Below are 57,671 nucleotides of genomic sequence, written 5' to 3'. Positions count from 1 at the left end.
CGAATTTGATATTTAATCCTCGATAACATTGATGAAATATGAATTAATATATCTTGATTTAATTTCTTATCTTCTAATAAATTATAATGATAAGTATCATTAATATAAGATAATATATGTTTAACCATTGCTAAGCTTTGTGCCTGATTTGGCGATTCCATAATCGTTCTAGAAACAACCTGAGCACATAAATAATTAAATTCCGCATCGGAAAGCACACTGCCTAGGAAATAGGAAACATCTTCAGAGATTTGAGTCACTGCGCTGATAACAGTAGTATTAATTTGATCTACATCATATTCAAGTAACTCATACCCTTGAGTAATTCGAGTAATTGAAACCGCACAGCTATAAAGTAGATATCCTTGCCCTTCAGCATTTAATTTTAGCTCAAAACGTTCAAGTTGATTTTGAAGAATTTTTTCAAGATACTCTAAATCGATATCATTTAAAACTGTTTTACGTAGTCTATTAACCGTAATGAAATCTTCAGCCATATGCCGTTGCCATAAAATATCGGTTAAACAGGTACGAATTGATAACTCATCACCAACTAATCGCATACCATAATAAGGACGATTTTCGATTAATAAATTGTATTTATCTAAATATTGTTTAACCTCAATAACATCATTTTGCAGCGTGCTACGGCTTAAAAACCATTTCCCAGCAATATCATCTAATTTTACTGAATTGGATTGCGTTAAAAAAGCAATCAATAAAGCCGAAACTCTTTCTCTACTTGTTCGGGGGATGCGCTCAATTGCCTGAGTGATAGGCAATGTTGCATAAAGAATGGGATCGGTTACCACAAGTTGATATCCAATATTTTTGGTATAATCAACTTGTGCTCCATAATCGCTTAAAATACCATTAAGTGCTGAAATATCAGTGCGAATAGTGCGAGTAGAAACCGAAAAACGATTCGCTAACTCTTGTTGTGGCAGCGTTTCATTTTTTATGGTATCAAATAAATACGCTAATCGCTGAGAAGAGAATAGCACTTTAGATGACATTATTTATCCTACAAGCTTTTGTGTGATAGCTAAAAGTTGTTTGACATCATTAGTCCGTGTTACGCCTGTTGCTTCATCAATAATAGAACTATAGATGTGTGGGATAATTTTCTTCACACCTGCATCTAAGGCGATTTTTAAAATTGTTTCATAATTATCTAGATCAATGCTACCAGTTGGTTCAAGATAGAAATCATGTTCAGCGCAACATTTAGCTACATACGCAAATTCATCTTTATGTTTTAGCCCACCCATAGGAAAGTATTTTATTGAGCTACCACCCATGTCTTTTAATAAAGCAATAGCCGTTTCAACAGGAACAATTGCAGCTGGAGATTTTGAGCTTAGCGGACCTGTTGCAATATTGACTAAGCCAACTTTTCCCGTTGGCGAAACTAACCCATTAATGATAGATTCTTTTTGCCCTAACAAAGTTCGACTGGTTGCAACCCCTGTAAACACTTGGTTAATATGTTGTGGTTGGAGTATAGCTGATATTTCAGAAACCATCATTGACTGATTAGGATCACCAGCACCAAGTCCTATTGAAATAGCATTATCAATGGCTACTGCATACTTTTTCATATCAGCAATTGCTGCTTCATTATTGGCGTAATTTTTAGATAAAATGCCAACAACAACATAAGTTTGTGCTGCCTCATAAATCGCCTTCGCATTATCAATTGAATTCGCTAATACATTTAAACAAACACGATCATTATAATAATTTGGAGTCAGTTGCATTATTGTGCTCCTTGAGTAATATTTTTAATTTTTTGGTAAATAATGTCGAGTTGTGTTGATGTCACACTACGCACATCAGCATCAACTTTGCCTTCATTGGCTTTATATTCTCTAAAATACACTGCAATCTCACCTTGTTTCATCAGTTCAATTATCTCGACTGCGGTTTTACCTATTACACTTGCATCAAATGCTATTTCGGCTCGTGCAATATCACGCCCAGCTCCATCCCAAACCACTTTAGCCGATATACCTTTAAGTGTATTTAGACTTTCAATAAATGGGGTCATCTTAGCGACCATCTGTTGTCCTGTTTCTGATTGTGGATCGGTAACATAAAGCTCAATAGCTTTTGTTAATCCTAAAATACCTTCTTTGCCTATCTTCATTGGCCGCCCAATACCTTGTGACTGTAATTTTAACCATTCCACCGCTTGATGACGCCCAATGACTAAACCACTGGTCGGCCCTTCAATTGCTTTAGCGCCACTGTAAATCGCTAAATCAGCCCCTTGTTGATAATAAGTTTGTAAATCTTCTTCCGCCGCTGCATCAACAATCAATGGGATATCATATTTTCTAGCAATAGCAGCTGTTTGCGCGACCGACAACATGCTTTTTTGTACACAATGATGTGATTTAACATATAAAATCGCAACAGTATCTGGATTAATTAGTGATTCGATATGTTCAGGTTTACACTCATTTGCATAGCCTGCTTCAACCATAATCCCACCACCTAAAGAAACCATTGTCCCAATTGGTGCACCAAAATTAATATTATGGCCTTTAGGGACAATAATTTCACGAGGAACATATTTATCAGATGAATGCAAATTAAATAATAAGTCACGATCATCTTTGGTAATCAAGCCCGCAACCGCTTGAACAATACCAGCGGAAGCGCACGATACTACCACGGCATTTTCAACATTGAGCAATTGCGCAATATATTGGCCTGTTTTATCCACTAAATCCTTAATTTCAAAATATTCATTTAGCCCACATGATACCGTATCAATCACTTCAGATCTTGGAGTTGATACACCTAAAATGGTCATTCTTCCTGACGCATTAATTACCTTTTTTAAGTGATATTTATTATAAATATCTTTTTTAGTTGGAGATTCTGAGCTCATTTTTACTACCTTCCTCTGTTAGTTCAATGCGTATCAAATGCTTTCCCGTATCAGCGACAATAGATGCTAAAGGAACAAACTGTTCATCACTTTGCCTAACTTCGCCTTCAGAATCTAATAATGAAATAGTTTGCCGTTTAATATCAAAAATGGTCAAATCTGCATCATAACCAACCGATAAAACACCTTTATTTTTAATATGCAAAATTTGAGCCACATTTTGTGTCACACTATCAATAATTCTTTTTCGGCTATAACCAAGACAAATAAACTTCGTCATCACATTAGCCAAGCTAAAAACTGGACCATGTAGACGGTTTTTAGAGTAAATATCAGAGCTAATCGTATTGGGGTAAATACCCAAGCATTTAGCACGTTCTGCTACTGAAAAACTAAAACTTTCACCACCATGGCCGATATCTAATATCACTCCACGTTCGATTGCTCTTTTGATTGAACCACGCAATTGATTTTGTTCATCAAAAATTTGATTGGGCTTACCATTAAAACAATGTGTAATAATGTCACCTTTAGTTAATAAATCGGCAATTTCATCAAGCTCAGGGGGATTATTACCAACATGAATCATTAGGGGCAAACCGCTATTTTTTTGCATTTCTTTGGCTTTAACTAATGGTAAAATGCCATTTCTACCCACGACACTACCACTCATTCGCACTTTGATGCCAATAATAAAATTAGGATATTTAGCTAATACTTCATCAAATAACGGCGCGTCAATATCCTGCATATCGGCGAGCTCACTTTGTCTTAATAAGCCAATTTTAGAAATATTTAAAAAAGAGTAAACATGTGTACTTGCTTGCTGAGCTAATTGATAAAACTCATCAACATCAATAGCACCAACGCTACCAGCATCAATAACAGCGGTGACACCCGTCTTTATACCAATCAAATCTGGCTCATCATGATAGAGGGGGGATCGCGCAAAACAATGCGTGTGTGAATCAATCCACCCAGCACTAATATAATGTTTATTTTTTAGATCCAGTACACGTTTAGATTGCCCTATAATAGAACTAGCCATCGCAACTATCTTACCATTAACAATAGCAATATCGGTTACTGACTCATCAATCTGTTTGGCATTTTTGATAATTAAATCATACATAATTTTTCACTCTTCTCTACAATTGAATAAATTATAGAGAGTAATTAATATTATAGGATTGGGAATACACCGCCAAAAATCATTGCGCCTAAAATAGCCCCACCGGTGATCGGTTTTTTCCATACATAAAAAAGCAGTGCTCCCAATAAAGAACCAATACCAATAGGGATGGAAGCGACCATAGCAGATAAAATAATCATTGGGCCAAGAAAACGCCCAGAAGCATTGCCCGCACCCATCATAACATCGGCACCAAATGTTGAACCAGAACCACCATTAACCGTAAATTTACGGATCAGAATAATGATTAAACCCGTTAGGATCCCCAAAACCAACCCCGTTATTAATGCAACAAAGAAATTTTCAACAGGTAATGTATAGCCTCCCGCTAGCAATAATGCAGGTATACCAAGCCCAATACCGGTTTGCAATGCGCCACCGATATCCAATATACCCACTAATGAGCCTTCAATAACTCGAGCAAATAAAAAGCTAGCCCCAAAAGCCGCAACTGCACCATAATCCCCCGTAGTCATTCCTGATTTAAGCATGGCAACGAAAGCAATTTCGTTAAAGGCACCAATACCATATACATAGAAAGTATGCGTTCCAGCAAAAATACCAGCAGACAATAATCCACAGATAATAGGGAATGACCAATCAGCATACCAAAAACTTTTATTGATCGTTGTTTGTGTGTTCATAACATGTTCCCTGTATTATTTAAACCAATAAGATAAACCGTCTCTAAATGAATTTATCATCTTCATATCAAAACCACGAAAATACCCACTCATAACAAATAGAATAATGACAGACACCAGCATGATTTTCATCACACGATTCCAGCCACTATCATCAACACCTTTCCCAATCAATATCCCTAATACCAGCCCAGGTACAGCATTCCCCATAATTAACTGCGCAAGCCCTCCAAACAATGTGCCCCAAAAACCACTACGGCGCCCAGCATCTAATGCGGCTAACCAGAAAATAACTGGCATAACAGTTGCAACTAGCAAGTTTGCAGCAGGAACCAGAACTTTAGTTGCGGTAATTTTTAGCGAATCTGGAATCACTGACGTAGTTGTATTTAAAAACAATACAACAATCACGCCAATAAATGCGCAAGAAAATGCCATTTTTTTAGGATCGTGTAAGGTTTCGTCAAGATTACGATTTTTTATCATCAATAAAGAAGCGCCCCAATTGGGAATGATTCTATGATCGACATCTTGAGTAAAAGAGCCTGCTGCAACTGATGATGCCCATGCATTAAAAAAGAATCCTAAACCAAATGAAAAGTGCGCCGTAGGATCGCCTTCGCATGAGTTAAGCTCCCCCAATGTACGAAATGCCCCCATGCCTTGATACGTTGGCGCATGGAACATTCGAGCAGCCCCAACACCAACTCCAAAACCACAAAGTCCACCGATAATAATAGACTTAAATGCAATAATTAAAATTTCCATAACTTTCCTTTTACGTTATGTTATTTAGAAGTAAATTCAATATCATTTAAATCAATAAAAGTTACATTAACAGATACATCAAGGGTGATTTCATAAAATGTCTTTTTTCTTGGTAAAAAAATAAATAAAAAACGTTCCATTACTATCTTTTCTATTGCTGATACCACTTGAATATCAATCGGCTCTATACGCAACAGAATGTTATTAGTATTTTTCAATACTTCTTTCTGAACCTGACTTAAAGCATTAGAAAATGTTCGTTGCTTAGAACCACCATGACCTTTTACTCTCACAAGTATCTGTTCTTGTTTTTTCATATTCATTTTTCGATTATGAACGTGGGTATTTTTTCAGAAATGCTTTTGCAATACGCAGTCCTAATTCTTCCGTATCCATAAACCCAAAACCAAGGACTTTACACCCTTCATTGATAGCCGTTTCGCCTTCTTCAATTGAACGCATACCATGACGCTGTGGGTAACCATATTTATTTTGTGCCGTAATAGCACCTGCCCCACCACTACCACAGAAAGAAAGCCCTAAATCGGCATTTTCCTTATTCATTACATCACCTAATTTCATATCTGCAGCCATACCAGGAATAACAATTGCACGGCAACCTGCTACTGAATCAATTCCCGTGGCAATTTTTTGCCCTTTTCCCATTCTATCGCCGATAACAATGACCACCTCTGCCATAACATTTCTCCTATTAATTATTGTTTTTTAGTTGTCTAGTAATCGTTTAATTTGCTTTAGCAACTTCATAATGAACTGCCAATAAATATGCCTCTTCTATTGGTAAATTATCAAATAACGCTACCGTCTTTCGTGCCAGCTCTAACGATTCTTCTGAAAGTTCATCAAACAATGCAGGATCGATTTCAGGTAGTTTTTCTAATGTTTTAGCCCTTTCAACCATCGCTTTTACATGTGAAAATAACATCGCTTTTTGAACATCATTTTGTATAATTTGATGCTGTACTAACCAACTGTTGATAATGTTAATGGTTTGTTGGGTAACTAGCTCTGGTTCAAGATTGTCTTCAAACATTCTAAATTTGATTTGGGTCATAGCTAATACATTTCTCTTATTGTTATTTTAGATTGGACGGTTTAAGCGTAAAACAAACGTGTTTGAATGTGGATAGAGAGTTTTTCCTTCAGAAAGAGGAAATTTGTTACCAAGTTAGTTAAACACAATAATCAAAAGGGATTGCTATTTTATATGGTGGATCATTTGCGAATCTTGATATTCAATTTTGTGAACTAGATCATAAAAAATATAATAAGATTTGTTTTTTAGACACTGAAGAAAGGTAAATCTGAAATTTCATAACGCAAGCAAGTTGAAACCTTACTTGCTTAAAAATAAAAAATTAAATAAAATCAATTGCTTTCCTAAATAACTTTTAGTCTATTATTACACTGTTTTAATGTGTAACGTTCTGTGTAAAATAGCATTATCTGTAGCTAGAATGTTGGCTTGCAACGCCTGTAGAATGAAAATAATGACAACTATAAAAAAACAGATTCCACTATTATTTGTCATTGCTCATAAAGCTTTCTGCTTATCATAAGACTCTATCGTTATTATTACTGGCGACCATAACTGTTTTTTGGTTTATAAAATAACTTCAAAACATTCTAGTTGTGCTGAGTCGAAATAAATATCTTTATTATTTGGTCTATTATCTATGTTACGGTGTGTATGCTTGAAATGTGGTGAGTTTACCCAAGCATCAAAATCATCTTTTGAATCCCACTCAACAAATGAAGAAAATAACGTGTAATCTTCTTCTGTTTTTCCTTGTAAAAAGTAAAAACGATTAAACCCTTTCATTTCTTTCAAATGGCTATCGCGGTTGCGCCATATTTCAATAAAAGCATCTTCACTACCTCGTTTAATTTTAAAACGGTTCATTACAATATACATCCTTATCTCCTTTTACATTTCTAAATTAAACATCATATAAAAAAATAGCACGCCATGCGTGCTATTTGTAAATTGAGTTCAAAAAATTATTGACTCTCTTCGGCAGAATTTAACAATTCAGCTAAGTTAGCTGTTGCTTCTTCTGCTGAAATGGTTGCTGGAACCTCATCGACTGATGGCATTGCGCGTTTACGTAAACGTTCTTTATGGTAAGCATAACCAGTACCTGCTGGAATTAATCGACCAACAATAACGTTTTCTTTTAAGCCACGCAGTTCATCATTCTTACCTGCCACCGCAGCTTCAGTTAATACACGAGTCGTTTCTTGGAACGAAGCAGCAGAAATAAACGATTCAGTCGTCAATGATGCTTTAGTAATACCAAGCAAGTCATGCAAGTAAACAATCGGCTCTTTGCCTTGTGCTTCAAGTTCACGATTAATAATCTTCAAGCGAGAAACTTCAAGCTGTTCACCTTCAAGCAGACGAGAACCACCTGGATGAATAACTGTTGCCTTACGTAACATTTGTCGTACGATAACTTCAATATGTTTATCATTGATTTTTACACCTTGCAGACGATAAACTTCTTGAACTTCGTTAACAATATAACGTGTCACCGCATTAACACCACGTAAACGCAGAATATCATGCGCTGATTCAGGACCATCCGAAATCACATCACCACGCCCAACTTGTTCACCTTCAAACACGTTAAGTTGACGCCATTTTGGAATCATCTCTTCGTATGGTTCACTACCATCCAATGGCGTGATAATTAAGCGACGTTTACCTTTTGTTTCTTTACCAAATGAAATAATACCATCAATTTCAGCCAAGATAGCAGACTCTTTTGGTTTACGTGCTTCAAATAAATCAGCAACGCGTGGTAAACCACCGGTAATATCTTTGGTACCAACAGATGCTTGAGGAATACGAGCAAGCGTGTCACCAATATTAATTTCAGCACCATCTTCCAACTGGACTAATGCTTTACCTGGTAAGAAATATTGAGCAAGCATTTCTGTACCAGCCAAATAGATATCATCACCTTTAGCATCAACAATTTTAATTGCTGGGCGCAGATCTTTACCTACACCAGTACGTTCAGCTACATCTAATATCGCAATAGATGATAAACCTGTTAATTCGTCAGTTTGACGAGTAATAGTTTGACCATCAATCATATCCACAAAACGAATATACCCTTTAGTCTCAGAGATAACAGGCATTGTATGTGGATCCCAGTTAGCAACAGTTTCACCTGCGTCAACTGCCTCGCCATTACCTTTGCTTAAAATCGAACCATAAGGAACTTTATAAGTTTCTTTCATTCGACCTAAATCATCAATAATGGTTAGCTCGGCATTACGCGAAGTAATAACCAATTTCTTGTCTGGGTTAGTTACAAATTTAGCATTAGTTAATTTAATACTACCTTTGTTTTTAACTTGGACACTTGATTCCGCTGCTGCTCGCGATGCCGCACCACCGATATGGAACGTACGCATGGTTAACTGTGTACCTGGCTCACCGATTGATTGTGCAGCAATAACACCGATTGCTTCACCTTTATTGACCAAGTGACCACGGGCTAAATCACGACCATAGCATTTTGCACAAACACCAAAGTCAGTATCACACGAAACAACAGAACGGACTTTAACACTATCTACAGATTCAGCTTCAAGTAAGTCACATTTACTTTCATCAAGTAACGTGTTGCGCGGAATTAAGATATCTGCACCGCCTGGTTTTAACACATCTTCAGCAGTAACACGACCTAAAACACGTTCACGAAGTGGTTCTTTAACATCGCCACCTTCGATAACTGGCGTCATCACCACACCTTCTAAAGTGCCACAGTCATCTTGGATAACCACTAAATCTTGTGCAACATCAACTAAACGGCGCGTTAAATAACCTGAGTTCGCTGTTTTTAATGCGGTATCGGCAAGACCTTTACGCGCACCATGGGTCGAAATAAAGTACTGAAGTACGTTTAATCCTTCACGGAAATTTGCTGTAATTGGTGTTTCAATAATTGAGCCATCTGGTTTTGCCATCAAACCACGCATACCAGCAAGCTGACGAATCTGTGCAGCAGAACCACGCGCACCAGAGTCGGCCATCATATAAATACTATTGAAAGAAGACTGAACTTCTTCTTCACCTTTACAGTTAATCACTTTTTCAGTTGATAAGTTATCCATCATGGCTTTAGCAACGCGTTCATTGGCTGCTGCCCAAATATCAATAACTTTGTTATAACGTTCACCTGCCGTTACTAAACCTGATTGGAACTGTTCTTGAATCTCAGCAACTTCAATTTCAGCCTCATTGATGATTTGCGATTTCTTCGCTGGAATTTCCATATCATCAATACCAACCGATACACCAGAACGCGCAGCGTAGGCAAACCCTGTGTACATAATTTGGTCAGCTAAAATAACTGTATCTTTCATGCCTAATTGGCGATAACAGATATTTAAAATTTTAGAGATTGCTTTTTTACCAAGTGGTTGATTGATAGCAGAGAAGCTCATTCCTTTTGGCATAATTAACCATAAGATCGCACGACCAACAGTTGTATCAACAACCGAAGTGGTATCTTCCCACTCACCCACACTATTATGTTGGCTTTCAGTAATACGAACTTTAACTTTAGCGTGCAATTCGACTAAACCTAAACGATATAGTTTTTCAGCTTCTTTAGGCCCTGTTAAAATCATCCCTTCGCCTTTAGCATTGACTTTATCACGAGTCATATAGTAAAGACCTAAAACCACATCCTGAGAAGGAACAATAATAGGCTCACCACTTGCTGGCGAAAGAATATTGTTAGTTGACATCATTAACGCACGAGCTTCTAATTGTGCTTCTAACGTTAATGGAACGTGAACCGCCATTTGGTCACCATCGAAGTCCGCATTAAATGCTGCACAGACTAATGGATGTAATTGAATCGCTTTACCTTCAATTAGAATCGGTTCAAATGCTTGAATACCTAATCTATGTAATGTAGGTGCACGGTTTAGTAATACTGGATGTTCTCGGATAACTTCATCTAAAATATCCCAAACAACCGCATCTTCACGTTCAACCATTTTTTTCGCTGCTTTAATGGTTGTTGCATAACCGCGACGCTCTAATTTTCCGTAAATAAATGGTTTGAATAATTCAAGTGCCATTTTTTTCGGTAAGCCACATTGATGCAAATGTAAGTAAGGACCTACAGTAATAACCGAACGACCAGAATAGTCAACACGCTTACCTAACAAGTTTTGACGGAAACGACCTTGCTTACCTTTAATCATATCAGCAAGAGACTTCAGTGGACGTTTATTTGAACCGGTAATAGCACGACCACGACGACCATTATCTAATAATGCGTCGACTGATTCTTGTAACATCCGTTTTTCGTTACGGACAATGATATCTGGTGCGGCTAAATCTAATAAGCGTTTTAAACGATTATTACGGTTAATAACTCGACGGTAAAGATCATTTAAATCTGACGTTGCAAAACGTCCACCGTCAAGTGGTACCAATGGGCGCAAATCTGGTGGTAACACTGGTAATACGTTTAGAATCATCCATTCAGGTTTATTTTCTGATTGAATAAATGCTTCAATAATTTTAATACGTTTCGTCAGTTTTTTACGTTTAGTTTCAGAATTAGTGGTAGCAAGTTCATCACGTAACGCTTCACATTCTGCTTGCACATCAATATTACGTAATAATTCTTGAATCGCTTCTGCACCCATGCGCGCATCAAATTCATCACCGAACTCTTCTAACGCATCTAAATATTGTTCTTCCGTTAAAATTTGCCCACGGTCAAGATTTGTCATGCCACCATCAAGAACCATAAATGATTCAAAATAAAGTACACGCTCAATATCACGTAGTGGCATATCAAGTAATAAACCGATACGAGATGGTAATGATTTTAAAAACCAAATGTGCGCAGTTGGTGATGCAAGCTCAATATGCCCCATGCGCTCACGGCGCACTTTAGCTTGAGTCACTTCCACACCACATTTTTCACAAATTACACCACGGTGTTTTAAACGTTTATATTTTCCACATAAACATTCATAATCTTTTACTGGTCCAAAAATACGTGCGCAAAACAATCCATCACGTTCTGGTTTGAACGTACGGTAGTTGATTGTTTCAGGCTTTTTAACTTCACCAAAAGACCATGAGCGAATCATATCAGGAGAGGCAAGGCCTATCTTAATAGCATCAAAATCTTCTGTTTTTGTTTGTGCTTTTAGAAACTTTAGTAAGTCTTTCACAATTGACTCCTATGGAGTTAAACCAATTAGATAACTTATTATCGCTAATAAGTTATCCCTATAAATAGAAATCATTTAAGTTAGCAAATTACTCTTCATCTAACTCGATATTGATACCTAGCGAACGAATCTCTTTTAATAGTACATTAAATGATTCAGGGATCGCAGGCTCCATACGATGATCACCATCTACAATATTTTTATACATCTTCGTACGACCATTTACGTCATCTGATTTGACAGTTAACATTTCTTGTAAGGTATAAGCTGCACCATATGCTTCAAGTGCCCATACTTCCATCTCACCAAAACGTTGACCACCAAATTGAGCTTTACCACCTAATGGTTGCTGAGTAACTAAACTGTATGAACCAGTAGAACGAGCATGCATTTTGTCATCAACTAAGTGATTCAATTTCAGCATATACATGTAACCCACTGTTACCGGACGTTCGAATTGCTCACCTGTACGTCCATCGTACAAGGTAATTTGACCAGATGTTGGTAAATCGCCTAAATCAAGTAGTGCTTTAATTTCTTGCTCTTTAGCACCATCAAACACAGGTGTTGCAAGTGGCATACCATTACGTAAGTTTTGTGCAAGCGTCATAACTTCTTGATCCGTAAATTCGGCTACATTCACTTTTTGTGCAGCGCCTAAACCAAGATCGTACGCTTTTTGGATAAATTCACGTAATTTAGCTAATTCTTGCTGCTCTTTTAGCATAGTGTCGATCTTCTGACCAATACCTTTAGCAGCCATACCCAAGTGAGTTTCTAGTATTTGTCCGATATTCATACGAGATGGAACACCTAGTGGATTTAATACAATATCAACTGGGCGACCCTTGTCATCATATGGCATGTCTTCAATTGGATTAATTTTAGAGATAACCCCTTTGTTACCATGACGACCTGCCATCTTATCACCAGGCTGAATTTGACGTTTAACCGCCAAGTAAACTTTAACAATTTTAAGCACTCCTGGCTGTAAATCATCGCCTTGAGTGATCTTCATGCGTTTAGCTTCTAGCTTTTTATTAAATTCAGCTTTGATTTCTTCATGTTGCTCAGCAAGTTGTTCTAATTGAGCTTGCTTATCTTCGTTAGCTATACCGATTGTCAACCATTTTTCACGAGGTAAAGCATCTAATTTATCTGCTTTGATGCCACCAGAAATAAGCACATCACGAATACGAGCAAATAGCGCAGCTTCTAAGATTTTAAGCTCTTCAGTTAAGTCTTTTCTTGCTTGTTTAAGTTGCATTTCTTCAATTTCAAGTGCACGTTTATCTTTTTGTACACCATCGCGAGTAAACACTTGAACATCAATAACTGTGCCTGAAACACCATTTGGCACACGTAACGAAGTATCTTTAACATCGGATGCTTTTTCGCCGAATATGGCACGCAGTAATTTTTCTTCTGGGGTTAATTGTGTTTCACCTTTAGGCGTTACTTTACCAACCAGAATATCGCCACCTTGGACTTCAGCACCAATATAAACAATACCTGACTCATCAAGTTTAGATAATGCAGCTTCACCCACATTTGGAATATCAGCGGTAATTTCTTCTGCACCTAACTTTGTATCTCGAGAGACACAAGATAATTCTTGAATATGAATAGATGTGAAACGATCATCTTGTACTACTTTTTCAGAGACTAAAATAGAATCCTCAAAGTTATAACCATTCCATGGCATAAATGCCACACGCATGTTTTGACCTAATGCTAATTCACCTAAGTCAGTAGATGGACCATCGGCAAGTACATCGCCACGTTCAACTTTCTCACCTAATTCCACACATGGAATTTGATTAATACAAGTATTTTGGTTTGAACGGGTATATTTAGTTAAGTTATAAATATCAATACCTGTTTCACCAGCGTATATCTCATCAGCGTTAACATTAACGACAATACGTGATGCGTCTACATATTGCACTGTACCACCACGGCGAGCCACTGCTGTTACACCAGAGTCAACCGCTACAGCACGTTCCATACCAGTTCCAACAAACGGTTTTTCCGCTTTTAACGTAGGTACTGCTTGACGTTGCATGTTCGCACCCATTAAGGCACGGTTCGCATCGTCATGCTCAAGGAATGGAATTAATGAAGCACCAACTGATACGATTTGTTGAGTTGATACGTCCATATAATGAACTTGTTCAGGGCTATATAAACCTGATTCACCATTTAAACGACATGTCACTAAATCTTCTTTAAAGCGACCATCTTCATCAAGGTTTGAGTTTGCCTGAGCAATCACAAATTCACTTTCATCAATCGCTGATAGATAATTAATTTCATCAGTTACGATGCCATCAATAACTCGACGATACGGCGTTTCTAAGAAACCATACTCATTAGTCCGCGCATAAACCGCTAATGAATTAATCAAACCGATATTTGGACCTTCCGGTGTTTCAATCGGGCAAACACGACCATAATGCGTTGGATGCACGTCACGCACTTCAAACCCTGCTCGTTCACGAGTTAAACCGCCTGGACCTAATGCAGATATTCGGCGTTTGTGCGTAATTTCAGATAATGGGTTATTTTGATCCATAAACTGCGATAGCTGACTAGAGCCAAAAAATTCACGAATCGCAGCTGAAATTGGTTTCGCATTAATCATATCTTGTGGCATGAGCGAATCGAGATCACCTAGAGATAAGCGCTCTTTCACTGCTCGCTCAACACGAACTAAACCAATACGGAATTGGTTTTCTGCCATTTCACCAACGCTACGAATACGACGATTACCTAAATGGTCAATATCATCAACTTCACCGTGACCATTTCGAATAGCAATCAATTTTTTCATCACGTCAACGATATCATCTTTCGTTAAAACGCTTTCGCCTTCAATGTCATCGCGACCTAAAGAACGATTAAACTTCATACGACCAACAGCAGATAAATCATAGCGCTCGTCAGAGAAGAATAAATTATCAAATAATGCTTCAGCTGCTTCTTTTGTTGGCGGCTCACCAGGGCGCATCATGCGATAAATTTCAACTAACGCACCTAATCGGTCACGCGTTGAATCAACATTTAATGTTTCAGAAATAAATGCACCATGATCTAAATCATTAGTGAACAAGGTTTCTATTCTTTTATATCCCGCATTGGTTAATTGAAGTAATAACTCTAGCGAGATTGGAGTATTAGCAAAAGCAATTACCTCGCCCGTTGTTTCATCAACATAATTTTTAGCAAGAACTTTATTAACGATATATTCAACAGGTACATCAATTTTACTAACATTATCTTTTTCTAACTCACGAATGTGACGAGCAGTAATACGACGACCTTTTTCAACATAAATTTTACCTTTTGATTCAATATCAAATAGTGCTGTGTCGCCCCGTAAACGCTCTGGAACAAGATCCATTTTTAACTTAGATTTACCAACTTCAAAAATGGTTTTCTCAAAGAAAATGTCTAAAATTTCTTCCGTTTCAAAACCTAACGCACGTAAAATAATTGTTGCTGGAAGCTTACGGCGACGGTCAATACGAGCGAAAAGATTATCTTTTGGATCAAATTCAAAATCAAGCCAAGAGCCACGATAAGGAATAATCCGAGCATTGTATAGAACTTTACCAGAAGAGTGTGTTTTACCTTTATCACTATCAAAGAACACACCAGGACTACGATGCAATTGCGATACGATTACACGCTCGGTGCCGTTGATCACAAATGTACCATTGTCCGTCATCAAAGGAATTTCGCCCATGTAGACGTCTTGCTCTTTAATATCTTTAACTGTTCCTTCTGGCGCATCTTTATCATAAATCACTAAACGTAATTTTACACGCAACGGTGCTGAGTAAGTGATCCCTCTAATTTGACATTCTTTAACATCAAACACAGGTTCGCCCATCTTAAAGCTCACGTATTGCAACTCAGCGTTACCGCTATAACTTTTTATCGGAAATATTGAACGAAATGCCGCTTCTAAGCCATATTGGCCTTCTGGATCTTGCTCAATAAATTTCTGGAACGAATCAAGTTGAATAGAAAGAAGATACGGTATATCCAAGACTTGTGGACGCTTACCAAAATTCTTACGAATTCGCTTTTTCTCGGTATAAGAGTAAACCATTAGTTCCTCAACTTGCTTATCTGCTATTCTAGCATGATTAAATATTCATCAGGATTACTATCGCTAACTGATGGCACCTGACACCTCATCGAAAATATCTATAAATATCAATTGATTAGGCTTAATAAATATACTATTTCTTTATTACTTTTATTGATAATCTTCAAATAAAATTCTTTAACTTATTATAGCGCAAAAAGGCTGGAGGTATAAAACCCCCAGCCATTTGCTGTGTTATCGATAAACTTATTTAAGTTCGACAACCGCACCTGATTCTTCAAGTGCTTTTTTAAGCTCATCGGCATCAGCTTTACTAACAGCTTCTTTAACAGTTGCTGGAGCTGATTCAACAAGATCTTTAGCTTCTTTTAAGCCTAAACCAGTTGCACCACGAACTGCTTTGATAACAGCAACTTTGTTAGCACCAACATCTTTTAAGATTACATCAAATTCAGTTTTTTCTTCTGCTGCTTCAGCAGGACCCGCTGCGGCTACAGCTACAGCTGCTGCTGCAGAAACACCAAATTTTTCTTCCATCATCGATACAAGTTCAACAACGTCCATAACAGACATTTCAGCAACTGCATCTAAAATTTGTTCTTTAGTGATAGACATAATATAGTTTCCTAAATTTACATTTTTTTAATTAATAAAATTCACAATCAAGCTGCTAATTAAGCTGCTTTTTTTTGATCGCGAACCGCTGCAAGAGTGCGAACCAATTTGCCAGCTGCGGCTTCTTTCATGGTTGACATCAAGCGAGCTAATGCTTCTTCATAAGTAGGTAATGTTGCTAAGCGATCAATATTCGCTGCAGTAATTAACTCACCTTCAAAGGCTGCGGCTTTTATCTCAAATTTATCATTTTCCTTTGCAAACGCCTTAAAAATACGCGCTGCAGCACCTGGGTGCTCACTTGAAAACGCAATTAGAGTTGGACCAACAAACGTATCTTTCAAACACTCGTATTGAGTGCCCTCAACAACACGGCGTAATAGCGTATTACGAACAACACGCATATAAACACCCGCTTCGCGAGCAGATTTACGTAATGCAGTCATTTTTTCTACAGTTACGCCACGAGAATCAGCAACAACTGCAGATAGCGCACCTTTGGCGATTTCATTAACTTCAGCAACAATTTCTTGTTTATTTTGAAGATTTAGTGCCATTGGTATTGCTCCTGGATTATACTAGGCAAAGCCTAGACTTATTTTAACTAACTACAATATGTAGCTAGCACAACCACGATGAGCAGAATCCCTCTATTATATCTTATCAGGCTCTGTCACCGTCTACGTAGGAAAATTAAGTAGTCAAAGCTCAACTACACCTACGGTCTTGGACGGGGTCTGGTTAAGGCCAGACACCAACCGATGTTTTTGTTTAATTATTAAATTAATTAAACGCTTGCATTTAATGTTGCTTGATCAATTGCAACACCCGCACCCATTGTAGTAGAAAGGCTAACTTTTTTAATAAATACACCTTTCGAAGATGCTGGTTTTGCACGTTTTAACGCAACAAGTAATGCCTCTAAATTTTCTTTAAGCTTATCTGCATCAAAATCAGCTTTACCGATAGTTGTATGGATAATACCATTTTTATCATTACGGTAACGAATCTGACCAGCCTTAGCATTTTTTACAGCTTCAGCAACGTTAGGGGTTACAGTTCCAACTTTAGGGTTTGGCATTAAACCACGAGGCCCTAAAATTTGACCTAATTGACCAACTACACGCATAGCGTCAGGCGATGCAATAACAACATCAAAGTCCATTTCACCTTTTTTGATTTGATCAGCTAGATCATCCATACCGACTAATTCAGCACCAGCTTCTTTCGCTGCTTCTGCATTTGCTCCTTGAGTAAATACAGCAACGCGCACACTACGTCCTGTGCCATGTGGAAGCACAATTGCACCGCGAACATTTTGGTCTGATTTACGTGAATCGATACCTAAATTTACAGCTACGTCAACACTTTCTGTAAATTTAGCAGTAGCTAATTCTTTTAATAAGGCAATAGCTTCGTTAATGTCATATTGTTTAGTTGCGTTCACTTTTTCGCGGATAAGTTTAGCTTTCTTAGATAATTTAGCCATTGATTAACCCTCCACTTCCAAGCCCATTGAACGTGCAGTTCCTTCAATAGAACTCATCATCGATTCAATGGTAGCACCATTCATATCAGCTGCTTTTAATTCTGCGATTTCGCGAATTTGCGCGCTCGTTACTTTACCTACTTTCTTCTTGTTAGGTTCGCCAGAACCTGACTTGATTTTAGCCGCTTTCTTTAATAAAACAGCTGCTGGAGGCGTTTTTGTAACAAAAGTAAATGATCGGTCAGAATATACCGTAATTACAACTGGAATTGGTAAACCTTTTTCCATGCTTTCTGTTTTTGCATTAAATGCTTTACAGAATTCCATGATATTAACGCCATGTTGACCAAGTGCTGGACCAACTGGCGGACTAGGATTTGCTGCACCAGCTGCAACTTGCAACTTGATGTAAGCTTGTACTTTTTTTGCCATTTTTAGTTTCCTGTGCTCGGGTGCAAACGCCTCTATTAATAATAACTATTAATAAATAGACAGCTCCCCTAAGTTAAATGAGGGCAAAATTATCCTACAACTCGGATAAAATTACAAGATTTATTTAAAAAGAAATAACCAAAGCAAGGTAAACACCTTGCTTTTAAGTTACAACTAAATGAAATAACAATAAATTTAAAGTACGTTAACTGCGTTAAGCTCTTTAAACGCAAGCTCTAAACGAGCAACTAAAGAGTCTTGACCTTTACGTAACCATACGCGAGGGTCGTAGTATTTTTTATTTGGCGCATCAGCACCTTCAGGATTGCCTAATTGCCCTTGTAAGTAAGCTTCATTGGCTTTGTAGTAATTCAACACACCTGCCCAGTTAGCCCATTGAGTATCTGTATCAATATTCATTTTAATGACACCATAACTCACTGCTTCAGCAATTTCTTCTGGTGTAGAACCAGATCCGCCATGGAACACAAAGTTTAATGATTTTTCAGGTAAGTTAAACTTCTCTGATACATATTTTTGTGAATTATCTAAAATTTTTGGCGTTAATTTCACATTACCTGGCTTATAAACACCATGTACATTACCAAATGACGCGGCAATAGTAAAACGTGGGCTGATTGCACTTAAACGTTCGTAAGCATAAGCCACATCTTCTGGTTGAGTATAGAGTGCCGAACTATCCATATGGCTATTATCAACACCATCTTCTTCACCACCAGTACAACCTAATTCTAACTCTAAAGTCATTTTCATTGCTGACATGCGAGCAAGGTATTGACAACAAATATCAATGTTATCTTTTAATGACTCTTCTGAAAGATCTATCATATGAGATGAAAATAATGGTTTACCTGTTTTAGCAAAATGTGTTTCACCTGCATCAAGTAATCCATCAACCCATGGAAGTAATTTTTTAGCACAATGATCAGTGTGTACAATAACAGGCACACCATATTTTTCAGCCATAAGGTGAACATGTTTAGCACCAGAGATCGCTCCTAAAACAGCGCACTCTTGCCCTTCCAGTTTTAACCCTTTACCCGCGATAAACTGAGCACCACCATTAGAAAACTGTACAATAACAGGGGAGCCCACTTTAGCGGCTGTTTCAATTACTGCATTGATGGTATTAGTATCAACACAGTTCACAGCTGGTAATGCAAAATTATTTTCACGTGCAACTTGAAATACTTTTTGAACATCGTCACCAGTTACAACACCAGGTTTAACAACATCAGAAATCTTTGTAGCCATTTTATTACCTATAAATTTATTTATATAAAAAGTAAAGGATGAGTAATTATCTCATCCTTTTCACTGAATCTATATTATGCTTTTGCTCTAGCTTCTAGCATTGCAACAGCAGGAAGTTTTTTACCTTCAACAAACTCAAGGAAAGCGCCACCACCAGTTGAAATATAAGAAATTTTATCTTCAATGCCAAATAAATCAATTGCAGCTAAAGTATCACCACCACCAGCAATTGAGAAACCTTCGCTATCTGCAATTGCTTTCGCAACAATTTCAGTGCCACGGCGGAAATTTGGGAATTCAAAAACACCCACTGGACCATTCCATAAAATGGTTTTAGCGTTCTTGATAATATCTGCTAATACTTCAGCTGATTTATCGCCTAAATCAAGAATTTGTTCGTTTTCTTTAACGTCTTTTACTGATTTTTCAGTTGCAGTTGCAGTCTCACTAAACTCTGTTGCAACTCGTACATCAGTAGGTACTGGAATTTCACAATTTGCCATTAATTTTTTCGCTTCAGGAATTAAATCGGCTTCATAAAGTGATTTACCAACATTATAACCTTCAGCTGCAATAAATGTATTTGCGATACCGCCACCAACAATAATTTGATCAGCAATTTTTGATAATGAATCAAGTACGGTTAACTTAGTTGATACTTTTGATCCAGCAACAATTGCAACCATTGGTCTTGCAGGATTATCAAGTGCTTTACCTAAAGCATCAAGTTCAGCGGCTAATAATGGACCAGCACAAGCAACTGGCGCAAATTTACCTGCACCATGAGTTGAGGCTTGGGCACGGTGAGCAGTGCCAAATGCATCCATTACATAGATATCACAAAGCGCTGCATATTTTTTAGATAAAGTTTCGTCATCTTTACCTTCACCTACATTGAAACGAACATTTTCTAGAACAACTAATTCGCCTTCTTTTACATCAACGCCATCAAGATAGTCTTTGACTAAACGGACAGGGAATGACACATGTTCTTTTAAATAATCAACAACAGGTTGTAAAGAGAATTCTGGGTTATATTCGCCTTCTGTTGGACGGCCAATATGAGAGGTAACCATTACTTTAGCACCTTTTTTAATGGCATCTTCAATAGTAGGTAGTGATGCTTTAATACGCGCATCTGAAGTTACCTTACCATTTTTAACCGGCACATTAAGATCTGAGCGAATAAATAAGCGTTTTCCTTTTAGATCAAGATCTTGCATTCTAATAATAGACATGAGATTTCCTCTTATAAAATATAATAAAAATAAAACTCTTTTTATTCTAACATAAAATTTCTTTTTAGGTTATAGACTTTAATGAACAAATAATAAACATTTATTATAAATAAAAAATTACCAGTTATATTTTTTTGTGCAACGGCATTGACAAAATGGATAAAATCAGGCATATTTTGCCACCTTAACTAATATGTAATTTTTATACAAACTTGGGAGTTGACTTTGGCTAATATCAAATCAGCTAAGAAACGTGCGGTTCAATCCGAAAAACGCCGTAAACATAATGCTAGTAACCGTTCAATGATGCGTACTTATATTAAAAAAGTTTACGCAGCTGTTGCAGCTGGTGATAAACAAACAGCTGAAGTAGCATTCAAAGACATGCAAGCAGTTGTTGACCGTCAAGCGGCTCGTGGCTTAATTCACAAAAACAAAGCTGCACGTCATAAAGCAAATTTAATTAAACAAATTAAAGCATTAGCATAATATATTTATCTGTTAACTATTATAGTTAAAGAAGAATAACAAAAAGTGGTGTAAGCCACTTTTTTTATTTGTATACTAATCATTCATGCAATATTAATAAAATAATAGAAGAGAGTTTATTGTGGTTCAGCGCGATTATGTAAGAAAAAAGAGCCAACCCAAAAAAAACAAGCAAAAAAATAAGCCTAATTTGATGATGTTCTTGGCCATTATTATCATTATTCTATTTTCCGCTATCCTTTATCTTATTGCAAATAATTCCCCTAAAAAAGCTATTGAACGACCAAAAGCAAAAACGCAACCGCCTATGATAACTTTACCAGAGCAACCACAAGAGCGCTGGACATATCTAAAAGAATTGGAAGCGCCTAATGCTAGTTCGGGCTTATCATCAAGCTCAATTGCTAATGAAAGACAAAAAATATTAGATAGTTTTATTAATAATGCACGTATCGCTACACCTTCCTCACCAGGAAATACAATACAAAATCAGACTTCGAACATAGCATCACAAACAGCACAAACTATTAACAATAAATGGCTATTACAATGTGGAGCATTCAAGGATAAATCTAATGCCGACACACTCAAAGCCAAGCTTGCTATGACAGGCATTAGTAGCAACATTTCTTCAGGTCAGTTATATCGCGTCACCGTAGGGCCATATACGAGTAAAAAAGAAGCGAATAGCGTATTAAACTCATTAAATGATAATGGGATTAATAATTGTGTTATTTCTAACTAGAAAAAAACGATGAAACTACTTAATAAAATACAGCTATTTACCAAAATGTTATGGGTTAGGATCAATAACGATCGCCTAACAACCTATTCTGCTGGGCTTGCTTATACTACGATACTTGCACTAGTTCCCCTTATTACCGTTATATTTTCATTACTGTCCGCTTTCCCGATGTTTGATGATGCTAGCCAATCATTAAAACAATTAATTTATAATAATCTTGTTCCTACCGCTAGTGATACCATCCAAAGCTACCTAGAACAGTTCATCACCAATACGAAAAAAATGACCTTTGTTGGCATAATTGGATTGATTGTTACATCTCTACTGCTCATCAATTCCATTAATACAACACTTAATCGTATTTGGAAAACTAAACGAAAACGTTCTTTTATGTACAATCTAGCTATATACTGGACAATATTAACGTTGGGTCCCATCTTAGTCGGCTCTAGCATAGCTGTCAGCTCTTACATATTTTCGCTAAAATGGTTTTCAACAGCAGCAACAAATACTATTTTACTTAGCATGCTGCCATTTATAATTTCGGTGATCGGATTTTGGTTACTTTATAGTATTATTCCGACCGAACCTGTGCCATTAAAAGAATCACTCATTGGTGCACTTGTCGCTGCAATATTATTTGAATTAGGCAAACGTGCTTTTTCGCTATATGTTACTTCATTTCCAACATATCAACTTATTTACGGTGTAGTATCATCCATCCCCATTATGTTAGTTTGGATCTACTTTTCTTGGTGTATTGTTTTGTTCGGTGCCGAGTTTGCAGCAACCTTAACTGACTATAATCGACGAAAAAAGCCTGTTGTTGATAATCCCCCTTTACCGGAGTAATTAATTTATGATCGCCTTAATTCAACGAGTAAAACAAGCAAATGTTGCAGTAGATAATAACATTATTGGACAGATTAATCAGGGGTTGCTGATTTTACTCGGTGTTGAACAAGATGATGATGAGCAAAAAGCAATTCGTTTATGTGAAAAAGTATTAGGCTATCGCATTTTCAGTGATAATGACGGAAAAATGAATCTAAATGTGAACCAAGCTAATGGCGAAGTATTAGTTGTGTCTCAATTCACTTTAGCTGCCGATACCAAAAAAGGGATGCGCCCAAGTTTTACTAAAGGTGCTAAACCTGATGAAGCAAAAAGACTTTATCAGTTTTTTGTCAAGCAATGTCAACAAAAAATAACCACTCAAACGGGTGAATTCGCCGCCGACATGCAAGTATCATTAATTAATGATGGCCCTGTGACATTTTGGTTACAAGTTTAACCATATAATCAAAAATACATTTTGATTATATTTGATAAATTATCGCTGTTTTTTATATTTTCATTAACAACAATTAAAATGAGTTCTTTTAATTTCCTGTTAATTTTAACATATCGGATACTAGCAAAGTAGAAGATGAGCATTAACTAAATTAATCATCAATCGTTAAATTACGGGTAGTCAAATCATATGGCGTTAACTGATAAACATAATAGTTAAGCCAGTTACTAAATAACAAATATGCATGGCTACGCCACGTTGCTTTTGGTGCAATATCAGGGTTATTATCAGAAAAATAATTATAAGGAATATCTGGATTCATACCTGCCTTTACATCACGAACATATTCATTAGCTAATGTAAATGAGTCATATTCTGGATGCCCTGTTACAAATGCCATACGTTTATCAGGGGTTGCCATTAAATAAGGCCCTGTCATATCGGACTTTGCCAGAATAGTTAAATCTGTATAATTGCTAATTTTATCAATTGGAAAATCCGCATAACGGGAGTGTGGAGCTAAAAAAGTATCATCAAATCCACGCGTTAAAATTGCATTAGCCTGAACAATTTGGTGTTGATAAACGCCTGACAACTTATGTGCACGAGTAAATTTAGGTAAATCATATAATATATTCAATGCAGCTTGAACGGCCCAACAAACAAACATAGTCGATGTCACATGATCTTTTGCCCACGTTATAATTTCAGTTAATTTAGGCCAATAAACGACATCAGAAAAAGCGACTTTACCCAAAGGCGCACCAGTAATAATTAATCCATCAAAATTTTGTTCGCGAATATCATCAAAATCACAATAAAAGCTGTTTAAATGCTCAACTGGTGTATTTTTTGACTCACGTTGATCGATACGTAGTAATTGAATATTTATCTGTAAAGATGAATTAGATAGTAAGCGTAAAAATTGATTTTCAGTCTCTATTTTTTTAGGCATGAGGTTTAGAAAAAGAAGCTTTAGTGGACGAATTTCTTGATTATTAGCTCGTGATGAGGTCATAACAAACACATTTTCATTACGTAACACATCAACAGCGGGTAATGAGTCAGGAATACAAATAGGCATAACAAAAGCTCCTAAAAACGATAAATTAGTTTTAACAAAAAATAGACGTCTAGAAATCCATATAGCTAAATATAGTGCCTTTTAGTTTATTTGTCGAGATTTTTTATTTAACAAAATCATTATAATAATCAGATTAAAAATAGCTGCATAATCCAAAGAAAGTGATCATTACCTCACACGCTAAAATACAAATAATAGCTAAGTTTATTAGCTAAAAAGTGCGCGTATCAGTCCGCCATGTATCAGCAGTCAACGCCTCACCAAAGTAGCTATTTATCAATTTTTGGGTAATATCACTTAATGGTGAAGCCAATACTTCAGCAGTATTGCCAGACTCAACAAGATCACCATTGTGCATAACTAAAATATCATCACTAATATGTTTCATCATACCAATATCTTGTGTTACATAAACATAAGAAATATTTTGTTGAGCTTGTAACGACAGCATTAAATTAACAATCTGCGAGCGCATAGAAATATCTAACGCGGCCAAAGCCTCATCAAGAATAATGACCTTGGGCTTTAAAATTAGAGCTCTTGCCAATGCGACACGTTGCTTTTGGCCTGCTGCCATCAAGGAAGGATAATAAGAGGCATGTTCGGGCAATAATCCAACTTGCTTTAATACACTACTAATTAGCTTTTCACGCTCATGAGCATCATAATTGGTATTATATTTAAGTGGAATTTCTAACAATTGTCCAATACACAGCCTTGGATCAAATGAACTTTCAACATGCTGAAAAATCATTCGAATCAGTTGACAACGATGACTATAATCGCCGTATTCAACTTTATTACCAGCAATCCAAATATCACCACTATCGGGTTTTATCATACCAACTAACATTTTAGCCAAGGTCGATTTTCCGGATCCATTCTGCCCAATAATTGCCAAAGTCTTACCTTCATTTAATGAAAATGATACTGGATTAACCGCATTAATTTGTAAGTGACCAAAAAGCCCTTTAGCTATTTTAAACTGCTTTGATAAGTTACGTACTTTTAATATTGGATTCATTTTTATTCCTATTGTTTATGGTAACTCATCAATATTTAACGGAAAATGGCAAGCAACAAAACGATCTTTTATCGGTAGTAATTCGGGTGCTTGAATACATTTTTTTTGTGCATAAGGACATCGTGGTCCTAATCGACAGCCTATGGGTAAATGCTCCAATGATGGAATCACACCGGGTAAGGTATTTAACGGACTTTTATGTGGCATTGCTTTACCAAAATCAGGGATTGCATAAATCAGCGCCTGAGTATAAGGATGATAAGGTGATTTAATTAAATCTTCACTATTAGCAACTTCAACGGTTTGTCCACAATACAGAACATTAATACGGTCAGTCCATCTGGTTACCATTTGCAGGTCATGATTAATAAGCAAGATAGTTGTGCCCAAATTCTGATTCATGCTAGCCAATAGCCTAAATATTTGCGCTTCGGTTGTTGCTTCCATTGCATTTGTTGGCTCATCGGCGATAAGCAGTTTTGGCTGATTAGCTAATGCGATAGCTATCATAACTTTCTGGCATTCACCTTCAGTCAATTCAAATGGATAAGATTTTAATATTTCCTGATGATTTTTAATTCCTACTCGATGTAATAGCTCAATAGCTCGATGTTTACGCCAAAATAACCTTTGCCACCAATGCCCCTTAAATGTTCTTCTCAGTATAGCGTCTATTAACTGTTGTCCTACTTTCATAGAAGGATCTAAACAAGATTGAGGCTCTTGAAATATCATGGATATATTCGCACTAATGACTTTTCGTCGCTGCCTAGGCGTTAGCTTAAGAAGATCAATATCATTAAAATAAAAGCGATCTGCTGAAATTTTCCAGTTATGATTAGTAACGCCTAAAATCGCTTTAGCAATAAGGCTTTTCCCTGAACCAGACTCTCCAACAAGGCCGCGAATCTCACCTTCAGATAATTTCAGATTAATCCGGTCAATTGCACGCAAAAGACCATCAGTGGTAATAAATTCAATGGTTAAATTTCGAATATCTAACAAAGCCATCGTTAATGTCCTGCTCGGCGACCATACAATCCAAAGTTGAATAAATAAACCAAAATAATTGTTGTTGAAACCGCAATACCTGGAGATAAAAAGGCCAAATAATTGGTTGCAATGATATCTTTCATTTGAAACATCATCATTCCCAAATCTGGACGGGAAACATCATTAGCAAAGCCTAAAAAAGTTATAGTGGTAATAGCTAAAAGAATTGAAGAAAATAGTGAAACAATTTCAGTAAAATAAACAGGTAAAATGTTAGGTATAATATAATGATTTAAGATTGAAAATGAAGATAATCCGTCAAGCCTGTAAGCCGTAATATACGTTTTATTCCACTCGTTGATAGCGCGTTGATGAATATTGTAAATAAAGCGAGGACTGTACGATAATCCAATCACTAATAACATATTAGTAATATCATCTTCTAATAATAAGCTAATTACAATCACACCAAGTAGTGGCGGTACGACCATACAAAATTTAAAAATAAATAATACGAAAGATCGTATAAATGATATAAAAAACATTAAGTAATTAATTAATCCACCAACAGCAACCACATAAAATACTACTTTCAATGTCATTGACATAGTCGAACGATAACCAATTAACAAATAATCAAAAATATCTTGCCCTTTAGCATTCGTGCCTAATATATGATTGATATCGCCATTGGGCCACCAAGCAGGCGGTAACCAAGAGGGATAGATAGGATTTAAATGGGCATGAAAAAACCATTTGGTAGATAATGCTATAAATGCGATCGCTAATATCCCGTAAAAACCAACAATTAAGTAAAGATTACTATGTAAGCGATTAAAGCTTAATTTTATATTTTTAAGTAATCTAGCTAGTCTAAACATAATGTTCCTTATGACGCAAAGGGTAAATAGCAACTGCCAAAATTTCACCTAATAACGTTAATAAACTAATGACAGAACCACAAGCTAGAATTGCAATAGATATAATAAAATAATTGTGATGACGATACGCGATCATCACCCATTGCCCTAATCCTATTCGATTAAACAAAATTTCAATTACCATAGTTGAAAATAACAGTGTAGTTGTATTATATGTCAACTGAGGAATGGTCGCCGGGATTGAATTAGGCAACAAGTGTCGACGCAAAACTTTAAATGGCGATCGCTCACGAATAATCGCCATTTTTATAAAATTCTGGCGCGATATACTTTTCACATTTTGACTGACTAATTGAATAGTCATAATGCACGGTTGAATGGCTAAAATAATGATAGGCAAAAACAAATAGTGCAGTTGCTCAAATAATACGTGCCATTTAAAAGTTTTTGATGCGCCAAAAATATCCAATAACGAAGTGCCAGCGACTACTGGTGACACATCAAAATTCATCGATACCGACCAAGTTGGTGATAACCAATACATGACGACAACAACCAACATAACGATAGGGCAAGAATACAATAATAAAGATCCCAAACGAATCATATTATTTAGCCAATTAATATGACTAAGACCAAGAAAGATCCCCAAAGGTAACCCAATAAATAAAGCCACGAATAAAGCGAGAATACAAAGTTCAAATGTAGCCAATAAGGTGTGAAAAAACGGCACAGTTTCACCCGTTAACAATCTAAATTGCCCTTGCAATAACTGTTTAAAAAAAGCGCAATAACTATCGGCAAAACTTAGATTGTTAAAATTAAACATTGAATGGGGGGCAAAATAAACTAAACAAAAACTAATCTGAGCCAATACGCAGATAATAAATAAACAGGTTACTATTTTTTTGAAAATATAGATAATCATTATTTATCTTTATTGCTATTTGAGTAAATAAAACACGGTGGCATAAAAATAGCTCACCGTGCTTTAATTTACTTATTGATTATCCGGTATCACCGGTTTACTTGCTGCAGCATAAGCATGATTTTGTGCGCTTAAACCACCAGCATGACCTTTACCCTCAAAATGATAATTTGATTCTTCACGCGATTTTATTTCAACATCGCAAGCCGCATATTGTGGCGCAGGTGCTCTAGTCATCGCTGAAGAAGAATAGCCTGTTGATGGTGAATCATTAATTACCAAATCATTATGATTACTATTTTTCTGACTATCTTTCAAATGCTCTTGAGTTTTTGCAAATAAAGAACTTTTTGGCTGCGCATCCATAATAACGCTATCAACATGATTTACTTCCTCTTCATTTTTTACAATAACAGGAAGTAAGAGCGAAGGGATAACAGGTACTACAATATTTTGCGCATCATTTGCTATTTGGCTGTAATCAACAGCCACTCGACCTAATGCTAATTCTAATGATGCTGCTGCAAATGGAAGCGGCATTGGTGACTGTTTTAGCTCTATATTACGAACTCGGCGCTTATTCCGTTGCCCATTCATGCGTAAATGCCGTGAAGTACGGCGCTGACGCTTCGGTTGAGATTCCGATGCAATATTATTGTATTGTGCTGATTCAGAAACAATAATTGGCAACAATAAAGAAGGAATAACGACTCTTTCTTGTTCAATTTGTCTGGCTATATCAACATTTTTTATACGAACACTTTTCGTTAATGCACGTTGCTGGCGCCTTGGTCTAACCTCACGCTGTTTTGGGGGTACCACCTCATCCGAGGTTTTATCAGCTTTAAAATGATTGGCTGAGTTTGAAAGGTTAGCATTTGCATTACTATTTTGTTTAGCTCTGCGATTATTATTTCTACTCGACGGTTTGCCATCTTCAGCAGAACTTGCTGCAACGGTATTCGTGTTACCAGCCAAGCTATTATTTCGGTTATTACGTTGACGTCGATTGTTTGAACGTTGATCTCGCTTTTTGGTCGCTTTCGGCTTAACCTCTGGCTGAATTTCCACTTTTTCTGTGACAAACAGTTTACGCAATTTACCAAATAACCCACTAAATAGGCTACCTGATTTTTTAGCTTTTGACTCAGTCTTTTCTTTTGGTGCGACACATGCCTCAACTTTGGGACCTGATAATACAGCTTGCTCAACAATAACTTCAACAGCTTGTTGCTCATCTTCCTCTTCTTCAAGCTCACGAATCAATTTTGGAAGATTATAGCTTAGCACATCAGTCTCTTCACCCACGCGTTTGCGAATCACTTTATAAAGAGGCGTTTCCATCTCTTCATCACCAGCAATCACAATTTTGACATCAGGGTGCATTCTTTCAATATTAGTAATAGCACGACGTTTTTCGTTGAGTAAATAACTGGCTATTGGTACTGGAACAATAACATCAATTTGTACAGTATTATCTTTCATCGCCTCTTCTTGAATTAACCGAAGGATAGATAAAGACAATGAGTTACTATCACGAACTGTGCCTGTTCCTTGACAACGTGGGCAAATATGATGAGTTGCTTCGCGTAATGAAGGACTTAATCGTTGACGAGACATTTCTAGCAAACCAAAGCGTGAAATGCGGGTTGTTTGGATACGAGCACGATCAGTCTTCATTGCTTCTTTCAGGCGATTTTCCACCTCACGCTGATTACGAACAGGTGTCATATCAATAAAGTCGATAACAATCAAACCACCTAAGTCACGTAAACGTAACTGACGAGCGATTTCTTCAGCCGCCTCAAGATTAGTATTAAATGCAGTTTCTTCAATATCACTACCACGGATTGATTTAGCTGAGTTAATATCGATAGCTGTAAGCGCTTCTGTCGCATCAATCACAATTGAACCACCAGAAGGCAAGCGAACTTCACGTTGGAATGCCGACTCAATCTGACCTTCAATTTGGAAATGATTAAATAGTGGCACATCTCCCTCATAAAGCTTTAAGCGGCTCACGTACTCAACTCGCCCTAAATCGACTAACCGTTTTTTAGCAATTTCAAGTACTTTAGGATTATCAATTAAAATATCGCCCACATCATCGCGTAAATAATCACGAAATGCTCGCGTGATAATATCGCTTTCTTTGTGAATTAAACTGGGTGCTTGATGCTTTTTAGCTTCATTCTGGATTGCCGTCCAATAGTTAACCAATGCATCTAAATCTTGTTGTAGCTCTTCTTGGCTTTTTCCAACACCCGCAGTTCGAGCTATTACCCCCATACCTCTAGGTTTTTCGATGGCATCAATAATACGTTTTAAATCAGCTCGTTCCTCACCCTCAATACGGCGCGACACACCACCAGCACGAGGATCATTAGGCATCAAGACTAAATAGCTACCTGCTAAGCTAATATAAGTTGTTAAAGCGGCGCCTTTTTTACCGCGAATCTCTTTTTCAATTTGGATAAGGACTTCTTGTCCTTCTTGCAGATGTTTTATACTACGACGACCTGAAATATTAGATGGGAAATAACTTTCAGCAATCTCTTTTAAAGGTAAAAACCCATCGCGCTCACCACCATAAGAAACGAACGCAGCTTCTAAACTTGGGTTAATTTTAGTGATTTTACCTTTATAAATATTCGCTTTTTTTTGTTCATGTCCAAGGCTTTCGATATCTAAATCATACAAGCGTTGGCCATCAACAAGCGCAACACGCAACTCTTCTTGCTGGGTTGCGTTGATTAGCATTCTTTTCATTATTCTACACTCTTCATTAATCTTAATTAACTGTAGGTAGAATCTTATTATTGATAAGTGATTATTTTAACAATGATGAATAATGGTACTTAACTAAATATTTGTATACGGCATTCATTATTTTATTTATGTTATTTTTGTTATTATTTTATGTGAACCCGATACCGCTTACACAGCATCAACATAGCGCACCAGACACAACGCTTTGTAAAATGCTAAGTATATAATTTATTGACGCTATCAATATGGTTAATTTGCAAACCTGAATATTTCACTGGTTTTAGCAAACAAACTTAATCTTTCTGCAATTGTTTAAAATAAACATATTATCTCATTATAATGATTCTACTTACGCTATTTTATTTTGACAAACTGTAATGTCTAACGCCATTGCTGCATTACAAGGATAAAACTACCCGCCACTATTATTAACGTTTCAGCCAAGGATAGCAAGAAAATTAAATTCGCTATTTTATAAACAGTTAAAGATTTATTTTTTGCTTATTTTTAACTATGTTACCTCATTATAAATAATTAATTTGATTTCCTTAACTTTTTATACTGAAACGTATTGTTCACCAAAACTTCTTTACACTTTTTTGTTTTATTAATTAATTAAACATTTAACAAAAAATAAAACATTGAAGCAATTATGCATAACAAAACTTAATTAGTATAATTAGATAATAATTTAAATACCAAATAGGGTTGTTTATGAACACCACCGATAAAATCGCCTTGCTTAATTTTACCGCTCGCTGGGTTAACCAATTCAGTTACGCACCGCAAAGTGAAGAACTGCATGCTATACCTTCGCCTTGTATTTTAAAAACTGAAAATCTCACCGTATTTTGGCAACCCTTTTTATTAAAGCCACCAAGAGATCTTGCTATTGCTGAGCAAATTGTTGGCATTACTTTACATCCTAACGCACATATATTCTATGGTACACAATATGCAGCCAATATGACGGCTAAATTGCATAACATCCACTTAACCTTAATCCAAGCATGGAATGATGATGATTTTTCCAATTTAGAGCAAAATTTAATAGCCCATTTATCCCAACAAAAAAAATTAAAACGAACACCAACTACTTTTATCGCATCAACAGATGAAAATACCGAAATTATTGCAATAAATAATTTAACTGGCGAAGTGGTAAAAGAAGATCTAATTACAGGTCAATTCACCATTCTAGCTCATGATTTAACCACTTTTTTAAGTAAACTAATTGTTACTTGTTAAGCTAATACCGCTCAACAATAGCGCAATATATGTCTATATCAATAGCAATCGTAAATGCTATCAAAATTGTATCTTATAAAATAATGTGTATATAATGCGTTAAATGTCATTAGATCAGATAGGTGAATTATGTTTGAATATTTAACAGCAGCGCCGGCAGATCCTATTTTAGGACTGGCCGATCTTTATAATAGAGATGAACGCACCAATAAAATTAATTTAAGTGTCGGTGTTTATAAAGACGAAACAACCCAAACACCTATTTTAGAAAGTGTAAAAAAAGCGGAACATTTTTTATTAAATGACGAAACCACCAAAAGCTACTCACCTATTGATGGTATTAAAGCATTCAATACTGTAACGCAAATTTTGCTTTTTGGATCTGAAAACGAACGAGCAAGAACAGCACAAGCACCGGGCGGTACTGGCGCTTTACGTATAATGGCAGATTTTTTAGCTCGCCGAACCAAAGTAAAACGTGTTTGGGTCAGCAATCCGACTTGGCCCAATCATCGTAGTGTATTTCAAACTGCTGGCCTTGAAGTGCGCGAATACCATTATTACAATGCACAAACACACACACTTGACTTTGATGCCCTGATAAATAGCTTAAACCAAGTTGCCGCTGGCGAAGCAGTATTATTCCACGGTTGCTGTCATAACCCAACAGGCATCGATCCAACACCAGAACAGTGGCAAGCCATCTCAGATTTAGCCATAAAAAATGGTTGGTTACCCCTATTTGACTTAGCTTATCAAGGCTTGGGGCAAGGTATAGAAGAAGACGTCTATGGACTACGATTATTTGCTAATCATCACCCTGAACTCCTTATTGCTAGCTCATATTCTAAAAATTTCGGCTTATATAACGAGCGCGTTGGAGCCTTCACGCTCATTGCCGCAAATACTGAAATTGCCGAGCGCGCCTTTAGCCAAGTCAAAACCATTATTCGAGCCAATTATTCTAACCCACCGGCACATGGCGCTAAAATTGTTTCTTATATTTTAAATAATGAGGAATTAAAAGAAGAATGGATTGACGAACTAACTAATATGCGTCAACGCATTCACCGCATGCGTCAATTATTTGTCAAAACACTGCAAGACAAAGGGGCAAATCAAGATTTTAGTTTTATTGCTAAACAAAATGGTATGTTCTCGTTCAGTGGTTTAAATGAAGAACAAGTACTTAAATTGCGTGACGATTATGGCATATACATTGTTAATTCAGGACGGATTAATGTAGCAGGGATGACATTAGATAACATGTCTAGGCTTTGTGAATCCATTGTAGAAGTGCTTTAATACCGCTAATAAGCAAATAGATTATTAACACGACTTTTTATACCATAACACTAGAAGCACTCCAATGGTGAGTGTTTCTATTTATTCGTTTAAATTCAACATCATCCTACCTTTAAAAATCATTCAGAAAACCCATTGATTTTATTGAAGTTTTTGATTGTTTTTATACGAAACATAGCTTAATAAACTAGCGTTATTTAGCGCAAAAAACCGCTTTCTTATAAACTATTTCATGCATTTATTCTATTTAGTTATATCTATATACAAACTGATTATTAGACGATAACTCAATAATTACTAATAATTGCTTAATAACGTAATAACAATGATTAAGGGTAATGTCGTGGCGTCACATGTTTTGGATTTTTTAATTTTGGGAAATAACTTCGGCACTAGTGAAATGCGTTCCATTTGGTCGGAAACAAATCGCTTGAAAAGGCAAGTGGATGTCGAAGTTGCTTTAGCCAAAGCTGAAGGCGAGCTAGGTGTTATTCCAATTGAAGCGGCCAACTCAATCATTGCTAATGCCGATGCTTCAAAACTATCAATTGATCAAATTGCTGAAGAAGCAGCAAAAGCGAAACACTCATTAATGTCGACAATTAATGCACTACAAAAACAAGTTGGCGAGGCAGGCCAATATATCCATTACGGTGCAACCACACAAGATATTGTCGACACAGCAACCGTTTTACAATTAAAACAGTCTTTTACTGTCATTGAGCGAGACACTAAACTGGTGGCACTTGAGCTAAAACGTTTAGCCAAACAATACCAATATTTACCTATGGTTGGGCGAACTCATGGCATGCAAGCACTACCTACAACTTTTGGATTTAAACTTGCGGTGTGGCTAGATGAATTTATTCGACACTTACAACGTTTAACCGAAATCAAACAACGGGTATTAGTCGGCAATATTAGTGGAGCAATTTGCACTTATGCATCAATAGGCAAATTAGGACCACAAGTTGAATCACGCGCTTTAACTTTACTCGGACTTAATACCCCTAACATTGGCTGGCAAGCGGCACGAGACCGTTTTTCTGAATACTCATCGGTAATAGCACTAATCAGTGGCACATTAGGAAAAATTGGAAATGAATTTTACAACTTAATGCGTACCGAAATTAACGAAATCGAAGAGCCTTTTTCTGAAGGAAAAATTGGATCAACAACCATGCCACATAAACGCAATCCAGCAGCATTAGAAGGATTAGCCAGCCTAACGGCGCCACTTTTAAAAAGTGTTGCGCTAATTCATGAATCAATGAAAGTTGAACATGAGCGTGATGCCATGAGCTGGCGAGCAGAGTGGATAGCACTACCTGAAATAAACCTTTATATTTCAGCCCAATTACAAATCGCATTAACTGTACTAAAAGGTCTAAAAGTTAACGCTGATCGCATGATAACTAATTTACAACTACAAAATGGCTTACTGCTGTCTGAAAAAGTCATGTTTGAAATAGGTAAACGATTAGGCAAACAGACTGCGCACCATTTAGTTTACCAAAGTGCAATGAAAGCATTTGAACAAAATCGACCATTTAAAGACATCCTATTAGAAGATCCAAACTTGAACAACGAGTTTACCGAATCTGAACTTGATGCTTGGCTTGATCCTATTAACTATCTCGGCTCTGCTCCTGAAAAAGTAGAACAAGTGATTAAATATGCTGAGCATTGTGGAGTGTTAGCATGAGTTTTCGCTTAATGACTCATAATGACATTCCAGCTTATCAAACACTATTACATCGTGCTTATCATGCCACGACTAAATTAGGCATTCATTTTGCAGCTGCAACCGCCAATCAATCACAAATTGCTGAGCATATTGAATCTAATGCGGTGTATCTATTTGAGAAAGAGGGACAGCTACTATCCACGTTAAGTATTCGCTTTCCATGGGGAAATAATCCTGGACCTTATGGGTTACCGCATTTAGGTTGGTTTGCAACCGATCCTCAATATAAAGGTAAAGGGTATGGAAATACATTATGGAACTTTGTTGAACAGCAAATCCTGATTAATCAACTCAAATTACCTGCGGTGACTTTAGGTACCGCAGCAAATCATCCATGGCTTGTACAAACTTATATAAATAAAGGTTATAAAAAAATAGGGCAAGCAGATTTAACGCCCGATCATACGACCTTCTATTTTGAAAAAATCTTAAACCATAAAAGCTATACCCAATGGAAACAAAGGAGTAATAAAGCATGAAAAAAATAAGTACGTTATTATCCGCTATTTTATTAACCAGTCTAGCCTTAATTGGTTGTGATAATAAATCCAACGACCAAGTAACAAAGCAAAATATCATTAAAGTTGGATCTACAGGACAAAGCTATCCAAATGGTTATAAACAAGATGACAAATTAGTGGGATTTGATGTTGAAGTAACTCAAGCCATTGCTCAAGAACTAGGTTATCAAGTCGAATGGGTGATTGCTGAATTTGGCGGTTTAATGGGGCAATTTGATTCAGGGCGCTTAGATACCGTTGCAAATGCGGTTGCCATAACACCAGCCCGTCAAGATAAATATGACTTTTCCAACACCTATAGCTTTTACGGTAGCCAGATTGTAACCCATAAAGATAACAAAGATATTAATAAGCTATCTGATTTTAAAAATAAAACTATTGCTGGTGTGCTAGGATCGAATCATATTAATAACCTAAAAAAAGCTTTCCCTAATAACAACGTAACTATCAAAACCTACGAAACCCGTGATGGCGCAATGTATGATACGGAATACCAACGGGTTGATGGTTATGTCAATTCTAAACCTATTTTACTTGCTGAAATTAAACGTAAAAATCTACCGTTCAAATTAGTTGGAGAGCCAATTACTATTGAGCAGGTTGCTTTCCCATTTAGTAAAGACGAAAAAGGTCAAGCGCTACGTGAAAAATTCAATCAAGCCATCGAAAAGCTACGTGCCAATGGTACATTGAAAAATCTTTCAATTAAATATTTTGGTGAAGATATTACATCATGAATTTTAATGTAAATTATTTCTTAAGTGTATTTCCGCAGATCTTACCTTATCTGCCCGTTACACTTTTTATTACCATTGTATCGATTACGATTGCCATTATATTAGGGCTAGCCATTGCGCTATTACGCAACAACAAAATAATCATTATCGATTCTATTTTTGCACTATTTATTTCACTGTTTCGTGGCATACCATCTGTTGTTTTACTCTTTATTATTTATTATGGTCTACCGCAAATTTTTCCTATTTTAAAACAAATGGGCGCAACTACCGCTGCAATTATCTGTTTCAGCTTAAAGTACTCATCCTATTTAGCCGAAATTTTTAGAGCAAGCTTAGAGTCAGTTGATCACGGGCAGAAAGAAGCGGGGCTAACGGTTGGGTTAAGTAAAATGCAAGTCTACAGAGGCATTATTCTTCCGCAAGCCATGATTAATGCCTTACCAAACACAGGAAACATGTTTATATCATTACTTAAAGATTCCTCTGTCGCCTTTTTTGTTGGCGTTCAAGAGCTATTAGCAGCAGGAAAAATGTTAACCGCTAATTCTTTTCTCTACTTTGAAACCTATTTAGCTGTTGGCATTATTTACTGGCTTACTGTTGTTATTTATTCATGGATACAAAAACAGTTAGAACAAAAACTTTCTGCGCCATATCATCGTTAAGGAGAATGTTATGATTACAGTATCGCATTTATCTAAACGTTTTGCTAATAATGAAGTTTTAAAAGAAATCAACTTAAATATCAAGCAAGGTGAAGTAGTTGCGATTATTGGTCCTTCAGGATCTGGCAAATCCACCTTATTACGTTGTTTAAATTTATTAGAAAAACCGAATAATGGCACAATTCAAATTGGCTCAGCAAGGCTTGATGCGAAACATTATAGTCATAAAGAAGAAGCCAATTTACGCAAACAATCAGCAATGGTCTTTCAACACTACAATTTATTTAAAAATAAAACAGCGTTAGAAAATATTACCTACCCGCTTATTGTTGGGCAAAAGATAGATAAAAAAGAAGTGGAAAAACTCGGCTTATCATTATTAAAGCGCGTTGGTATGTTACCTTATGCCAAACAATATCCCATTACCTTATCTGGTGGCCAGCAACAGCGCATCGCGATTGCAAGAGCACTGGCAGTCAAACCCAAAGTACTATTATTTGATGAGCCCACTTCTGCGCTCGATCCTGAACGAGTACACGAAGTTTTACAAGTCATGCTACAGCTGGCAAAAGAACGAACCTCTATGATTATCGTGACGCACGAAATGGAATTTGCCAAGTACGTTGCAGACCGCGTTATCTTTATGGCTGATGGCGTGATTGTGGAAGAAGGACCAGCAAAATCAGTCATAGACAACCCACAACATAAAATTACACAACGTTTTTTACGCCAGCTAACAGATGAAATTGACTTCGAAATTTGAACAATAGCCACAACGACTTTAACTCATTGTATTGATGATTAAATTGTACTAGTGATTAAATTGCCTTGCTGATTAACATATGAAAATTAAAGCGTAAAAGAATAAGATAATAAAAATTGGCGAAGATCCAAACCTGTTGCCAGTTGCTGAATATCTGTTAATAACCGTGCTGTTTTCGATTTATCTTTAACTGCGGAAAGTAACTTTAACGACATCTCACTCTGGCTATATGGATTTTTAGGTGAGCCTTTAGGAATATCAACACGTTGGCTTATTTTTTTACCGTTTTTGAGACCAATATCAATAATCACATAACGTCCATTATAAGCATCAGGATGTGGCGCAAGCTGTATTTGATAACTGCGCGTCATCTTTTGCATCAACTGTTTGATTTCATAAGGAATAGGTTTTGAAGAAAACTGCTCGAAACTTAGCGGTAATCCTAACAAGGTTAAAGCCAAAATATATTCAGCCGAAAAACGCCCTTGTTGCGCTAATGAAGGTATTTTATATATCAATGCTGCATCGCTATTTGATGGCACAAAATAAATCGTAATATCACTAACATTATCAAGATTAAAATCAGGATCTTTATATAATAATTGCCCCGCATCGGCAACATAAGCCGCCGCTGAACAATAAGAATAATTTTTAAACCATAAACCAGGTTCAACAATCTTCCAAACATCCCCCCAATGACTTAAATCAAAATGTGTATTACCTTGCCCATAAATAGCCAAAAAACCTAATTTATCGTCTAAAAAATTCTGATCGGCATCTATACCAACTCTTAACCATTCAACGGACTGAATGGCATGTTGAGCGGCTAAGCCTGCATGCAAAAACTTAATTGGCGTGCCCATTAACAAACGCATCCCCGAAGCTTGAGTTGCTGACAAAGCTAAAGCTTGCGATAAAAACGGTTCATCATAAAGGTAACAAATCGCAGCCGTTGCCGCGATCCCCCCCAAAGTAATGGTTGCATGCCAACCTTTTTCGTAATGCTCAGGATTAACGCTTTTACCTAAGCGAGCCATCACCTCAACACCAATAACATAAGCAGTCAAAAAACGCCGCCCATCAATCTTTTGCTTAACATTATCTAATCGAACGCTGGCAATAAGTGCCGACAAAATGACCGATGAAGGATGCCCTCGAACATCTGAATGTACATCATCATAATCTAAACAATGCGCTTGAAAGCCATTAAAAAGTGCTGCTTGCCTTGCGGTAACTAACTTCTTTTGGCCGATTAACCACGCTCTAGCATTTCCCCCCTCATCTGCTACCCACGCTAGCAATTTCTGAACGTCATCTTCATGGCAAGCTTGCAAACTACAAGCAAAATAATCTGTTACCCCATTAATCGCACAATTAATAACTTGGGGATCACGAATTATTGGTGTGTTTTTTATTAAAAAACTTAATTGTTGCCCTAAATTCATTTTCATTCTCAATAAATGCAATAGCGATTTGATAATTGGGTTTACTTTACCACAAGTAAAATAGTGAACAATAAATAATAAGCTAAAGATGATATGATTAAATTTTAATAACTCGAAGCCAGAAACAATAAGTATTAATCTATTTATATAATCATGTTTGCCTATTACATTATATGCTAAAATAGCCTCATTCAATTGAAATCGAAAATTAGCGCAACTATGTCAACTTGTTATATTGCTTTAGGCAGCAACCTTGAAGATCCATTAGCACAAGCCAATCGTGCAATTGTTGCATTAAAACAGTTGCCAAACACAAAAATAGCGGATATTTCACCTTTTTATCGAAGCAAACCTCTTGGACCACAAAATCAGAATGACTATCTGAATGCAGTAATAAAACTGACAACGAATTTATCCCCTATTGAACTACTTGACGAGCTACAAACAATTGAAAAAGCGCAAGGTCGTGTGCGTAAAGACAACCGCTGGGGCGCAAGAACCTTAGATTTAGATATTTTGCTTTATGATGATTTAGTCATTAACAGTGAAAGGCTAACTATCCCTCATTACCATATGAAAAATAGAGAATTTGTACTCTATCCACTATTTGACATCAGCCCAGAACTGATTCTACCCGATAACGATAAATTATATGACTTAGTAACTCGATGCCCTAAAAATGAACTAACGAAATGGGATAAGTAATTATCTTAATTAATAACATATAGTTGTATTATTTTATTTAGTTTTAAGCAAAAAAATGATAAAAAAAATTTGCCAAAGGCTGAATTATTGCTATAGTTTAGCGCTTTTAAATAATCTGCACTTAAGGGGATTGCTGTGAAAAAAGAACAAAAAGCAAACACATCTTCACTTAGCCTGCTTTCAGTTGCTGGGCTTGAGCCTTATAAAGAGGCAAAAGGTGAGGAGTACATGAATCCTAAGCAATTGAAACATTTTAAGCTTATTTTAGAAGCTTGGCTTGCACAACTAAAAGATGAAATGGGTAAAACCGTTTCGCACATGCAAGACGAAGCGGCGAACTTTCCAGATCCTGCTGACCGAGCAACGCAAGAAGAAGAGTTCAGTCTTGAACTACGTGCACGCGACAGAGAAAGAAGGCTCATCAAAAAAATTGAAAAAACATTAAAGAAAATCGAAATAGATGATTTCGGTTATTGTGAATCATGTGGTGTGGAAATCGGGATTCGCCGCCTAGAAGCAAGACCAACGGCCGATTTATGTATCGATTGTAAAACACTTGCAGAACTTCGCGAAAAACAAATGGGCAAGTAATTGCTACGTTCCTAACTATCACCACCATTCAACCCGATATGCCTACGCGTTATATTGGTCGTTTTGCCCCGTCACCATCAGGACCATTACATTTTGGTTCATTGGTGACAGCGCTTGGTAGCTATTTACAGGCTAAATCTTGCCATGGCAAATGGCTAGTTCGTATTGAAGATATCGACCCACCACGAGAAGTTAAAGGCGCATCATCTCTCATTTTAAAGACTTTAGAAACATTTCATTTATTTTGGGATGATAACGTATTATATCAATCGGCTTGCCACGAACGTTATCAAGCAGTATTACAATCGCTATTGAGTCATCATCAGGCCTATTATTGTGATTGTACAAGGCAACGGGTACAAAAATTGCCTAACGGGCATTATGACGGTTATTGTCGCCATAGGCATTTAAAGATTAACCAATCTCAGTTGGCTATTCGTCTAAAACAAAACCACCCTATTTCTGAATTTACAGATAAAATTCGTGGCTTGCAAACAGTAGAAACAGCTAGTGCACAAGAAGATTTCATTATTCACCGTAAAGATGGTCTATTTGCATATAACTTAGTGGTAGTGTTAGATGATCATAAACAAGGAATTACCGAAATTGTGCGCGGAGCCGATCTTTTACCTGTTACCGCTAAACAAATTTCACTCTATAAGCTTTTTGGCTTTTCTCTGCCAAGCTATTGCCATTTACCACTAGCACTAGATAACAACGGCAATAAGCTTTCTAAACAAAACCATGCAAAGCCCATTGAGCTAAATAATAGCAAATCATTAACGGCGCTCGCTCTGCAATTTTTAGGGCAATGCCTACCAAAAGACTGGCAAGATGCCACACAACAGCAACTTTTAGATTGGGCAATACAGCATTGGCAAATTGCGAAAATACCCAAACAAAATACCCAGTTACCCACCAATATAAGATAAATTACCAGTCATACCGACATTATGCACATGTAATAAATGCTTTTCTGGTTTTATTTTTAACGAAGCAAAGATGCGTGTTATAAGTTGTTGTTTTTGCGCTGAATTTTGAAGTAAATCACGCAAATCAACCGCGGCCTCACCAAATAAGCAATAATGCAATTTACCAATTGATGATACACGCAACCGATTACAACTTTTACAAAAATCTTTTGAATACGGCATAATTAGCCCAATTTTACCTTGATAATCGCTATGAGCATAAACTTTAGCTGGGCCTGATAGTGGATTTTTGAGTTGCAACTGCCAACCCTGTGCAATTAACTGTGCCTCAATAACATGACCAGACAAGTGATAACGATTAAATATATCGCTACTTTCACCTGTTTCCATAAGTTCAATAAAACGTAATTCTACGGGTTTATCTTTAATCCATGACAAATAATCATCTAAATTATCGTTCATGCTTTTCATTAACACCGTATTAATTTTGACTTTTTTAATACCTACTTCTAACGATTTTTCGACACATTGCATTAATTCTTTAAGTTTATCTTGACCCGTAATTAATTTAAATAAATGCGGAGAAAAGCTATCAATACTAATATTAATTGCATTTAAACCTGCTTGATGCCAGTGATGAATATTTTTTAATAAACGTGAGCCATTAGTGGTAATGGCCAGCTCTTTAACACTAGAGTAAGAAGAAATGAGCGACAAAATATCCACAAAATCACGACGTAAAGTCGGCTCGCCACCCGTTAAGCGAATTTTGCTTACCCCAAGTTCAGTAAATGTTGCCACAACATGATCAATTTCACTGAGTGACAAAAAATTATGCCCTTTCTTGGATTGATAACCATAAGGTAAACAATATTGACACTGGAAATTACACAGCTCAGTAATCGACAAACGCAGATATTGAAATCGACGCTGATAATAATCAACTAATTGCATATATACATTAAACACCTTATCCAAATCGGGAAGCATAGCCATTTCTGCGCTATACCGCGGCTAATTCACCTTATGAAAAATCACTTAGGTAAAAGAGCTTCAGAGTTTGGCTCAGTCTAACATAGGCATTATTTTTTGACTATGAACAAATTAACCTTTGCAAGCGACCTAGGTACCCAACAATAAAGGCTTACTTATAGACAAGGTATTAATAAGCAAAATATTTATATATACCTAATATTTTATTTGTTATGAATAAATTTACATTATGTTAATTTATGCTATTTTATGCGGTTTATTTAATTCATTGGTCATATTATATGATTATGATCAACAACTGGTAAAAACCAAGGAATAGTGTTTAAGTTGTCGCATAGCAGATGTTTTCAATAACAGCGTGTTTATATAAAACTAATTAACTATCAATAAATCGTGCAATTAAATCAGCGCGCCATTCACCTATCAACGATGAGCAAGTAAAAACAAGAAACCCTAAGGATAGGCACATACCATTATGAACAGCCTCTAGGTGGCGAATATCATTTATGGCAGGAAAATTATCTTTCCATTCAACCTTTTTCCCTATCAAGGAAAAAGTGGCAAAATTTATGATACACGTCAAAAATCTTATAGTTCTAAAGGTCAAACAGTCATATTTAAATGCATTGTATCGTTCAAATATGATGATAACCCAGCAAGTATAATTTTTTCGAGCTATAATGATGAGCAAAAATTGCTTGAAAATTGTATACTGCTATAAAACCAAATAACAACAAACACGGGATTTTGCCCGTGTTTGTGTTTCCAGAGCTGAATAAAACACTCAACAACTAAAACCATTATTGTCCATGGCTGTCGTTGTGATTTTCGGTATGAATAACGTTAATATAGCTAGGAATAGTTGGCGTATTAAGATAAAAGAATGCCCATTGAATCCCGTCTATTTTTTTTGTCTGGCGTAAATATTGTTTTAGTAATATATCGTCCTGAGAATCATCTTCTGATTGCTGATGTATATAATGATCAATAAACTCATTATATGCATCTTCATCAATCATAGAAGATCCCTCGTGATTTTCACAATACTGTTTATATAAATCGAATAATTTGTCACTAAAAATATGATATTCTTTCTCAATATCAAACGCTTTAGGATCACTATACCCCAAAGTCGCAAAAATCTTATCAGCAATAGCAGAACCGGAATTTGATTTTTTTAATGCAGAAAAGACTAGATAAGCAGGTAAAAGAAAGAGTAATCCCATAGCAGCCATAAGAAGTAGCGAAAAATCATTTTTAGAAAAGGCCATTACTACAAAATAAAAGATAATAAATACCCCCAACCCTCCAGCACCAATAAGGAAAATAAGCGGTAAAATAGGCATATGCAGCTTGTTATTGCCAGCTTCTGTTCCCTCTGTTGCATAAGGATGTAACCATAAAAGCTTATCGGCAGGACGGCGTAATGCATAAGCAAAATAGGTTCCACCTGCTAGTGGATCAACAACTACCTCTACGTAGTCGCCCTCATTAAAAAATATTCGACAAAATGCGCCTTCAATCACCTTATCACCTAATTTGCAGCAAAAATACTGTTCAATATCGGCTGTGTCGTAATCAATATTTTTGATTTTTGCTGAATTTATTCTCATTTGATTAGCCATAGAAACTAAATCTAAATGCCCCACTGTTAATACATTGATATCAGGCCGTCCAGCTAGTTTGCGAGCATTAAGATAACTTTCTTGCGTGTCATAGATCTTTAGATCAGTAATATAACCAGTAATGATTTGGTAATAATGACTATCGCCTATATTCTGTTCCATATTTTTATTCCTTATATCTATCAATTTGATTATTTGTTATTTTTTGTTTAGCTCATCAATAATTTTAACCCAATTAGGTAAAATTGGCGTTCTACAGTAGTAATATGTTAATGCTTTAAATTTTTCGAACTTTTCAAAGTCAGGGGTCTGTGGGTCGTTAAATATTTCAGGATCATTGCTTCGATACAGCTCCTTAAAGCGTTCCTTTTCTTTTGCAGAATCATACTTCCACGGTTTATTATACCCAAAGCAGGCATAAATTTGATTGGAAAAAAAAGAGTATCCACCTCCACTTATAAAAAAAACAGCAATAATTGCAATGATCCAGCCCCAAAAACAATATTTAAATATGTTTAAAATATAATTTAATGAACAACCGTTAAATAATTCAAAAATTAACAAAAAAAGCAGGGTAATAACGGCAAATATCGTCATCAAAATAAAACTAATTTTTAAAAGTGCGAACGTTGTTAAACCAATATCTTGCGGAAAAATTATCGCATGTTGTCTTGGAATTCGTACAGCATAAGGTTGGTAAACATCATTTTTTTTTGGCTTAACAAGCATTTCAACATAATCACCCTCATTAAAACCAATCGTGTTAAGCCTTCCCTCTACTTTTTTATTGCCGATATGGCAACAAAAGTATTGCCCCCTTAAAGGCGGGCGGCAACAAATAAAAAAGCAAATAAATGCAATAATTGAACAAATCACGGCATAAAGATCTTTTTCCATTCGATCCGTCGCCGTCAGCTTAGCGTCAGTTTGTTGCGAATTTTCATCTAATTGTAAACAGCTTACAGTTCCTTGTAATAAGTAAAAATCATTCCTCATTAACTCTACCCCTTGTTGAGTTCCATAAGTATAATGGTAAATAATTTTATATTATGATTAAATTATCAACAACAATAAAAATTAATTCATTTAATATCTTACTAAAAAATAGATTGATCAATTCTGAACGCTTATTCAAAATTATTAATTAAAAACAATGTATTGAATTAATTAAATTGATCTACTTTACTTATTCAATCAGTTTAAGTATATAATACTCCGTTTGCTGATAAAACCATCAAATGGAGGTTGTGATGATAACCCATATTAGCCCTTTAGGATCAATGGATTTGCTTGCTCAAGCTGAAGTCGATATTCTAAAAAAATCTGCCAATAGTGAGCTTTATCAATTATATAGAAACTGTTCGCTAGCAACACTCAATGCAGGTAGTAAAACCGATAATACTAAAGATTTGCTAGATAGATTTAAGTCTTTTGAAATTAATGTCATTAGTAAAGAACGTGGCGTAAAATTAGAGCTCATTAATGCACCTGAAAGTGCCTTTGTTGATGGGCGAATTATTCGTTCAATCCAAGCAAACCTTTTTGCCGTGCTGCGCGATATTCTTTTTTTAAATAGCCAAATCAGTGCCATTAAAGAACTTATCTCTAATATCAAATTTGAAAGAGATCATTCGTTTTATATCACAAACCTTGTTTTCTCAATTTTGCGCAATGCCAATGCGCTACATGTGGGTGAAGAGCCTAATCTGGTTGTCTGTTGGGGTGGGCATTCAATTAACGAAAATGAATACTATTATGCACGACAAGTCGGTATGCAACTGGGTTTGCGCGAGCTGAACATTTGTACTGGTTGTGGGCCGGGTGTGATGGAAGCCCCGATGAAAGGCGCAGCGGTTGGTCATGCTCAGCAACGTTATAAAGAAAGTCGCTTTATTGGCATGACTGAACCTTCAATTATTGCAGCCGAGCCACCTAATGCATTAGTAAATGAACTGATTATTATGCCTGATATCGAAAAACGCCTTGAAGCTTTTGTACGTATGGCGCATGGTATTATCATATTTCCTGGAGGCCCAGGAACAGCCGAAGAGTTACTTTATATTCTTGGTATTTTATTAAATCCAGCCAATAAACATCAAACATTACCGTTGATATTAACGGGGCCTAAAGAGTGTGAGGAGTATTTTACTGCTATTGATAATTTTATTCGTAGTACATTAGGTGATGAGGCAACGAAATTATACCAAATCGTGATCGACTCACCTGAACAAGTGGCTCGTATTATGAAAGAGGGTGTTAAGCATGTTAAATCTTCTCGTTTAAAAACAGGTGATGCTTATGGATTTAACTGGCTACTAAAAATTGATGAACCACTACAACACCCTTTTGAGCCAACCCATGCCAATATGGCTTCATTAAATCTTCATCGAAATCAACCTGTTGAATTATTAGCAGCCGATTTACGCCGAGCATTTTCGGGAATTGTAGCGGGTAATGTAAAAGAATTCGGTATGAAGGAAATTGCTAAGCATGGCCGATACAAATTGCAAGGTGATCCCGAAATCATGAAGCAACTCGATAATTTATTACGTAGTTTTATTAAACAAGATCGAATGAAATTACCAGGAGGAAGCGCCTATCAACCTTGTTATGAAATTTGTTATTAACAAGAATATTAGCGAGTAATTTAATCGCGTGTAAATGTTATCTTGCCGCCGATACGATTATCGGCGGAGTGATTTAATCGATTGATAGTTAATTTTTTATTAATCATTTATATCGCTTTTAAAAATCACCTAAAATATCTAGCGCTTCAGACACTTTTTTCACGGCAAAAATCTGCATATTTTCGGGCTTCTTCTTAGGCATATTGGCTATAGGCACAATCGCTTTTTTAAAGCCATGCTTAGCCGCTTCAGAAATACGCTCTTGCCCACTTGGTACGGGGCGAATTTCACCACCAAGACCTATCTCGCCAAAAATAACGACATCTTGTGGTAATGGGCGATTACGAAAACTTGATACTAATGCGGCAATCAATGCCAAATCAGCGCTAGTTTCAGTGACTTTAACGCCGCCAACAACATTCACAAAAATATCTTGATCGGCCATTTGTAATCCACCATGCCTGTGTAACACTGCAAGCAATAATGCCAGCCTATTTTGATCAAGGCCTACTGTCACACGCCTTGGGTTGCCATACATCGAGTGATCAACCAATGCTTGGATTTCGACCAGCAATGGGCGAGTGCCTTCCCACAATACCATAACCGAACTGCCGGGCAGCATTTCCTCACCACGACTTAAAAAGATGGCGGATGGATTGCTGACTTCTTTAAGCCCTTGCTCGGTCATCGCAAACACACCTAACTCATTTACCGCCCCAAACCGATTTTTATGGCTACGCAATGTTCTAAAACGAGAATCAGCATCACCATCTAATAAAACGGAACAGTCAATGCAGTGCTCAAGCACTTTAGGCCCTGCTAGCGAGCCATCTTTCGTCACATGCCCAACCATAATAATGGCAATACCTTTTGTTTTTGCAAAGCGCGTTAAATAAGCGGCGGTTTCTCGAACCTGCGCAACACTCCCCGGTGAGGATTGAATATCAGCAAGATGCATCACTTGTATAGAGTCAATCACCATTAATTTAGGTTGCGACTGCTCAGCCAATAAGCAAATTTGTTCTATACTGGTTTCTGATAACATATTGAGATTATCAGCAGGTAAACCTAATCGGTGTGCACGCATGGCCACTTGCTGAAGCGATTCTTCACCCGTCACATAAAGCGTATTCATTTGTGATGAGAGCTTACTCATGGTTTGTAGTAATAAGGTACTTTTACCTGCCCCAGGATTACCGCCAATTAAAATCGCACTACCTGGTACAACGCCCCCACCAAGCACACGATCAAATTCGGAAAAACCAGTTGAAAATCTTGGTAGCGCTTCTAAACTGATTTCGGATAATTTTTGAATTTTTGTTTGACCAACGCCGCTACCTGCGTAACCCGTTAATCGATCATTGCGCGTTGAAGTACTTGCTAGTCTAACTTCAGTAATGGTATTCCAAGCATGACAAGCACTGCACTGGCCTTGCCAACGAGGATAATCTGCTCCACAATCATTACAAACATAAGCACGTTTAACGGTTTTTGCCAATTTAATCTCCTAACCTTCACTTAATAAACTGGTTGATAAAATACACCATAATCCAGTTAAATCTGCATAATTAATGCTAATTTTAGCCTTTTCAACCACTTTAGGTTTTCCATGATAGGCAACGCCTAAACCTGCAATACGTAGCATCATTAAATCATTGGCGCCATCACCAATAGCCACCGTTTGCTCAATAGGTATATCGAGTGATGTCGCTAATTGTTGTAAAGTTCGCGCTTTATACTTTGCATCGACAATTTGACCAATTACTTTGCCTGTTAATTTATTATGTTTGACTTCTAATTCGTTAGCATAAACATCCGCTAATTTTAGTTTCTGCTTTAAATGATCAGCAAAATAGGTAAATCCTCCTGATGCAATAGCAACATGCCAATTTTTTTTATGCAATTCTTTGACTAAATAGGTCAATCCAGGAGTAAGCGGTAAGTTATCTTTTACTTGTTGTAAAAGATCTTGATGCGCTCCTTTTAAAGTTGCCACCCGATTTCGTAAACTGGTTGCAAAATCAAGCTCACCATGCATTGCTTGTTCAGTCACAGCCGCAACTTGCTGACCTACACCATACAATTTAGCCAGCTCATCTATGCATTCAATTTTGATTGCCGTTGAATCCATATCCATAACCAATAATCCTGGTGAATGGAGTGTAGGTAAATTGTCAATTGGCGATACATCGATGCCTAATGTTAATGAAATAGCCTTGGCTTTTTTAGGCATAACTCCAGCAATACGAACAATCTGATAAGTTTTTATTTTCCAAGATGAAACAATTACCATTGGCATAGCAAGTTGATTTTGGAATTTTGACAATACTGTTTTATTTAGCTTTTTGCCATAAATAATCCAACCTGTTTTACCTGCATTATAATCTAAAGGCACCACTTCGCAGCCATTTAATGAAAGTGGCAAACCTTGCCAGCGTTGGATATTTTCAGGTAAATCATTATAGGTGAGGGTGTAAGCCATATCAGAAAGTCTTCCTAACATAAAACGGGCTCAAAATTTACCATAACTGTTAAAGATTGTCCAAGTTAGGATTGTGCCATTTCTTTATCTTTTTTATACTCAAACGCATATTATCAGAAACTTTTTTGCAAATGAAAGCCAAAGTTAACATTTTATGGGCTGTATTTACCTACGTCGCAACTAAACGCTAAAAACTCAACGCTAAAAATAAAAAGTGTTTACTCAATAAGATTTTAATCAATGAGATGTACGTAAATTATACTTTCTTTAAAACCGCATAAAAGAAACCATCACCACCATTGTCACTAGGTAAAAATTGCTTACATTCACCTTGCAACTCGGCGTTGGCATTTTCTTTTAAAAAACGCTCAATTTGTAATTTATTTTCATCTGGTAGAATTGAACAAGTGGCATAAACCAAAATACCACCAGTTTTTAAATAAGACCAAATTTTACTTAAAATAGCATGTTGTAATTCCGTTAATTGCGCTATATCACTGTCCCTGCGTAACCATTTTATATCTGGATGACGACGAATAACACCTGTTGCAGAGCAAGGCGCATCGAGTAAAATACGGTCAAACGAACACCCCTCACACCACAGCTCTGGCGTTAAACCATCGCCAACTTTGACGTCAGCATGCTGTTTCAAACGAGTTAAATTTTCATCAATACGTTTGGCTCGGTTTGCATCAACATCCACAGCTAACACTTGTGCCTTTGGCGCTATCTCTAAAATATGCGTGGTTTTACCACCAGGTGCAGCACAAAGATCCAGAATTTGCTCACCATTTTGTGGTGCTAATAAATAAGCAGCATACTGAGCAGACAAGTCTTGTACTGTCACTGCACCATCATCAAAATGAGGTAATTTAGCGACATTGACGGGCGACAATAACCGCAATGCACAAGGTAATTGATCATGCGGTTCTGACTCAACGTGCTGTTTTGCTAGCAGTTGTTGATATTCTTGAATTGAATATTGGTTTTGGTTAACCCGCAACCACATTGGCGGTTTTTGGTTATTCGCATCAATAATTGTTTGCCACTGCTGTGGGTAAGCTTGCTTTATACGAGTCAATAACCAACTTGGGTGTAATGTTCGGCTATTTTGTTGCTTATCATCTTGCATAAATTTTTGTTGTAATGATGCTTGCTGGCGCAAAAACTCACGTAACACGCCATTAACTAATCCTTTTAATGGCGCTTTTTGCAAAGTATTTACAGCATCAACTGTTTCACCAACAGCGGCATGTTCGGGAATACGTGTATAAAGGATCTGGTAAATACCCACTAACAATAAATAGTGCAAAACCCTATTTTTACCTGTCAAAACCTTACTCATTAAGATATGGATATAGAAATTGAGCTCGGGTAATACTCGCATCACACCAAAACACATTTCTTGCACTAGAGCTCGATCTTTATCCGCTATTTTGTGATGCAAAGCAGTCAGTGTGGCACTTAATGATTGCCCTTCTTCTAATACATTAAAAATAGCTTGCGCACAAACAGCTCGTATATTTTGGTGTAATTTTTTATTCATAAATCATGACAACCTTAATTTATCTATTGTGATTAGTTTATAAAATTAAAGATCCAATCCAACCAGCAATAAATAATGGAATATTAAAATGGGTAAATGTTGGGATAACACTGTCTCGAATATGGTCATGTTGCCCATCACTATTTAATCCAGATGATGTCGCTAAAATAGTATCTGATGGTGGTGATCCTGCATCACCAATCGCACCCGATGCGCCAATTAAACATACCGTGGCAATCGGTGAAAAACCAAGTTGTACACAAAGTGGCACATAAACAGCTGCAATGATTGGGACGGTTGAAAATGAAGACCCAATCCCTAATGTAATAACCAAGCCAATTAGCATCATTACAAAGGCAGCAATCACTTTATTTCCTGCAAATAAAGCTGCACTATTAATAACAAGCGGTTCAATTTCATGCGTTTGTTTTAATACTTCGGCAAAGCCTTGTGCTGAAATCATCACAAAACCGATCATTGCCATCATTTTGATACCATCAGTAAAAACACCATCCGCTTCGCCCCATTTAATCGAACCCGATACAATAAAGCAAATAAAACCAATTAAGGCACCTAAAATCATTGAGCCGGTATAAAGTTGAACGGAAAAAGATAACGCAATTGCCAATAATGAAACAATAAGTGAATGCTTATTCACCTCTTTTACAGCACCTTGATTCGCTTCGCTACGAATAATTTTATATTCTCTTGGTTTACGATAACTAACAAAGATAGCCCATAATAAGCCAACAAACATGCCTAACGCAGGGATAGCCATGGCATGCATTACATTAACATGGCTTACATCCATGCCAGATGCGGTAATATTTTTTAATAAGATTTGATGCAAAAAGATATTGCCAAATCCAACTGGTAAAAACATATAAGGAGTAATTAATCCAAATGTCATAATACACGCAATCATTCTTCTATCAAGCTGTAGCCGTGACATAACATATAATAGGGGCGGAATTAAAAGAGGTATAAAGGCGATATGAATCGGAATTATATTTTGAGAGGAAATACTTACTAGCCCAATAATAACAATCAAAATCCATTTGATACGTTTTTTAGCATCGCTTGATGTCAGCTGTTTAATCGCTTTATCTGCCAATAATTCTGGTAAGCCAGATTTTGATATCGCCACAGCAAATGCACCTAGCATGGCATAAGAAAGTGCAATATTTGCCCCATTGCTGATACCTGTGTTAAAGGCATCAATGGTTTCTTTTAACGATAAATGGCTAAATAAACCGCCAACAAATGCCCCAATGATTAAGCTAATAACAACATGGACACGGCAAAGCGATAAAATTAACATACAAATTACCGCAACCACAACTGCATTTATTGACGGGAACAAATCAAGCATTGTATTCATAAGATAGATTCTTAGTTAAGAAGCAAAGCTTATTATTGTAGGCGATAGGTATTGAAAGTGCAATTGATAGTGTATACTCACTGTTTTGCAATAGACAAAACCAAATTTGTGTTACTGAAGTAATTTTAAGCATAAAAGCTTTTATATTAAAGTCAAGTTATTGTGGAGCGTTGTTAATGAGAAATAATATCGACGGACATTTTTTATTAATCGGTTTAATGGCCTACCCTATTCGCCATAGTTTATCCCCGCAAATGCAAAATACGATTTATTCAAAATTGAATGTTCCCTATGTTTATTTAGCATTTGAAGTTGATCAAGAAAAACTTGCTGATGCAATTAAAGGGCTTAGGGCATTAGGTTTGCGTGGCAGTGCGGTATCAATGCCCAATAAGCAGCTTGTCTGCCAGTACCTTGATAAGTTAACGCCGGCCGTTGAACTAAGTGGCGCGTGTAATACTATTTCCAATGATAATGGTGTGTTAACTGGCTATAACACAGACGGAATGGGCTACATGCGTATGCTTAAAGAAGCCAATATTGATGTGATAGGCAAAAAAATAACCATTCTCGGAGCGGGCGGTGCGGCAACCGCCATTGTTGTGCAAGCAGCACTTGATGGAGTAAAAGCAATCACCATCTTTAATCAAAAAGATGAATGCTATACAAAGATAGAAGCCATTGCGAAAAAATTGAATCAAACGAGTCAATGCCATGTGCGTGTTATCGATCTCGCCGATAAAGATCAATTACGCAAAGAGATTGCAGATAGTGTTGTGCTTTGTAATGCAACAGGTGTTGGGATGAAGCCGTTAGAGGGGCAAAGCTTAATTACTGATGCCACGATGTTAAGACCTGATCTTATTGTTACCGACTGCATTTACAGCCCACGAAAAACCAAGCTATTAGAAATGGCGGAGCAACAAGGTTGCCGAACATTAAACGGTATTGGCATGATGCTATGGCAAGGTGCTGCTCAAATAAAAATTTGGACGGGTGAAGATGCACCGATTGAATATGTGAAAGAACAAATGGGTTTTAATGATTAATGAATAATCTAATTTTTTAACGATTTTATTCATGATGGATAATCAGTGATAAATATTGTTAAGCGTTATAAAATCACCATCTATTAATGCAATTGCTAGCTAATGGAATATGAAATGAAAACAATTACCATAAAAGAACTTGAGATCGGTTTGGGTGCGCCTAAAATTATTGTGCCTATTGTGGGTAAGACTCAAGCAGAATTAATTGATGAAGTTAAGTTTTTACAATCTATTGATTTTGACGTTTTAGAGTGGCGTGTTGATCACTTTACTCAAGTTGACAATATCAATGCCGTAAAACAAGCAGCTAAAAGCATAGCCGATTTACTGCCTAATAAACCGATTTTATTTACGTTTAGAACCGCAAATGAAGGGGGGGTTAAACCTTGGCCACTCGCATCTTATATTCAGTTGAATAAAGAAATGGCGTGTAGTGGGCTTATTGATCTTATTGATGTTGAGCTATTTATTGGTGATGATGATGTAAAAGATATTATTGCCGTTGCACACAAAAATCAGGTATTTGTTGTCGCATCAAACCATGATTTTGAAAAAACACCATCCAAAAGTGATATTATCTACCGATTAAGGAAAATGCAGGAACTGGGCGCTGACATTCCTAAAATTGCCGTCATGCCACAAACAACAGATGATGTATTAACGCTACTTGCAGCAACCACCGAAATGAACCAACAATACGCAACTACCCCCATTATTACCATGTCTATGGCTGGGCTGGGTGTGGTGAGCCGTATTGCTGGTGCGACATTTGGCTCAGCAATGACCTTTGGCGCTGCCAAACATGCTTCGGCACCGGGTCAATTAGACGCCAAACAATTACGCTCTATTTTAGATACCTTGTACCAAAGCCATAGCTAATTTAACATCAATCCGTTAATAATGAATTGGCGTGCCAATGTAGAGCGGTGATGAAGTGTTTGCGCTTCATTATCAAAATCTTCATTTACAACCACATAGCGAATTTTACTCCCCCCAAATTGTTATGTGGTTGTACAAAATTTAGGTTTGGGATATGTATAATAAAAATAAATTTAGCTCGCTTGATATCAATTATTTTTTTAATTCAGATCAACATAATACCATTAAAGATTTTGCCTATGCCGATATTCTAGGAACAGCAGATATTTGTGGTTATCAAATTATGTTTTTTTATATTGCCGATAATATTGAAGTTTTATTAATTGATGAAGTGATAGATAATATATTCTTACTTGATAAAGCCAATCAAATTTTGAATTTCTTGGGCTTTGAGTTTAAATTAGGATCCCCGTTTATTTTAACCGATACCTTTAATCATAATTATATTCTTAAAGATCATCTTTATGAAGATCATATGCGTTACTACTATAAAGTCGATGAACAATTAATTGTCCTTGGCATTAATTATGAAGGCATTTTGCTATCCTTTGAATTAATCAATAATAAAAGCATTATTGACAATAGGCTGGCATTTTCTTGCTAGCTAGTTGTAGACGTATACCTATCCCAAACAGGTTATGTACAATAAGCAACTTTAAGCAACTTTAAGCAACTTTATTATAGCTAATTGATTACACAATTTGTGTAATAAAATTAATCATCACTTTTAACTAGCAAATGCACAATTACAAAATGCGGTGATTATGGCATACCGTCATATTCCCAATAAAAATCACTCACTAACTTATCAAAAGCGGGTGTACCATCAGCTGGTTTTATACAAGCCCGCTTTTCATCTATGGATTGTCTAACTTTATCCCAATCATATTGATTTAATAATAAAATTTTATATCGTTTTGGCTGTTGAATTCTGTCCTTATTTAAATTGAGTACTCCTGCTGGAGTTGCGACAATGATTGAGTAAATATCAGAATTATCCTCGCCAGTAATACCAATATTCATCTCTAATAAATAAAAAACTGCATTATCTTCTGGCTGCCACAGCCAAGGATCACCGATATCTGGAGACCAGTAATATTTCACTTCAAATTTTTGTTGTTTAATTTTCATTTATAGCCCGCATCAAAATAAACATTATAAGGTGTTCACTGTAATTATAATATCGAGAACGCCTCAATTATCATTGCTTAAATCTTATTTTTTTACCAATATGGTAAAGCTATCGATCGTATTAACCTTAATATTTAGCTACTTGGGTATTCCATTAAACCAATGATAAAAATCAAGACACACTCAATTATTGACAATCTATTGAATTGCAATGTTAGATACATCTCATCTTCGTAATCAATAACATTATTTTCGTAAAGTAGAAAAGCATATGTTGATACCAAAGATAAATATAAAAATAGACAAAAATACAAACTTATTTACAGAATCGAGTTTGTATTAATTTTAAATTTTGTTTTAATTCTATGACATCTTTTAGTTTTTCGGCATCCATAGGTAAGCTTCGAATTAATAAATTTGCATTTTTCTTTAATAAATTCAGTAAAGATGTGTATTCTATTTCACCACTATATACGACTTCTTTTTTATCAAACCGATTATCTATAAATTTGATTTTACAAATTTTATTAATACAAAAAACTTCAAAATAAAAAGGTCCATCCATAAAGTAAAAATGAGTTATGTTATTTTGCTGAATTTTACAAGCTTCTTTTAACCACCAATTTAATATAACTACGGTAAAATCATCCCATTGTTCATCAGGAAAGAAAATGTTCCCGATCTGAAAATATATTTTTGAGAATATTTGCGTTGATATTTTACTTTTTGATACGCGAATAGAATCAGGGGAGATAATTAAATTAATCATTAACAATATCCTTTAGGATAAACCGTTGCAATTGTTTTGACATTGGCCATCATTACCGTATGGCAAAGCATTTGATATATATCTACATGCTCGAATTTTTACTCAATATTATAATAATCCATATTAAGAATATTCATACTGTTATGGTGCTAGATTCAATATTTTTTTCAAAAATTGTTTTATAAAAAAGCACACTTTATTTAAATCAATTCACGCAAACATTATGTTTTGTCATAAATTATTTATGATTTGGATATTTACTTTAGAATCTATTTGTAAAAATTATTCAGGATTCTATACCATTTAACCTAACCAAAGCCGATAGCCACTTAAATTTTTCTGTGAGCCAATCAGATCCTCGCCAAAAAATTTGGTATAGCGTTTAAATAATAGGTGGTGAATAATGCTTTAGTTAATTCCATGCTGTAACACTAATCGCTTAAAATCCGCACTGTAATATTTGGTTTCATTGGCTACTAGGTATAATATTCCTTTAGGAAATTGACGACAAAATAAGGAATTTTGGGTGAATGACAAACTAAATATTTATCAATATACTTAATGTATTAGTCCGCACATCATAATGATAGACTTGTAGCAAAAGGAGTAATGCCATTATTTTTCATCGCGTTACAAAATAAAAAATCAAATAAAATCAATGCCTTTTCTGACTGATTTTTATCATACTCAGCTAATCTTTCTTTATGATATATCCTAGCCCTTGTCCCTGATATCATGTACTAAGCTGGGTGTGCTTGAGCAGGATTTATGTTAACAATAAAGTGCTTTGATATTCTCAAATAACCCCGTTGATTTAGGCTCAGGTTTTAGCCAAGTATAGTAATCTGATACGCTAACTTCTAAGTGACGGCAGACTAGCAATAATGGGTATGGTAACAAATGTTGCTTTATATATTGGTACTTCACCAGTTTGTGCGCTAAATTTTTTGGCCACAATGTCCTCCTATGATTGTTAGTTATATCATAAAGGTGACATAGGTTCATTTTTTGGCGAGGATCTCATTTTGTTAAAATGAATTCTGATAAGTCGTTAGCGTCTGTTAGATTAAGTTTAAACTGCTACCTAATCTGGTAATTACAGTTTTGACTGTCGCCTATTTATGAGTAATAAATAATAAATTCTATGTTATTCTACACGGTATTTATTGTTTAAAGAGAAAAATAAAAAAACAATGAACGCGATAAAGCGATGTTTGGAATTTATTCTATTTCCTCCTATAAAAGTAAATAAAGCACTCCTTACCCAGCGATTACATCATAAAACCGTGTTGATTACTGGTGCTACTTTTGGTATCGGTGAAGCGCTTTGTTATCAGATAGCAGACATTGATTGTAGACTCATTTTAGTCGCGCGCACAACAGAAAAACTAGAAACGATAAAGCAACAGAT

Annotated in this window: 55 protein-coding genes and 1 riboswitch (2 of these 56 cut by a window edge); of the genes, 19 read left to right on the top strand and 36 right to left on the bottom strand. The window is 36.3% G+C overall.

Features of this window, described 5'->3' with window-relative positions; genetic code table 11:
- The 18 genes from A9G40_RS11095 to pgk form a co-directional block, all read right to left on the bottom strand.
- Positions 1–1,016: the 5' portion of a BglG family transcription antiterminator gene (locus A9G40_RS11095; RefSeq protein WP_065583083.1), read on the bottom strand. Its footprint begins 904 nt before the window's first position; 1,016 of the gene's 1,920 nt are visible here — the first part of the coding sequence; it begins with the start codon at positions 1,014–1,016; the stop codon falls past the left edge of the window.
- A gap of 3 nt (positions 1,017–1,019) precedes the next feature.
- Positions 1,020–1,760, bottom strand: coding sequence for a 2-dehydro-3-deoxy-phosphogluconate aldolase (dagF, locus tag A9G40_RS11090; protein ID WP_065583082.1), 741 nt, complete (start codon positions 1,758–1,760; stop codon positions 1,020–1,022).
- Positions 1,760–2,899, bottom strand: coding sequence for a DgaE family pyridoxal phosphate-dependent ammonia lyase (locus tag A9G40_RS11085; RefSeq protein ID WP_065583081.1), 1,140 nt, complete (start codon positions 2,897–2,899; stop codon positions 1,760–1,762). The genes dagF and A9G40_RS11085 overlap by 1 nt, the downstream gene beginning before the upstream one ends.
- A complete protein-coding gene (locus A9G40_RS11080) occupies positions 2,877–4,031 on the bottom strand; it encodes an amidohydrolase/deacetylase family metallohydrolase (RefSeq protein ID WP_065583080.1) in 1,155 nt (384 codons plus the stop codon). Before A9G40_RS11080 ends, A9G40_RS11085 begins: the two co-directional genes overlap by 23 nt.
- A 50-nt stretch (positions 4,032–4,081) precedes the next feature.
- Complete coding sequence (locus tag A9G40_RS11075) at positions 4,082–4,735, bottom strand: DUF4310 family protein (protein ID WP_065567433.1); 654 nt, start codon at positions 4,733–4,735, stop codon at positions 4,082–4,084.
- Positions 4,736–4,750: 15 nt separating this feature from the next.
- A complete protein-coding gene (locus A9G40_RS11070; RefSeq protein ID WP_065583079.1) occupies positions 4,751–5,503 on the bottom strand; it encodes a DUF4311 domain-containing protein in 753 nt (250 codons plus the stop codon).
- 20 nt (positions 5,504–5,523) lie between these two features.
- A complete protein-coding gene (locus A9G40_RS11065) occupies positions 5,524–5,820 on the bottom strand; it encodes a DUF4312 family protein (RefSeq protein WP_065583078.1) in 297 nt (98 codons plus the stop codon).
- Between the two features lie 13 nt (positions 5,821–5,833).
- Complete coding sequence (locus A9G40_RS11060) at positions 5,834–6,202, bottom strand: SFCGS family glycine-rich protein (RefSeq protein WP_065567431.1); 369 nt, start codon at positions 6,200–6,202, stop codon at positions 5,834–5,836.
- Between the two features lie 46 nt (positions 6,203–6,248).
- Positions 6,249–6,578: a hypothetical protein gene (locus A9G40_RS11055; RefSeq protein WP_065579901.1), complete on the bottom strand. Its 330-nt coding sequence runs from the start codon at positions 6,576–6,578 to the stop codon at positions 6,249–6,251.
- Between the two features lie 549 nt (positions 6,579–7,127).
- Positions 7,128–7,439, bottom strand: coding sequence for an antibiotic biosynthesis monooxygenase family protein (locus A9G40_RS11050; protein ID WP_065583077.1), 312 nt, complete (start codon positions 7,437–7,439; stop codon positions 7,128–7,130).
- Positions 7,440–7,525: 86 nt separating this feature from the next.
- Positions 7,526–11,743: a DNA-directed RNA polymerase subunit beta' gene (rpoC, locus tag A9G40_RS11045; protein ID WP_065583076.1), complete on the bottom strand. Its 4,218-nt coding sequence runs from the start codon at positions 11,741–11,743 to the stop codon at positions 7,526–7,528.
- A gap of 88 nt (positions 11,744–11,831) precedes the next feature.
- Positions 11,832–15,860, bottom strand: a complete 4,029-nt coding sequence (rpoB, locus tag A9G40_RS11040) for a DNA-directed RNA polymerase subunit beta (RefSeq protein ID WP_065583075.1) — start codon at positions 15,858–15,860, stop codon at positions 11,832–11,834.
- A gap of 246 nt (positions 15,861–16,106) precedes the next feature.
- A complete protein-coding gene (gene rplL, locus A9G40_RS11035) occupies positions 16,107–16,475 on the bottom strand; it encodes a 50S ribosomal protein L7/L12 (RefSeq protein WP_065567426.1) in 369 nt (122 codons plus the stop codon).
- Between the two features lie 59 nt (positions 16,476–16,534).
- A complete protein-coding gene (gene rplJ, locus A9G40_RS11030; protein ID WP_065583074.1) occupies positions 16,535–17,032 on the bottom strand; it encodes a 50S ribosomal protein L10 in 498 nt (165 codons plus the stop codon).
- Positions 17,033–17,262: 230 nt separating this feature from the next.
- Positions 17,263–17,964: a 50S ribosomal protein L1 gene (gene rplA / locus A9G40_RS11025; RefSeq protein WP_065567424.1), complete on the bottom strand. Its 702-nt coding sequence runs from the start codon at positions 17,962–17,964 to the stop codon at positions 17,263–17,265.
- Positions 17,965–17,967: 3 nt separating this feature from the next.
- The gene (gene rplK, locus A9G40_RS11020; RefSeq protein WP_065567423.1) at positions 17,968–18,396 is read right to left on the bottom strand and encodes a 50S ribosomal protein L11; all 429 of its coding nucleotides are present in this window, start codon (positions 18,394–18,396) and stop codon (positions 17,968–17,970) included.
- A 195-nt stretch (positions 18,397–18,591) separates the two neighbouring features.
- Entirely contained in the window at positions 18,592–19,671 is a 1,080-nt protein-coding gene (gene fbaA, locus A9G40_RS11015) for a class II fructose-bisphosphate aldolase (protein ID WP_065567422.1), read from the bottom strand.
- Between the two features lie 74 nt (positions 19,672–19,745).
- Entirely contained in the window at positions 19,746–20,909 is a 1,164-nt protein-coding gene (pgk, locus tag A9G40_RS11010; RefSeq protein ID WP_065583073.1) for a phosphoglycerate kinase, read from the bottom strand.
- Between the two features lie 225 nt (positions 20,910–21,134).
- Here pgk and rpsT point away from each other — a divergent pair, with 225 nt between their 5' ends.
- The 4 genes from rpsT to dtd all read left to right on the top strand — a co-directional run bounded on the left by rpsT (position 21,135) and on the right by dtd (position 23,437).
- Positions 21,135–21,398, top strand: a complete 264-nt coding sequence (rpsT, locus tag A9G40_RS11005) for a 30S ribosomal protein S20 (RefSeq protein WP_025316521.1) — start codon at positions 21,135–21,137, stop codon at positions 21,396–21,398.
- A 121-nt stretch (positions 21,399–21,519) separates the two neighbouring features.
- Positions 21,520–22,143: an SPOR domain-containing protein gene (locus A9G40_RS14785; protein WP_065583072.1), complete on the top strand. Its 624-nt coding sequence runs from the start codon at positions 21,520–21,522 to the stop codon at positions 22,141–22,143.
- Positions 22,144–22,152: 9 nt separating this feature from the next.
- Positions 22,153–22,995 carry a virulence factor BrkB family protein gene (locus tag A9G40_RS14780; protein ID WP_065583071.1) on the top strand — a complete coding sequence of 281 codons (843 nt, stop codon included), beginning with the start codon at positions 22,153–22,155 and terminating at the stop codon, positions 22,993–22,995.
- A gap of 7 nt (positions 22,996–23,002) precedes the next feature.
- A complete protein-coding gene (gene dtd, locus A9G40_RS10990) occupies positions 23,003–23,437 on the top strand; it encodes a D-aminoacyl-tRNA deacylase (protein WP_065583070.1) in 435 nt (144 codons plus the stop codon).
- A gap of 151 nt (positions 23,438–23,588) precedes the next feature.
- On the opposite strand, the gene metA is transcribed toward dtd, so the two are convergent.
- From metA to rne, 6 genes are all read right to left on the bottom strand, one after another.
- Entirely contained in the window at positions 23,589–24,521 is a 933-nt protein-coding gene (gene metA, locus A9G40_RS10985; RefSeq protein ID WP_065583069.1) for a homoserine O-acetyltransferase MetA, read from the bottom strand.
- Between the two features lie 211 nt (positions 24,522–24,732).
- Complete coding sequence (locus A9G40_RS10980) at positions 24,733–25,545, bottom strand: peptide ABC transporter ATP-binding protein (RefSeq protein ID WP_065583068.1); 813 nt, start codon at positions 25,543–25,545, stop codon at positions 24,733–24,735.
- Positions 25,546–25,560: 15 nt separating this feature from the next.
- Positions 25,561–26,556 carry a peptide ABC transporter ATP-binding protein gene (locus A9G40_RS10975; protein WP_065583067.1) on the bottom strand — a complete coding sequence of 332 codons (996 nt, stop codon included), beginning with the start codon at positions 26,554–26,556 and terminating at the stop codon, positions 25,561–25,563.
- 2 nt (positions 26,557–26,558) lie between these two features.
- Positions 26,559–27,419: an ABC transporter permease subunit gene (locus tag A9G40_RS10970; protein WP_065583066.1), complete on the bottom strand. Its 861-nt coding sequence runs from the start codon at positions 27,417–27,419 to the stop codon at positions 26,559–26,561.
- Positions 27,412–28,248 carry an ABC transporter permease subunit gene (locus tag A9G40_RS10965; protein WP_176700488.1) on the bottom strand — a complete coding sequence of 279 codons (837 nt, stop codon included), beginning with the start codon at positions 28,246–28,248 and terminating at the stop codon, positions 27,412–27,414. The genes A9G40_RS10970 and A9G40_RS10965 overlap by 8 nt, the downstream gene beginning before the upstream one ends.
- Positions 28,249–28,419: 171 nt before the next feature.
- On the bottom strand, positions 28,420–31,116 hold the full coding sequence (gene rne, locus A9G40_RS10960; RefSeq protein WP_065583064.1) for a ribonuclease E: 2,697 nt from the start codon (positions 31,114–31,116) through the stop codon (positions 28,420–28,422).
- A 714-nt stretch (positions 31,117–31,830) separates the two neighbouring features.
- Between rne and syd the strand changes: the two genes are divergently transcribed.
- The 7 genes from syd to A9G40_RS10925 all read left to right on the top strand — a co-directional run bounded on the left by syd (position 31,831) and on the right by A9G40_RS10925 (position 38,105).
- Positions 31,831–32,364 carry a SecY-interacting protein gene (gene syd, locus A9G40_RS10955; RefSeq protein ID WP_065583063.1) on the top strand — a complete coding sequence of 178 codons (534 nt, stop codon included), beginning with the start codon at positions 31,831–31,833 and terminating at the stop codon, positions 32,362–32,364.
- Positions 32,365–32,493: 129 nt separating this feature from the next.
- Positions 32,494–33,669: an amino acid aminotransferase gene (locus tag A9G40_RS10950; RefSeq protein WP_065583062.1), complete on the top strand. Its 1,176-nt coding sequence runs from the start codon at positions 32,494–32,496 to the stop codon at positions 33,667–33,669.
- A 343-nt stretch (positions 33,670–34,012) separates the two neighbouring features.
- Entirely contained in the window at positions 34,013–35,374 is a 1,362-nt protein-coding gene (gene purB / locus A9G40_RS10945; RefSeq protein ID WP_065583100.1) for an adenylosuccinate lyase, read from the top strand.
- A complete protein-coding gene (locus A9G40_RS10940) occupies positions 35,371–35,895 on the top strand; it encodes a GNAT family N-acetyltransferase (RefSeq protein ID WP_065583061.1) in 525 nt (174 codons plus the stop codon). Before purB ends, A9G40_RS10940 begins: the two co-directional genes overlap by 4 nt.
- Positions 35,892–36,674: an amino acid ABC transporter substrate-binding protein gene (locus A9G40_RS10935; protein ID WP_065583060.1), complete on the top strand. Its 783-nt coding sequence runs from the start codon at positions 35,892–35,894 to the stop codon at positions 36,672–36,674. The genes A9G40_RS10940 and A9G40_RS10935 overlap by 4 nt, the downstream gene beginning before the upstream one ends.
- Complete coding sequence (locus A9G40_RS10930; RefSeq protein ID WP_065567406.1) at positions 36,671–37,342, top strand: amino acid ABC transporter permease; 672 nt, start codon at positions 36,671–36,673, stop codon at positions 37,340–37,342. Before A9G40_RS10935 ends, A9G40_RS10930 begins: the two co-directional genes overlap by 4 nt.
- Before the next feature lie 10 nt (positions 37,343–37,352).
- Positions 37,353–38,105 (top strand): amino acid ABC transporter ATP-binding protein, encoded by a 753-nt coding sequence (locus A9G40_RS10925; protein ID WP_065583059.1) that lies wholly within the window; start codon positions 37,353–37,355, stop codon positions 38,103–38,105.
- An 86-nt stretch (positions 38,106–38,191) separates the two neighbouring features.
- On the opposite strand, the gene A9G40_RS10920 is transcribed toward A9G40_RS10925, so the two are convergent.
- A complete protein-coding gene (locus A9G40_RS10920) occupies positions 38,192–39,556 on the bottom strand; it encodes an MmgE/PrpD family protein (RefSeq protein WP_141675253.1) in 1,365 nt (454 codons plus the stop codon).
- Between the two features lie 213 nt (positions 39,557–39,769).
- On the opposite strand from A9G40_RS10920, the gene folK reads away from it, so the two are divergent.
- The 3 genes from folK (at position 39,770) to gluQRS (ending at position 41,778) form a co-directional block, all read left to right on the top strand.
- Positions 39,770–40,255, top strand: a complete 486-nt coding sequence (gene folK, locus A9G40_RS10915) for a 2-amino-4-hydroxy-6-hydroxymethyldihydropteridine diphosphokinase (RefSeq protein ID WP_065583058.1) — start codon at positions 39,770–39,772, stop codon at positions 40,253–40,255.
- A gap of 135 nt (positions 40,256–40,390) precedes the next feature.
- The gene (gene dksA / locus A9G40_RS10910; RefSeq protein WP_065583057.1) at positions 40,391–40,846 is read left to right on the top strand and encodes an RNA polymerase-binding protein DksA; all 456 of its coding nucleotides are present in this window, start codon (positions 40,391–40,393) and stop codon (positions 40,844–40,846) included.
- 38 nt (positions 40,847–40,884) lie between these two features.
- A complete protein-coding gene (gene gluQRS, locus A9G40_RS10905; protein ID WP_065583056.1) occupies positions 40,885–41,778 on the top strand; it encodes a tRNA glutamyl-Q(34) synthetase GluQRS in 894 nt (297 codons plus the stop codon).
- Here gluQRS and moaA read toward each other — a convergent pair.
- The 4 genes from moaA to A9G40_RS10885 all read right to left on the bottom strand — a co-directional run bounded on the left by moaA (position 41,758) and on the right by A9G40_RS10885 (position 45,392).
- A complete protein-coding gene (gene moaA / locus A9G40_RS10900; RefSeq protein WP_065583055.1) occupies positions 41,758–42,732 on the bottom strand; it encodes a GTP 3',8-cyclase MoaA in 975 nt (324 codons plus the stop codon). The genes gluQRS and moaA overlap by 21 nt on opposite strands.
- A riboswitch (molybdenum cofactor riboswitch) is annotated at positions 42,729–42,849 on the bottom strand. It overlaps the preceding gene by 4 nt.
- 298 nt (positions 42,850–43,147) lie before the next feature.
- On the bottom strand, positions 43,148–43,354 hold the full coding sequence (locus A9G40_RS14775; RefSeq protein ID WP_141675252.1) for a hypothetical protein: 207 nt from the start codon (positions 43,352–43,354) through the stop codon (positions 43,148–43,150).
- A gap of 217 nt (positions 43,355–43,571) precedes the next feature.
- Positions 43,572–44,558, bottom strand: a complete 987-nt coding sequence (locus A9G40_RS10890) for a putative type VI secretion system effector (protein WP_065583054.1) — start codon at positions 44,556–44,558, stop codon at positions 43,572–43,574.
- 36 nt (positions 44,559–44,594) lie between these two features.
- Complete coding sequence (locus tag A9G40_RS10885; RefSeq protein ID WP_065583053.1) at positions 44,595–45,392, bottom strand: hypothetical protein; 798 nt, start codon at positions 45,390–45,392, stop codon at positions 44,595–44,597.
- Positions 45,393–45,646: 254 nt separating this feature from the next.
- On the opposite strand from A9G40_RS10885, the gene ppnN reads away from it, so the two are divergent.
- Positions 45,647–47,023 carry a nucleotide 5'-monophosphate nucleosidase PpnN gene (gene ppnN / locus A9G40_RS10880; RefSeq protein ID WP_065567399.1) on the top strand — a complete coding sequence of 459 codons (1,377 nt, stop codon included), beginning with the start codon at positions 45,647–45,649 and terminating at the stop codon, positions 47,021–47,023.
- Positions 47,024–47,141: 118 nt separating this feature from the next.
- Here the strand turns inward: ppnN and radA are convergent, their stop codons facing one another.
- From radA to A9G40_RS10860, 4 genes are all read right to left on the bottom strand, one after another.
- Positions 47,142–48,521: a DNA repair protein RadA gene (radA, locus tag A9G40_RS10875; protein ID WP_065567398.1), complete on the bottom strand. Its 1,380-nt coding sequence runs from the start codon at positions 48,519–48,521 to the stop codon at positions 47,142–47,144.
- A 9-nt stretch (positions 48,522–48,530) separates the two neighbouring features.
- Entirely contained in the window at positions 48,531–49,505 is a 975-nt protein-coding gene (serB, locus tag A9G40_RS10870) for a phosphoserine phosphatase (protein ID WP_065567397.1), read from the bottom strand.
- Positions 49,506–49,761: 256 nt separating this feature from the next.
- Positions 49,762–51,051 carry a 16S rRNA (cytosine(967)-C(5))-methyltransferase RsmB gene (gene rsmB / locus A9G40_RS10865; RefSeq protein WP_065583052.1) on the bottom strand — a complete coding sequence of 430 codons (1,290 nt, stop codon included), beginning with the start codon at positions 51,049–51,051 and terminating at the stop codon, positions 49,762–49,764.
- Between the two features lie 37 nt (positions 51,052–51,088).
- Complete coding sequence (locus A9G40_RS10860) at positions 51,089–52,423, bottom strand: Na+/H+ antiporter family protein (protein WP_065583098.1); 1,335 nt, start codon at positions 52,421–52,423, stop codon at positions 51,089–51,091.
- A 185-nt stretch (positions 52,424–52,608) separates the two neighbouring features.
- Here A9G40_RS10860 and A9G40_RS10855 point away from each other — a divergent pair, with 185 nt between their 5' ends.
- The 3 genes from A9G40_RS10855 to A9G40_RS10845 all read left to right on the top strand — a co-directional run bounded on the left by A9G40_RS10855 (position 52,609) and on the right by A9G40_RS10845 (position 54,964).
- A complete protein-coding gene (locus A9G40_RS10855) occupies positions 52,609–53,481 on the top strand; it encodes a shikimate dehydrogenase (RefSeq protein ID WP_065567393.1) in 873 nt (290 codons plus the stop codon).
- 114 nt (positions 53,482–53,595) lie between these two features.
- Positions 53,596–54,360, top strand: a complete 765-nt coding sequence (aroD, locus tag A9G40_RS10850) for a type I 3-dehydroquinate dehydratase (protein WP_065583051.1) — start codon at positions 53,596–53,598, stop codon at positions 54,358–54,360.
- 154 nt (positions 54,361–54,514) lie between these two features.
- Positions 54,515–54,964 carry a hypothetical protein gene (locus tag A9G40_RS10845; RefSeq protein ID WP_065583050.1) on the top strand — a complete coding sequence of 150 codons (450 nt, stop codon included), beginning with the start codon at positions 54,515–54,517 and terminating at the stop codon, positions 54,962–54,964.
- Between the two features lie 158 nt (positions 54,965–55,122).
- On the opposite strand, the gene A9G40_RS10840 is transcribed toward A9G40_RS10845, so the two are convergent.
- The 3 genes from A9G40_RS10840 to A9G40_RS15340 form a co-directional block, all read right to left on the bottom strand.
- Positions 55,123–55,491, bottom strand: coding sequence for an Imm8 family immunity protein (locus tag A9G40_RS10840; protein WP_065583049.1), 369 nt, complete (start codon positions 55,489–55,491; stop codon positions 55,123–55,125).
- Positions 55,492–55,807: 316 nt separating this feature from the next.
- Positions 55,808–56,260, bottom strand: a complete 453-nt coding sequence (locus A9G40_RS10835; protein WP_065583048.1) for a hypothetical protein — start codon at positions 56,258–56,260, stop codon at positions 55,808–55,810.
- Between the two features lie 578 nt (positions 56,261–56,838).
- Positions 56,839–56,997, bottom strand: coding sequence for a hypothetical protein (locus A9G40_RS15340; RefSeq protein WP_218058010.1), 159 nt, complete (start codon positions 56,995–56,997; stop codon positions 56,839–56,841).
- A 456-nt stretch (positions 56,998–57,453) separates the two neighbouring features.
- Between A9G40_RS15340 and A9G40_RS10825 the strand changes: the two genes are divergently transcribed.
- Positions 57,454–57,671, top strand: the start of a protein-coding gene (locus A9G40_RS10825; RefSeq protein ID WP_065567388.1) for an SDR family NAD(P)-dependent oxidoreductase. The gene runs 622 nt beyond the window's last position; the window shows 218 of its 840 coding nt (coding positions 1–218); the start codon lies at positions 57,454–57,456; its stop codon lies beyond the right edge, outside the window.

This window comes from Gilliamella sp. Nev3-1 (genome assembly GCF_001690435.1).
Taxonomy (GTDB): domain Bacteria; phylum Pseudomonadota; class Gammaproteobacteria; order Enterobacterales; family Orbaceae; genus Gilliamella; species Gilliamella apicola_C.
This window is presented reverse-complemented; position numbering and strand designations above follow the sequence as displayed.

Coding starts and splice junctions, on each gene's coding strand:
- A9G40_RS10920 (WP_141675253.1), bottom strand. CDS start 39,556: ATGAAAATGAATTTAGGGCAACAATTAAGTTTTTTAATAAAAAACACA.
- rsmB (WP_065583052.1), bottom strand. CDS start 51,051: ATGAATAAAAAATTACACCAAAATATACGAGCTGTTTGTGCGCAAGCT.
- ppnN (WP_065567399.1), top strand. CDS start 45,647: ATGATAACCCATATTAGCCCTTTAGGATCAATGGATTTGCTTGCTCAA.
- folK (WP_065583058.1), top strand. CDS start 39,770: ATGTCAACTTGTTATATTGCTTTAGGCAGCAACCTTGAAGATCCATTA.
- A9G40_RS10835 (WP_065583048.1), bottom strand. CDS start 56,260: ATGATTAATTTAATTATCTCCCCTGATTCTATTCGCGTATCAAAAAGT.
- A9G40_RS14780 (WP_065583071.1), top strand. CDS start 22,153: ATGAAACTACTTAATAAAATACAGCTATTTACCAAAATGTTATGGGTT.
- A9G40_RS10860 (WP_065583098.1), bottom strand. CDS start 52,423: ATGCTTGATTTGTTCCCGTCAATAAATGCAGTTGTGGTTGCGGTAATT.
- rplL (WP_065567426.1), bottom strand. CDS start 16,475: ATGTCTATCACTAAAGAACAAATTTTAGATGCAGTTGCTGAAATGTCT.
- syd (WP_065583063.1), top strand. CDS start 31,831: ATGAACACCACCGATAAAATCGCCTTGCTTAATTTTACCGCTCGCTGG.
- rplA (WP_065567424.1), bottom strand. CDS start 17,964: ATGGCTAAATTATCTAAGAAAGCTAAACTTATCCGCGAAAAAGTGAAC.
- dtd (WP_065583070.1), top strand. CDS start 23,003: ATGATCGCCTTAATTCAACGAGTAAAACAAGCAAATGTTGCAGTAGAT.
- A9G40_RS10840 (WP_065583049.1), bottom strand. CDS start 55,491: ATGAAAATTAAACAACAAAAATTTGAAGTGAAATATTACTGGTCTCCA.
- A9G40_RS11070 (WP_065583079.1), bottom strand. CDS start 5,503: ATGGAAATTTTAATTATTGCATTTAAGTCTATTATTATCGGTGGACTT.
- A9G40_RS10845 (WP_065583050.1), top strand. CDS start 54,515: ATGTATAATAAAAATAAATTTAGCTCGCTTGATATCAATTATTTTTTT.
- A9G40_RS11055 (WP_065579901.1), bottom strand. CDS start 6,578: ATGACCCAAATCAAATTTAGAATGTTTGAAGACAATCTTGAACCAGAG.
- serB (WP_065567397.1), bottom strand. CDS start 49,505: ATGGCTTACACCCTCACCTATAATGATTTACCTGAAAATATCCAACGC.
- A9G40_RS10940 (WP_065583061.1), top strand. CDS start 35,371: ATGAGTTTTCGCTTAATGACTCATAATGACATTCCAGCTTATCAAACA.
- A9G40_RS11060 (WP_065567431.1), bottom strand. CDS start 6,202: ATGGCAGAGGTGGTCATTGTTATCGGCGATAGAATGGGAAAAGGGCAA.
- A9G40_RS11075 (WP_065567433.1), bottom strand. CDS start 4,735: ATGAACACACAAACAACGATCAATAAAAGTTTTTGGTATGCTGATTGG.
- rplK (WP_065567423.1), bottom strand. CDS start 18,396: ATGGCAAAAAAAGTACAAGCTTACATCAAGTTGCAAGTTGCAGCTGGT.
- A9G40_RS11065 (WP_065583078.1), bottom strand. CDS start 5,820: ATGAAAAAACAAGAACAGATACTTGTGAGAGTAAAAGGTCATGGTGGT.
- pgk (WP_065583073.1), bottom strand. CDS start 20,909: ATGTCTATTATTAGAATGCAAGATCTTGATCTAAAAGGAAAACGCTTA.
- A9G40_RS10970 (WP_065583066.1), bottom strand. CDS start 27,419: ATGTTTAGACTAGCTAGATTACTTAAAAATATAAAATTAAGCTTTAAT.
- rplJ (WP_065583074.1), bottom strand. CDS start 17,032: ATGGCACTAAATCTTCAAAATAAACAAGAAATTGTTGCTGAAGTTAAT.
- rpoB (WP_065583075.1), bottom strand. CDS start 15,860: ATGGTTTACTCTTATACCGAGAAAAAGCGAATTCGTAAGAATTTTGGT.
- A9G40_RS10930 (WP_065567406.1), top strand. CDS start 36,671: ATGAATTTTAATGTAAATTATTTCTTAAGTGTATTTCCGCAGATCTTA.
- A9G40_RS10885 (WP_065583053.1), bottom strand. CDS start 45,392: ATGAGGAATGATTTTTACTTATTACAAGGAACTGTAAGCTGTTTACAA.
- moaA (WP_065583055.1), bottom strand. CDS start 42,732: ATGCAATTAGTTGATTATTATCAGCGTCGATTTCAATATCTGCGTTTG.
- A9G40_RS11085 (WP_065583081.1), bottom strand. CDS start 2,899: ATGAGCTCAGAATCTCCAACTAAAAAAGATATTTATAATAAATATCAC.
- A9G40_RS10975 (WP_065583067.1), bottom strand. CDS start 26,556: ATGGCTTTGTTAGATATTCGAAATTTAACCATTGAATTTATTACCACT.
- A9G40_RS11050 (WP_065583077.1), bottom strand. CDS start 7,439: ATGTATATTGTAATGAACCGTTTTAAAATTAAACGAGGTAGTGAAGAT.
- metA (WP_065583069.1), bottom strand. CDS start 24,521: ATGCCTATTTGTATTCCTGACTCATTACCCGCTGTTGATGTGTTACGT.
- A9G40_RS15340 (WP_218058010.1), bottom strand. CDS start 56,997: ATGATATCAGGGACAAGGGCTAGGATATATCATAAAGAAAGATTAGCT.
- A9G40_RS10855 (WP_065567393.1), top strand. CDS start 52,609: ATGAGAAATAATATCGACGGACATTTTTTATTAATCGGTTTAATGGCC.
- A9G40_RS10925 (WP_065583059.1), top strand. CDS start 37,353: ATGATTACAGTATCGCATTTATCTAAACGTTTTGCTAATAATGAAGTT.
- A9G40_RS10935 (WP_065583060.1), top strand. CDS start 35,892: ATGAAAAAAATAAGTACGTTATTATCCGCTATTTTATTAACCAGTCTA.
- A9G40_RS10890 (WP_065583054.1), bottom strand. CDS start 44,558: ATGGAACAGAATATAGGCGATAGTCATTATTACCAAATCATTACTGGT.
- dagF (WP_065583082.1), bottom strand. CDS start 1,760: ATGCAACTGACTCCAAATTATTATAATGATCGTGTTTGTTTAAATGTA.
- fbaA (WP_065567422.1), bottom strand. CDS start 19,671: ATGGCTACAAAGATTTCTGATGTTGTTAAACCTGGTGTTGTAACTGGT.
- A9G40_RS11080 (WP_065583080.1), bottom strand. CDS start 4,031: ATGTATGATTTAATTATCAAAAATGCCAAACAGATTGATGAGTCAGTA.
- A9G40_RS10965 (WP_176700488.1), bottom strand. CDS start 28,248: ATGTTTAATTTTAACAATCTAAGTTTTGCCGATAGTTATTGCGCTTTT.
- rne (WP_065583064.1), bottom strand. CDS start 31,116: ATGAAAAGAATGCTAATCAACGCAACCCAGCAAGAAGAGTTGCGTGTT.
- A9G40_RS10980 (WP_065583068.1), bottom strand. CDS start 25,545: ATGAATCCAATATTAAAAGTACGTAACTTATCAAAGCAGTTTAAAATA.
- A9G40_RS10950 (WP_065583062.1), top strand. CDS start 32,494: ATGTTTGAATATTTAACAGCAGCGCCGGCAGATCCTATTTTAGGACTG.
- aroD (WP_065583051.1), top strand. CDS start 53,596: ATGAAAACAATTACCATAAAAGAACTTGAGATCGGTTTGGGTGCGCCT.
- gluQRS (WP_065583056.1), top strand. CDS start 40,885: ATGCCTACGCGTTATATTGGTCGTTTTGCCCCGTCACCATCAGGACCA.